Origin of the sequence: Salsuginibacillus halophilus (assembly GCF_003014715.1) — a bacterium.
Lineage (GTDB): Bacteria > Bacillota > Bacilli > Bacillales > Marinococcaceae > Salsuginibacillus > Salsuginibacillus halophilus.
Map to the genome: position 1 here is coordinate 1 of NZ_PYAV01000014.1, position 54555 is coordinate 54555.

Below are 54555 nucleotides of genomic sequence, written 5' to 3' on the forward strand. Positions count from 1 at the left end.
CTTAGCTTTGGCCATAAGGTTCACGCCCTTTATCATTGTTGTCTTTCATGTAACCATGTGCCAATGTGCCGTGTCCACTATTTATACTAACTTCAGTGAATCATGGAAAATGGAGCTACCACGCCCGGAACTGGAGCGCGGATCACCGAAATTGGAGCAACCGCCCTCCCAAAACGAAGCCAATCTGCCTGCTTTCACACCCGGATTATCCGCAGGATCGCCCCCTTATAACCAGGGGGATTGAAAAAATCCTAAATCCCCGCGATTTTCTTCAATTTTGTCCTTGCGTTCCTGAGGTCAAATCTTTATAATAGGTAAAGTGTGATCGTGAGCTAAGGGCACAACCGGCTTGCGGCAACATCGATCGCTATTTGCGATGATGTGGAAGGTTGCTGACACACCCGGCCCCTTTGCCATGGGACGGTGCATCAGATAATTTCCACGGAGTAAGTCTGAAAATCAGGCGAAAAGGAGGGCTTATAATGGCAAACGAAAAGATCCGTATCCGATTGAAAGCGTACGATCACCGCATCCTTGATCAGTCCGCAGAAAAAATTGTGGACACTGCAAAGCGTTCAGGCGCTGGGGTTGCTGGTCCGATCCCGCTTCCGACAGAGCGTTCCGTATACACGGTACTGCGCGCGACGCACAAGTTTAAGGATTCTCGCGAGCAGTTCGAGATGCGCACGCATAAGCGTTTGATCGATATTGTCAGCCCGACACCACAGACGGTAGATGCGCTCATGCGCCTTGACCTGCCATCCGGTGTCGACATTGAGATTAAACTGTAACTTTTGTACATTAGGCAAATATAAATAGATCATTTATTAACAGGAGGTGTGACTGATGACCAAAGGAATCTTGGGAAAAAAACTCGGCATGACACAGATCTTTCGTGACAACGGTGAAGTTGTCCCTGTTACTGTCATTCAGGCTGAGCCTAACGTGGTTCTTCAAAAGAAAGAAGAAGCAACGGATGGTTATACTGCTGTTCAGCTTGGCGTGGAAGATAAGAAACAATCCCGGATCAACAAGCCTGAACAAGGCCATGCAGATAAAGCTGGCGCAACACCCAAGCGCTACGTGAAAGAGGTCCGCGGTGAAGCTGTTGCGGATTATGAAGTTGGTCAGGAAGTCAAAGTAAACACATTTGCAGAAGGCGAGTACGTGGACATCACAGGAACTTCAAAAGGGAAAGGTTTCCAAGGTGCGATTAAGCGCCACAACCAATCCCGCGGTCCGATGAGCCACGGTTCCCGTTTCCACCGTAAGCCTGGTTCCATGGGCGTTATGGGTCATTACAACGTAAAACCGGGTAAACTGCTTCCAGGTCGCATGGGCGGCGAGCAGGTAACTGTACAAAACCTTGAAATCGTAAAAGTTGACACTGAACGTGATCTTCTTCTCGTGAAAGGCAATGTACCTGGCCCAAGAAAGACTTACGTAACTGTAAAAGACACGGTTAAAGCAAATAACTAAGATCGTTTGATAGAAAGGAGGCTCCTCAATGCCAAACGTTACGCTGTTCAACCAGTCCGGGTCCCAAGCAGGCGACCTTGAACTACCAGCAACTGTATTTGGAATTACACCGAATGAAAGCGTGCTTTATGATGCTGTAATCGCACAGCAGGCGAATCGTCGCCAAGGCACGCAGAAAGCAAAAACTCGTTCTGAGCGCAGAGGTGGCGGTGCAAAGCCTTGGCGCCAAAAAGGCACAGGTCGCGCACGTCACGGTTCAATCCGCTCCCCAATCTGGGTAGGTGGCGGTGTTGCATTCGCACCACAACCACGCAGCTACAAGGTGAAAATGCCGAAGAAAGCGCGTCGTCTTGCGCTACGTTCTGCATATGCATCGAAACTTCGCGACAATGAATTGATCGTTGTAGACGACTTCAATCTTGATGCGCCGAAGACAAAAGAAATGAAAGACATTCTTACAAATCTGTCCGCTAACGGCAAGACTCTTGTTGTTACTGCAGATCAGGATGAAACAGTATCCCTTTCCGCGCGCAACCTTCCGGGAGTCACTGCAGTTCATGCACAAGAAGCAAGCGTGCTTGAGATTGTGAAGCACGACTACCTCGTCATGACAAAAGGTGCCGTGGAGAAGGTAGAGGAGGTGCTTGGATAATGGATGCACGCGACGTTGTAAAGCGCCCGGTCATTACTGAGCGCTCCGCTGAGCAAATGGAAGAGAAAAAGTACACCTTTGAGGTGGACGTTAAAGCTAATAAAACGCAAATTCGTAAAGCCATCGAAGAAATCTTTGAGGTTGAAGTAGACAAAGTAAACACGATGAACTACAAGCGTAAGTTCCGTCGTTTCGGTCGCCACGAAGGCTATAAGCCTGCACGTAAAAAAGCGATTGTCACTTTGACACCAGAGAGCGAAGAAATCGAATTCTTCGAAGCCTAATAAAGAAGTGAAGGAGGGAAATACCGATGGCAGTTAAAAAGTTTAAGCCAACCAGTGCCGGCCGCCGTTTTATGTCTGGGAAAGACTACTCCGAGATTACAACGGACCAGCCTGAGCGTTCCCTCATGGAACCGCTGCACCGTAAAGGCGGCCGCAACAACCAAGGACGCATCTCCGTACGCCACCAAGGCGGCGGTCATAAGCGTCAGTACCGTGTAATTGACTTTAAGCGTAACAAAGATGGTGTACCTGGCCGAGTTGCTACGATCGAATACGATCCGAACCGTTCAGCTAACATTGCACTGATCCATTTCGCTGATGGTGAAAAGCGCTACATCCTAGCGCCGAAGAACTTGAAAGTCGATGATGAAATCATGAATGGTGAAGAAGCGGACATCAAAACAGGTAATGCACTTGAATTGAAGGACATCCCAGTTGGTACCGTTATTCACAACATTGAATTGAAGCCGGGCCGCGGCGGTCAGCTCGTGCGCGCAGCTGGTGCTGAAGCACAAGTTCTCGGTAAAGAAGGAAAATATGCACTTGTTCGTTTGAAATCCGGCGAAACACGCTTGATTCTGCAGACTTGTCGTGCTACCGTAGGACAGGTCGGCAACTTGGAGCACGAACTCGTAAACATTGGTAAAGCAGGCCGTGGCCGCTGGTTGAACAAGCGCCCTGTCGTACGTGGTTCCGCGATGAACCCTAGCGATCACCCACACGGTGGTGGTGAAGGCCGTGCGCCAATCGGACGTAAATCACCAGTTTCTCCTTGGGGTCAGCCATCAGTCGGCTTGAAAACCCGTAAGAAGAACAAAGACACAGACAAGTACATTGTCCGTCGTCGTAAGAAGAAGAAAAAGTAAACATGCTGATGATCTGCGGTTCCCCGGAACCGTGGGTCTATGGCGAAAGGAGGTTTCACTATGGCTCGCAGCCTGAAAAAAGGACCTTTTGTAGACGATCACTTAAAGAAGAAAGTCGATACGCTTAACGAATCCAACGATAAGCAGGTGATCAAAACTTGGTCCCGCCGTTCGACAATCTTCCCTGACTTCGTAGGCCACACAATTGCTGTTTACGATGGTCGTAAGCACGTGCCGGTTTATGTTCAGGAAGACATGGTCGGTCATAAGCTCGGAGAGTTTGCTCCGACACGTACGTTTAAAGGACACGAAAAAGACGATAAGAAAACGAAACGTCGTTAATTAGAGGGGAGGTCCATTCCGATGCAAGCGAAAGCAGTCGCGAAACAAGTTCGAATTGCCCCTCGTAAAGCACGCCTGGTCATCGACCAAGTCCGGGGCAAAGACGTCGGAGAAGCAGTCTCCATTCTTGAGCACACGCCAAAAGCGGCTTCTCCAATCATTGAAAAAGTACTCAATTCCGCAATCGCTAATGCGGAACACAATTATGACATGGAGCCGGACAATCTTTATGTCAGCGAAGCTTATGTCGACGAAGCAGTAACGCTTCGCCGTTTCCGTCCGCGCGCAATGGGTCGTGCAACACGCATTAACAAGCGCGCAAGCCACATTACCATTGTTGTTTCAGAAAAGAAGGAGGGGTAACGAGTGGGTCAAAAAGTCAATCCAATTGGACTTCGTATCGGTAACATCCGTGACTGGGAGTCTAAATGGTACGCAGAAAAAGAATATGCTGATCTGCTGCACGAAGACGTTAAGATCCGCGAATTTATCGAAAACCGCCTGACAGACGCTTCCGTTTCCATGGTGGAAATTGAGCGCGCTGCGAACCGTGTGAATGTAACCATTCATACAGCGAAGCCAGGCATGGTTATCGGTAAAGGTGGTTCCGAAGTTGAAGCGCTTCGTAAAGCACTGAACGAACTAACTGGTAAACGTGTTCACATCAATATTGCTGAAATCAAGCAGCCGGACATGGACGCTCGTCTTGTTGCGGAAAATATTGCACGTCAGCTTGAAAACCGTGTATCTTTCCGTCGCGCAATGAAACAGTCCATGCAGCGCACAATGCGTTCGGGCGCACAAGGAATCCGTACAGAAGTTAACGGCCGTCTCGGCGGTGCGGACATCGCTCGTTCCGAAAGCTACAGCGAAGGTACAGTACCATTGCACACACTTCGCGCTGATATTGATTATGGCACTGCTGAAGCTCAAACCACTTATGGTAAGCTCGGCGTTAAAATTTGGATCTACCGTGGAGAGGTCCTTCCCACGAAAGGAACGAATACAGAGGAAGGAGGCAACTAATCATGCTAATGCCTAAACGCGTAAAATTCCGTCGCCAACACCGCGGCCGCATGAGAGGTCGTGCTAAAGGCGGAAATGAAGTTACATTCGGCGAGTACGGTATTCAGGCAACAGAAGCATCCTGGATTACAAACCGCCAAATCGAAGCTGCACGTATCGCTATGACGCGTTACATGAAGCGTACCGGTAAAGTATGGATTAAAATCTTTCCAGACAAGCCTTACACTGCAAAGCCGCTAGAAGTCCGCATGGGTTCCGGTAAAGGTTCTCCTGAAGGCTGGGTAGCAGTAGTTAAGCCAGGAAAGATTATGTTTGAAATTGCGGGAGTGGATGAAGAAGTCGCCCGTGAAGCACTTAGACTTGCGTCACACAAGCTTCCGGTGAAAACGAAGTTTGTTAAACGCGAAGAAGTGGGTGGTGAGGCAAATGAAAGCTAACGAAATTCGTGAGTTGACCACGGCGGAAATCGAACAGCAGATTCAAGATTTGAAAGAGGAGTTGTTCAACCTTCGCTTCCAACTAGCGACTGGTCAACTGGATAACCCTGCCCGCATTCGTCACGTACGTAAAGATATCGCCCGTGTTAAAACGGTTCATCGCGAACGTGAACTTGGAATTAATCAAGGATAATTTCCTGTTGAGAGGAGGTTCCCCAACCTATGGCTGAGCGTAACCATCGCAAAGTTTATAATGGCCGCGTCGTTTCCGACAAAATGGATAAAACGATCACGGTCGTTGTTGAAACGTATAAAATGGACCCACTATACGGCAAGCGCGTTAAGTACTCTAAGAAGTTCAAAACGCATGACGAGAACAACGAAGCGAAAAAAGGTGATGTTGTTAAAATCATGGAAACACGCCCGCTTTCCAAAGATAAGTACTTCCGCCTTGTTGAAATTGTCGAAGAAGCCGTTATTATCTAATCCAGTTTCTCTTCTGAAGGGAGGTAACGAAGCATGATCCAACAAGAAAGCCGCTTGAAAATCGCTGATAACTCCGGCGCTCGCGTCGTACAGTGCATTAAAGTACTCGGCGGATCCGGCCGTAAAACAGCGAACATCGGTGATACCATTGTTTGTTCTGTAAAGGATGCAACACCAGGTGGCGTTGTCAAGAAGGGTGAAGTTGTACGCGCAGTAATCGTTCGTTCCCGCAGCGGTGCCCGCCGCCCGGACGGTTCGTACATCAGCTTTGACGAGAACGCTGCAGTTGTTATCCGTGACGACAAAGGACCTCGTGGTACACGTATCTTCGGTCCGGTTGCCCGCGAACTTCGCGAGCGCCAGTACATGAAGATCGTTTCCCTTGCACCTGAAGTATTGTAATTATACGCATCTATAAATAGATTTGAATTTGTTTCACCAAGGAGGTGCGACGAACTATGGCTAAACAAACAAAGCTGCACGTAAAAAGCGGCGATAAAGTAAAAGTGATTGCTGGTAAAGACAAAGGCCAAGAGGGCGTGATTCTCGAAGCTTATCCAAGCCAGGAGCGCGTGCTCGTTGAAGGAGTCAACCAAGTGAAAAAACACGCAGCTCCGTCTCAGGAAAACCCGCAGGGCGGTATTTTGACTCAAGAGGCGCCAATCCACGTATCGAACGTAATGCCGATCGACCCGAAAAGCGGTGAACCTACCCGTGTAGGCCGCGAAGTCGTAGACGGTAAAAAAGTACGCATTGCAAAAAAATCCGGCGAAGCGCTCGACTAATTCGCTTCGGGACGAAAGGAGGTTACCTGCATGAACGCGCTGAAAGAACGCTACAAAACGGACATTGTGCCTGAGATGCACGAAAAGTACAACTATGACTCGGTTATGGCGGTACCAAAGATTGAAAAAATCGTTATAAACATGGGTGTCGGTGATGCTGTTCAAAACCCGAAAGCTCTTGATAAGGCAGTAGAAGAGATGAGCGAGATCACGGGTCAAAAGCCACTTATCACAAAGGCGAAAAAATCCATCGCTGGATTTAAGCTGCGTGAAGGCAACCCGATCGGTGCGAAAGTTACACTTCGCGGCGAGCGTATGTATGACTTTCTCGAAAAGCTCATTCACGTTGCGCTCCCACGTGTACGTGACTTCCGCGGTATTTCCACGAAAGCATTCGACGGTCGCGGTAACTACACACTAGGTGTACGCGAGCAGCTCATCTTCCCAGAGATTGAGTATGATAAAGTCGACAAAATTCGTGGCATGGACATTGTCATCGTAACGACAGCTGAAACGGACGAAGAAGCACGCGAATTGCTCGACAAAGTCGGCATGCCGTTCGCTAAGTAACTAAACGGATAAAGATAAGGAGGGAACACATTGGCTAGAAAAGCAATGGTCGTAAAACAGCAGCGTCCTCAAAAGTACAAAGTACGTGAATACACACGCTGTGAGCGCTGCGGACGTCCCCATTCCGTACTACGCAAATTCAAGCTTTGCCGGATTTGCTTCCGCGAGCTTGCATACAAAGGTCAAATTCCTGGCGTGAAAAAAGCCAGCTGGTAAAGCCCCGCATAGGGAAGGAGGTAAATCAAAATGGTCATGACAGATCCTGTGGCAGACATGCTCACACGTATTCGTAACGCAAACACTGTACGTCACGACAAGCTGGAGCTTCCGGCTTCCAACTTGAAAAAAGAAGTTGCTGAAATCTTGAAGCAAGAAGGTTTCATCCGTGACGTAGAGTACGTTGAAGATAGCAAACAAGGCGTGCTCCGCCTGTTCTTGAAATATAGCCCGCAGAACGAACGCGTTATCTCCGGTCTGAAGCGTATCAGTAAGCCAGGTCTGCGCGTTTACGCGAAGTCCGATGAGCTTCCACGTGTTTTGAACGGTCTTGGCATCGCTGTGATTTCGACATCCCACGGTGTAATGACGGATAAAGAAGCCCGCAAAAACCAGGTGGGCGGCGAAGTTCTCGCTTACGTTTGGTAAAACTGTTTGAAAGAATGGAGGTGCAAACGATATGTCACGTGTAGGTGTATTACCTATTGAAGTGCCTGAATCGGTTACGATCGAACGCGACGGCAACCACATCACCGTTAAAGGTCCAAAAGGTGAATTGAGCCGTCAGTTCCACGAAGATATCACGATCAACATTGAAGGCAATGTGATCACTTTTGAACGTCCAACTGAGCATAAAGATCACCGCGCGCTGCACGGTACAACGCGCAGTATCTTGAACAACATGGTTCAGGGCGTAACAAATGGTTTCGAAAAGAATCTTGAACTTGTCGGTGTCGGCTATCGTGCCCAAAAATCCGGCAGCAAAATCGTTCTTAACCTCGGCTACTCCCACCCAGTGGAAATCGAAGAACAAGATGGCATTGAGCTTGAAGTTCCTTCGAACACGAAAGTAGTCGTTCGCGGAATTGATAAAGAACTCGTCGGTGCGGTTGCATCTAAAATCCGCTCCAAGCGCACACCAGAACCTTACAAAGGCAAAGGTGTTCGTTACGAAGGCGAATACGTACGTACAAAAGAAGGTAAGACAGGTAAGTAACTCCTAACGTAAAAGCAGAAAGGAGGCCCGCTCAATCATGAGTAATACGAAGGCAAAAACAGCGGCTCGTAAAAAGCGTCACATGAGTGTTCGTAAAAAAATTCGTGGGACAGCAGAACGTCCGCGTTTGAACGTATTCCGTTCGGCTAAGCATATTTACGCTCAACTGATTGACGATAACGCCGGTGAAACGCTCGCAGCAGCTTCCACAATGGAACCTGCACTTAACATCGAAAACGGCGGCAACAAAGAAGCTGCTCGTCAAATCGGTGCAACAATCGCCCAGCGTGCGACAGAAAAAGGTCATGAAACAGTTGTATTTGACCGCGGCGGCTTTGTATATCACGGCCGTGTGCAGGAACTTGCAGACGCAGCTCGTGAAAACGGTCTGAAATTTTAAGGAGCGAAGGAGGGAAATTCATGAGCATCGATGCTAGTAAACTGGATCTTGAAGAAAAGGTTGTAGCCATTAACCGCGTTGCAAAGGTTGTTAAAGGTGGACGTCGTTTCCGCTTTGCGGCAATTGTCGTTGTCGGCGACCGCAACGGTCACGTTGGTTTTGGCATCGGAAAAGCCCTGGAAGTACCGGAGGCGATCCGCAAAGCTGTTGATACAGCGAAGAAAAACTTGATCGAAGTACCAAAAGTCGGCACGACGATCCCACACGAAATCGTCGGTCGTTTCGGCGCGGGTAAAGTTCTTTTGAAGCCTGCATCCGAAGGTACTGGTGTTATTGCCGGCGGACCGGTCCGCGCGGTACTTGAGCTCGGTGGCGTTTACGACATCTTGAGCAAATCGCACGGCTCCAACAACCCAATTAACATGGTGCGTGCAACACTCGAAGGCCTCGAGAGCCTGAAAACTGCGGAAGAAGTTGCCCGCCTTCGCGGCAAGTCCGTGGAAGAACTGAAAGGTTAAGGAGGGAAAAACTATGGCAAACAAGCTTGAAATTACCCTCACACGCAGCTTGATCGGCCGTCCGGAAGACCAGCGTACGACTGTACGGACCCTCGGGCTGAATAAGGTAAACAAATCAATTGTTCAAGAAGACAGCCCAGCCATTCGCGGTATGGTAAATAAAGTGTCTCATCTCGTATCTGTAAAAGAACTTGATGCGTAATAGCGACTTACAGGAACAGGAGGTGTCAATATGAAACTTCACGAACTCAAAGCGCCAAAAGGTTCCCGCAAAGGTCATCAGCGCGTCGGCCGTGGTAACGGTTCAGGCCGTGGTAACACGTCTGGTCGCGGTGAACATGGACAAAACTCCCGTTCCGGCGGTGGCGTACGTCCAGGCTTTGAAGGCGGTCAGAACCCGATCTATAAGCGTACACCAAAGCGTGGTTTTACCAACCCTACACGTAAAGAGTACGCAACAGTAAACCTTGATGCGCTTAACCGTTTTGAAGACGGCGCGGAAGTTACACCAGAAGCTCTGCTTGAAGCTGGTGTCATCCGTAAAGTTAACGATGGCGTTAAGATCTTGGGTAATGGTACACTTGAGCGCAAGTTGACGGTGAAAGCCAATAAGTTCTCTGCTTCTGCAGCTCAAGCGATTGAAGCAGCAGGCGGCCAAACTGAGGTGATCTAATGTTCCGGACGATAGCCAACATCTTTCGAGTGAGGGATTTAAGACGTAAAGTCATTTTCACCCTCCTCATGCTTGTTGTGTTCCGGATCGGAAGCTTCATCCCGGTGCCAGGCACCAATAGCGAAGTGCTGCAGTTCCAGGACCAGGCGAACGCCTTTGGCTTTCTGGACACATTCGGCGGAGGAGCCCTCGGTAACTTCTCAATATTCGCTATGGGCGTCATGCCTTATATCACCGCATCCATCGTTGTTCAGTTACTTCGGATGGATGTTGTTCCAAAGTTCACGGAATGGGCGAAACAAGGAGAAGCTGGTCGCCGGAAACTGGCGCAGTTCACCCGTTATTTTACGGTGGTTCTCGCCTTTCTCCAGGGCCTTGGGATGTCGATCGGCTTTAACAACATGTTTGAAGGCTTGATCACAAACCCGAGCGTTCCCGTTTACATCTTTATTGCTCTGGTGATGACAGCAGGTACAACATTTTTGATGTGGCTAGGTGAACAGATTACCGCCAACGGTGTAGGTAACGGTATCTCTATTGTCATTTTTGCCGGAATTGCAGCCGGCATCCCAAATGGCCTCAACCAGATTTATGCAACTCAGATTGAAGGTGCCGATGACCAGCTGTTCATTGGAATTGTAACGATTCTTTTCCTGGCACTGGCCGTACTTGCCATCGTTGTCGGGGTTATCTTTGTGCAGCAGGCGATTCGTAAAGTACCAATTCAGTACGCGAAGCGTGTTGCCGGTCGTAATCCTGTCGGCGGTCAATCCACACACCTGCCGCTGAAAGTTAACGCAGCAGGCGTTATTCCAATTATCTTTGCATTGTCTTTATTTATCTTTCCGCCAACCATCGCCAGTTTCATCGGGGAAGATAACCCGGTTGCATTCTGGGTCATGGAGAACTTTGATTACACAGAGCCTATCGGTATGGCCGTGTATGCCGGTTTAATTATTGCATTTACGTACTTCTATACGTTTGTGCAGGTAAACCCAGAGCAAATGGCGGAAAACTTAAAGAGACAAGGTGGTTATGTACCTGGGATCCGCCCGGGGCAGAACACTGAAATGTACATTCGTCGTATCCTTTACCGTCTGACTTTGGTAGGGGCACTGTTCCTTGCTACCGTATCAACGATTCCGGTGTTCTTCACCGATCAGCTCGGTCTGCCTGAAACGATACAGATCGGCGGTACTGGCCTTCTCATCGTTGTCGGGGTCGCGCTGGATACGATGAAGCAGATTGAAAGCCAGCTGATTAAACGCAGTTACAAAGGCTTTATTAAGTAGCGTTGAGAAGGTGCTGCAGGGAGCCGGACAACGGTTTCCTGCCCCGATACCGAAAAAAGGTCGATAGAGGAGAGATAGAATGAACTTGATTTTGATGGGTCTTCCTGGTGCCGGTAAAGGGACACAGGCTGAAATGATTGTTGAAAAGTACGGTATTCCGCACATCTCGACAGGCGATATGTTCCGCGCAGCCATCAAAAATGAGACCGAGCTTGGTCAACAGGCAAAGTCTTATATGGATGCTGGCGAACTTGTGCCTGACGAAGTTACGGTAGGCATTGTCCGGGAGCGTCTGAGCCAACCGGACTGTAGTGAAGGTTTCCTGCTTGATGGTTTCCCGCGGACCGTTAAACAGGCGGAAGCCCTTGAAGACATTCTGGCGTCGCTTGACACATCACTTGACTTTGTACTCAACATTAATGTTGATAAAGATAAGTTGAAAGAGCGTCTCACCGGTCGCCGTGTCTCACCGACATCAGGAAAAACGTATCATGTCATGTTCAACCCTCCGAAAGTTGAAGGGAAATGCGATGAAGACGGCAGCGAGCTGATTCAGCGCGACGATGATAAGCCGGAAACGGTTGAAAAGCGTCTGCAGGTAAACATTGAACAGCAGCAGCCACTCATCGATTTCTATGAAAATAAAGGGTATTTGCGCACGATTGATGGAGATCAGGATATCCACGACGTGTTCGGCGATATTGATGAACTGCTGAAAGGACTTCGGTAATGATTATCACGAAAACTGACCGTGAACTCGAGATCATGCGTGAAGCTGGCAAAATTGTCGCTGATACGCACCTTGAGCTTGAACAGCATATCCGTCCCGGCATTACAACCGGGGAGCTCGACCGTATCGCTGATGAACGGATCCGGGCTGCTGGAGCAATTCCATCATTTAAAGGCTACGCTGGGTTTACCGGCAGCATTTGCGCTTCGGTGAATGAAGAGCTTGTTCACGGTATTCCGGGGGACCGCGTTCTTCATGAAGGTGACATCATCTCAATTGATATCGGCGCGAAGCTGAAAGGGTATCACGGAGACTCCGCCTGGACGTATGGCGTCGGTGAGATTTCGGCTGAAGACCAGAATCTTATGGACGTTACCCATGATTCGCTGTTTAAAGGTTTGGAAGAAGCAGCTCCTAAAGAGCGCCTCTCAAACATTTCACACGCGATTCAGTCCTACGTCGAACCGCGCGGCTTCTCAATCGTGCGTGAATACGTCGGGCACGGCGTCGGCCAGGACCTTCACGAGGACCCGCAGATCCCGCACTTCGGCCCACCTGGTAAGGGCGCACGCCTGAAACCAGGGATGGTGCTTGCGGTAGAGCCGATGGTCAATGCCGGAGAGCGCTACGTTCACACACTTGATGATGATTGGACGGTTGTTACGACCGACGGCAAAAAATGCGCCCATTTCGAACACACCATTGCGATTACACCAAATGGTTACGAAATCTTAACCCTGCCGTGAAGGCAAGAAGGTGATGGTAGAAGCGATGGATTCCCGCCAAACGCCGGAAACCGGCACGATTGTCCGCATGGAGCAAGGGAGAGATACCGGGCAGTTTGCGATCGTCATTCAAGTCATTGATGAACGCTTTGTGCTTGTGGCCGATGGGGATAAACGAAAGTACGACCGCCCAAAGCGGAAAAACGTTCATCATTTATCCCCCGTGTCTTTCTCGCCTGAAGTGAGAAGGAGTCTTGAGGAATCCGGCCGTGTGACAAACGCAAAGCTTCGGTTCGCAATTGCTGCATTCCTAAATGAACAGGACGAGCTCACGAAGGAAGGAGAGTAAACTCATGGCCAAAGATGATGTTATTGAAGTGGAAGGCACGGTGATTGAGCCGCTTCCAAACGCCATGTTCCGTGTGGAATTGGAAAACGGCCACCGCATTTTAGCGCACGTTTCAGGTAAGATCCGGATGCACTATATCCGTATTCTGCCTGGTGACAAAGTGACGGTGGAGCTTTCGCCGTATGACCTATCCCGCGGCAGAATCACGTATCGTTATAAATAAACGTCTCGGCATGATCGCTGGCTGAATGTCAAAGGGATCTCCATTGGACTCCGTAAAGTTAAGGAGGTAAAACTTATGAAGGTCAGAGCGTCTGTTAAACCGATTTGCGAAAAATGCAAGGTCATTCGCCGCCAAGGAACAGTCATGGTGATCTGTTCAAACCCGAAGCATAAACAAAAACAAGGTTAAAATCGAAGGAGGTGCTCACACATGGCACGTATTGCTGGTGTTGACGTACCGCGCGATAAGCGCATCGTCATCTCGCTCACTTACGTTTTCGGTATTGGTAAATCCCGCGCGCAAGAAGTTGTCGATAAAGCTGAGGTGTCTCCGAACACCCGCGTTCGCGACTTGACCGAAGATGAACTCGGCCGCATCCGTAATGTTGTCAGCAACGAATATCTCGTAGAAGGTGACCTTCGCCGGGAACGTTCACTCAACATTAAGCGTCTAATGGAAATTGGTTCTTACCGCGGTATTCGTCATCGTCGTAGTTTGCCAATGCGCGGACAAAAGACGAAGAACAACTCGCGTACACGTAAAGGTCCTCGCCGTACAATGGCGAACAAGAAGAAATAATTAAACAAAAAGGAGGTCAGCTGAAATGGCTAAAGCGAAACAGAACACACGTAAGCGCCGTCAACGGAAGAATATAGAGTCCGGTGTCGCTCACATTCGTTCTACGTTTAACAACACGATCGTGACGATCACCGATACAGAAGGCAATGCCATCTCTTGGGCGAGCTCTGGTGCCCTCGGATTCAAAGGCTCCCGTAAATCGACCCCGTTTGCTTCGCAGATGGCTGCTGAATCTGCAGCGAAAGCAGGAATGGAACACGGTTTGAAAACTGTAGAAGTTGCTGTTAAAGGCCCGGGTGCCGGACGTGAAGCTGCGATTCGTTCTCTGCAAGCGGTAGGTCTGGAAGTAAGCGTCATCCGTGACGTAACGCCAGTGCCACACAACGGCTGCCGTCCGCCAAAACGTCGCAGAGTATAACTCCACTTCAGATTAAAAGCCCCTCAATTTGCCAATAATGGGTGAAGGTTCCTGGTGCGAATTGCACCATTATTGGCGGACTGAGGCTGCACATGTGGTCAGGGACTGCCTAAAGGGGAAATTCTGGAGTCCGTCCGCGGGCTGACCGGAGTTTCGACGTTTTGAAGGAGGGTACGAATAGATGATCGAAATCGAAAAGCCGAGTATTGAAACGATTGAAATCAGTGAGGACAATAAGTTCGGAAAATTTGTCGTTGAACCGTTGGAGCGCGGGTACGGGACGACGCTAGGCAACTCGCTGCGTCGCATCTTGCTATCCTCCCTTCCAGGATCGGCTATAACCTCCGTCCAAATTGATGGTGCACTGCATGAATTCTCCACGCTTGAGGGTGTGACAGAAGATGTAACCACGATCATTTTGAACTTAAAGCAGCTTGCATTGCACATTTACTCTGATGAAGAGAAAACACTAGAAGTGGACGTGCAGGGCGAAGGAGCGGTTACCGCAAATGATATTACGCACGACAGTGACGTTGATATCTTGAATCCTGAGCTGCATATCGCAACGCTGTCGAAGAATGCGCAATTCCGCATGCGTTTGACAGCGAAGCGCGGCCGCGGCTATGTACCGGCCGAGGGGAACAACGAAGATGACCTTCCGATCGGGGTTCTGCCGGTGGATTCCATTTATACACCAGTTTCTCGCGTGAACTATCACGTGGAAAACACGCGTGTCGGTCAGATCACCAACTACGACAAGTTGACGCTGGACGTATGGACTGACGGAAGCATCCGCCCGGAAGAAGCTGTATCGCTTGGCGGTAAAATCATGAATGAGCATCTGAACATCTTTATCGGTTTGACCGATCAAGCTCAGAAAGCTGAAATCATGGTGGAAAAAGAAGAAGATCAGAAAGAGAAAGTGCTTGAGATGACCATCGAAGAGCTCGATCTTTCCGTTCGTTCTTACAACTGCTTGAAGCGTGCCGGCATCAACACGGTGCAGGAGCTTACGCAAAAGTCGGAAGAAGATATGATGAAAGTGCGCAACCTTGGACGCAAATCGCTCGAAGAAGTGCAGGAAAAGCTGCATGAACTCGGCCTTGGACTACGTAAAGACGATTAACGGCTGAAAGCTACGTATTGGAAGGAAAAGGAGGGGAACGAATCATGGCTTATCAAAAGCTTGGACGTGACAGTTCTGCCCGCAAAGCATTGCTGCGTGATCTTGCCACGCATTTGATCGTTAATGAGCGCATCGAGACAACTGAAGCGAAGGCGAAAGAAATCCGCCCAATCGTTGAGAAGTTGGTTACACTCGGTAAGCGCGGCGACCTGCATGCCCGCCGTCAAGCGGCATCTTTTGTCCGCGCGCAAGTTGAAGATGAAGAGGCGGAGCTCGACGCAGTGCAAAAGCTCTTTAGCGAAATCGCACCACGTTTTGAAGAACGCCAGGGCGGTTACACGCGCATCTTGAAAGTCGGCAAGCGCAAAGGCGACGGCGCGGAAACTGCAATCATCGAATTTGTTGAATAACAGCGATACGGCAGGTACGCCTGCCGCGCGCTGACAGCTGAGCTGTGGATTTGCAGGGCAGGACAGAACCGTTATTCGGTTTCTTCGTCTATGCCCTTTTTCTTTGTAGAGAAGCAAGCGGAGGGGAGCGTATGGCACGAATTAAAGCAACCGTCGCCTATGATGGGACACACTTTTCCGGCTGGCAGGTGCAGCCCCTTGAGAAAGCCCCGACAGGTCGTACCATCCAGCAGGTGGTTGAAGAGGCGCTCACCCGGTTTCATAAAGGCCGTGAAGTGAAAGTGTCAGCCGCCGGTCGAACGGATGCAGGAGTGCACGCTTACGGGCAGGTCATACATTTTGATACTGATATCTCTATGCCGGCTGAAAAATGGCCTGAAGCCTTGTTAGGTCATCTGCCGCCGGATGTACAGTTTGTACAAGCTGAGTACGCAGCAGATGATTTCAATGCAAGAGAGCAAGCCACCGGCAAAGAGTACCGCTACCGCGTTCTGCGCCGCCGGCAGCGTGACGTCTTCCGCCGCAATTACACCTATCATTTATACGGCCCGCTTGATATTGTTGCAATGCGCGAAGCCGCAGCGACACTTACAGGGACGCACGATTACACGTCCTTTTGCGGCACAAATACTGCCATTATTAATAAAGTCCGCACGATTCAAGAGATAGAGCTCGCTGAATCCGAAGACGAGCTCGAGTTTATCTACCGCGGCACCGGCTTTTTATATCACATGGTACGGATCATGACCGGCACGATTCTTGATATTGGCAGCGGTAAAATCCAAGCCGGCACTGCCGGCGACATTTTAGCTGCCAAAGACCGGCGCCGCGCCGGCAAAACCGTCCCCGGCCACGGCTTATACTTGCACCGCGTTGACTACTAGTTTACGCGCGGCGTCGGTGGATTGATGCGCGGCAGCGTTGGATTTACGCGCGGCGGCAGTAAGTTCACGCGTGCTGTCGCAAGTGCTTCAGCTTACTTGATCCGTGGCGGAAAAAATTTTGCTGCAAGACAATGCAACCGGGCGTTTTTTATAATTGACATTTGCTTTAAGTTATTATACGATGTTAGGTGGCATTTCAAAACACATGTACCACTAGCCCCGGTAAGCCAGTGGCATGATGGAAATGATGACGTTGAATGAAGTAACTGAATGTGAGATTCACCGATGATTTAGGAGGGAAACAAACGATGCGTACAACATATATGGCTAAGCCTGAAGATGTGGAAAGCAATTGGTACGTTGTCGATGCTGAAGGACAAACGCTCGGTCGTCTGTCTACTGAAGTAGCATCGCTTCTACGCGGTAAGCACAAGCCGCAGTTTACGCCGCACGTTGATACTGGCGATCACGTAATCGTCATCAATGCGGACAAAATCGAGATGACAGGTAACAAGTTGACGGACAAGAAATACTACCGTCACGGCCGTCGTCCAGGTAACATGAAAGTTAGAACTGCAGCACAGATGCGTGAAGAAAAGCCAGAGCGTCTTTTGGAAAACAGCATCAAAGGCATGCTTCCAAAGAACCGCCTCGGCCGTCAAATCGCAGGTAAGTTGCACGTTTATGCTGGTCCTGAGCACAAGCACCAGGCACAGCAGCCAGAAAAATACGAACTTCGTGGATAATTAAAGGAGGGACTTCCATTGGCAGCACAGGTTCAATACTACGGCACAGGTCGCCGTAAAAATTCTGTTGCCCGCGTATTCGTCGAACCAGGCGATGGCAACATCACTGTAAACGACCGTGACATTAACGAGTACTTTGATTTTGAAACACTTCGCAGCGTGATTAGACAGCCGCTTCAAGAAACAGCGACTGAAGGTCAGTACGACCTTAAAGTCAACGTTGACGGCGGCGGTTTCAGCGGCCAGGCTGGCGCAATCCAGCACGGCGTTGCCCGCGCGCTTCTTCAGATTGACCCTGAGTTCCGTAAAACGTTGAAAGACGGCGGTTACCTCACACGTGACTCCCGTATGAAAGAGCGTAAAAAATACGGTCTCAAATCCGCTCGTCGTTCTCCACAGTTCTCGAAGCGTTAATTTCCGCTTTTCGAGACAGCTCAAACCTTCTCTGCTCCCCAACCCGGCAGAGAGGGTTTTTAATATTTTCAACAAGTCTTGCTCCCGGTATTTGCGATCGCTTTGCACGTATTGACGAACCGAGGTCGTTTATCATATAATAAAGTAACAAAGAGGAAGCTGGTACTCCTCTTTCCCGCCTAGGGGCACACGGGGTTGTGGAAAAGAATACTATGGAGGATCTCACTGGGGATTGCCTAGTCGTACCACTTATATTAACAACAAGTACCTTGGTCTGTTAAAGCCAAGGTCTTTTTTTGTACAAAATGCGGGGCGGGGGATGGCTTTGAGTGCCAACAATCATACCATACAAGACATTGCACAAATGTATCACAACAACTTACTGCACAAGATGTACATTTTTCACTTAAAGGGGAACCGACCTCCTGTCAAAGTGAAATTTGACGAAGGCCACCTCGCCCATTTAATCGGCCTGCATTATTTTGACTTCAAAAGATCCGAGGCGCTTTTTCAAGATCTTCTGGACGGAAAAATTACGTGGCAGACGTTGAAGAAGCGGAATAAAGGTAACTATAAGCAGTTTCAATACCGGATGTATTATATTATTCACTTGCATGATGTGCTGCAGAAGGGCCGGCTTGCTGTTTACGATGGTCACTTAAAGGCTGATCTGATGATTTATCATCGTGCGGAAAAGCAGTATTTGTCGCTTGGATTGTATGAAATTGACTCGAAGCATCACATTTATGTTCCGACAACGTTTATGGAGAATAAGAAAAACCGATTAGCTGAAGCAGAGCATTATGAGGTTAAAAAGCGTGAAGTGAAGAAAGTGTAGCACGGATGCATGTTGCAGAGGTGCGTGGACATATTATCATTATACGGGGAATGAGGGCACTTCTCCGTCCTGCCGCGGGGCACACGCTGTGTGGAAAAAGAATACGCCGGAGCATCCGGCTGGGGATTGCCCAGTCGTGCCCTGTCCCTCAAAGATTGAAGCCGCCTGCTGGATCCTCAGCAAGCGGCTTTTTGTGTCATCCTCCGTAAAATAACATCCCGCCTAACACCCCTAAAATGACGACGAGCCACGCCGGCTGCTTCCAATACATCAATAGCATAAACAACAGCGCAGCAAAAGCAAGGTCGGCGCTCGCCGTAATGGCTGAAGTAAAGACCGGATCATAAAGCGCTGCGGCAAGGATGCCGACCACGCCAGCGTTCACACCAGCTGCTGCCGCACGCATGGCCGGTGCCTGCTGCAGTTTCAGCCAGAGCGGCAGGACACCGAGCAGGAGTAAAAAGGCCGGTGCAAAGATCGCCGCTGTTGCCGTGATCGCCCCGGCAGTGCCATCGATCACCATGCCGAGGTAACTCGCAAAAGTAAAGAGCGGGCCGGGAACAGCCTGCGCCGCCCCGTAACCTGCGAGAAATTCACTCTCACTCAACAGCCCGGTCGGTACAACTTCGCGCTCCAGCAGGGGCAGCACAACATGTCCACCGCCGAAGACGAGAGCGCCTGCACGGTAAAAGCTGTCGGCGAGCTGTACGTGCAGGCTGTCGGTCGCTGCCCGAAGGATCGGCAGCAGGGCAAGCAGCGAGAAGAACAGTGTTAAGCAGACTGCGGAAAACTTTGCAGACAGTTTCAACGGCAGCGATTCCGCCTTAGGTAGGTCCGCGTTCCGGTAAAGCCCCCAGCCGATCAAGCCGGCTGCGAGAATGACCGCGACCTGCATCCAGACGGCAGGTGCCAGTAAGACAGCGACAAAACTAAGCACAGCAATGGAAGCCCGCTTTGCATCCGGCGCCAAGTTCCGCCCCATGCCAAGGAGCGCGTGAGCCACCACCGCAACCGCTACAATTTTCAGCCCATCAACGAGGCCAAGTTCGATCAAGCCTTGCTGCTGAAAGCCGACAGCTACCGCCATCAGTAGAAGCACAGACGGCAAGGTGAAGCCGATGAAGGAAACAAAACCGCCGACCGTGCCGCCCCGCGCCATCCCAATCCCGATGCCTACCTGACTCGACGCCGGCCCCGGGAGAAACTGACACAGCGCCACGAGATCCGCATACTGCTTTTCCGACAGCCACTGCCGGCGGTGGACGTATGCTTCACGAAAGTAGCCGAGATGCGCCACCGGCCCGCCGAAAGAAGTTAACCCAAGCCGCAGGGAAATGATAAAAATCTCGAGCAGTGTTTTCATATGTAGGGAGCTCCTTTTCTTTAATCAAAAATACATAAGAGTTCACTTATGTATTGTAACACGGTGAGCAGCTTTGCAGTGTAAAGCAAGTGGAGCTTTTGGTTAATCGTTTAAGAAATTTTTCATCGACTGGAGGGTAGTAGACGGCGAAGAAAATTCAAATCCCTGTAAGTGTATAGCCGCTGATAGTGAGTAGGGGATGAGTTTTATCGAAATAGAGAAACTTTTATTTTAACGCCTAAAATATATAAGAGATTGATCTTGGAACAATAACCATAAATTGCTGAATAAGTATGGTAAATTATGATAGCGCACACCACTTATCATAGATTGATTCATGGTAGAATAGGTTGGAAGAAATAACTTCACAAAGGATTGAGAAGAACAATGACGAAGAAAAAGTGGTATTTATCGGCTTGGCACATTTCAATATGGTTTGCATTATCTTTTTTAATTATACCGTTTTTTGTAGGTCTGGGACTGTTGATCTGGCAGATCATCGATGAGCGAAAGCGTAACAAAGATATTAAAGAGCTGGGTCTTCACGATTTGCAAAGGGTGAATGAAGAGAAACTGAAGCTGGAAAAACAGATGGAAAAAACGAAGTCAAATGCAGAGAAATCTGCAGAGAAAAAGATTGCAGAAGCGGAGAAAGAAGCAAAGGCCATAACAGCCAACGTTGATAAGCGTTTAGAGAAGTTAAATGACCAAGTCACGCAGCTAGAGAGCCAGGAGGCAAAGTTAGAAGACGAGATTAAAGCTAAAAAAATGCAGCTTTCACATCTGGATGAAGACTTAATGATGCAGACGGTTGGGTTGTATGATCCTCAATACGACTTTACGACAACGGAAGGTTATAAAGAGAAGCTAAAAGAGGTGCGCCAAAACCAAAAAGAGATGGTGAAAGCAGGGACAGCACTAAACAAACCTCAAGGTTGGAAAGTAAATGGAAGTGAAAAGGAAGGCAAAAAGTTCATTAAAAACATGGAGAAAATGACACTGAATGCCTTTAACCAAGAGTGCACAGCATTGATCAGCAATGTGAAAACAACCAACCTTGAAGCAACAAAAGAGAAGATGAAAAAGAAGTATGAGCAGCTGAACAAACTAAACGAGCTTAATCGCATTTCAATTCAGGAAAGATATTTGGCTTCCAAGCTGGATGAAATGTACCTTGCATATGAGCACGCTTTAAAGAAAGAAGAAGAAAAAGAACAAGAGCGGATCATGAAGGAGCAGCTGAAAGAGGAAAAGCGCATTCAGCAGGAAATTGAAAAAGAGAAAAAGAAGCTGGATAAAGATCTGCAGCATCTGTCCCAGGCGAAAGAAACTTACGAAAAACAGCTCGCCAGCGTTGATGATGACGAGACACGAGAAGAAATCCTGGCCAAGATGAAAGAAATCGAAGAAAAACAAGAAGAGCTTCACAGTGAAAAAGAGGTTGTAGATTTTAGAGAACAGAATGCAAAAGCCGGCTACGTCTACATTATTAGCAACATCGGTTCATTTGGGGAAGACGTTTATAAGATCGGTATGACAAGAAGGCTGGAGCCTTTTGAGCGGGTCAAAGAATTATCGGATGCTTCCGTTCCATTCAACTTTGACGTGCACGCCATGATCTTTGCCGATAATGCCCCTGAGTTGGAAAACGCGCTTCATAAAGAATTTGAAAAGTATCAAGTCAATAAAGTTAACCCACGTAAAGAGTTTTTCAATGTACCGCTTGATATCATTGTGAATAAGGTAAAAGAGAATCACAATAAAGCCATCGATGTTACAGAGTTTCCAGAAGCAGAAGATTATCGTGTTTCCTTACGCATGGCTGAAGAAGATAAAACTGCAGTGTAGTTCATAAAGAAAGAGGCCTCCAAGATGGGAGCCTCTTTTTTATAATAATTTTTAAAAGCGAATGTTGAATTCTCCCATATGATCCTCGAAAATAAAGGTAGATATTTCAACGAAGGAAGTGGTTTGAATGCCTGAGTATAACAAGCTTGTGCGTGACAAGATTCCTGAGATCATTGAAGCAAGTGGGAAGTCTCATGTGACAGAGGTGCTCAGTGACGGAGACTACGTGAAAGAAGCGCAGAAGAAGCTGCATGAAGAACTGCAGGAATACGAGGAAGCAGCTGCCGTTTCAGGTGAAGAGGCGCTTGATGAACTGGCTGATATTGCCGAACTGCTCCATGCGCTTACATACAAGCACGGTGCAGATCCAGAGAAGCTGGAGGAGCGCCGGCAGGAGAAGGCGGAGAAGCGAGGCGGCTTTCAAGACAAGTTGTTCCTTGTCCGTGTAGATGATGAGTAAAGATATTGAACTCATCACTTATGAACTGGGACGGAAGCTGGAAAAAGAGATTGATGCAGCCCGGGGCATTTATATTTTGACATCCTTTGTGATGAAGTCTGGCGTGGATGTATTGAAGCCGGCGCTTGAGCGAGCTGTGCAGGCTGGCAAAGAAATTAAAATTTGTGCAGGCGATTACTTATATGTCACACAGCCGGAGGCGCTTGCTTCGCTTATGGAGCTTGGGGAGGGTGTTGAACTTCGGTTGTGGCACAGCCGCGGGCGCTCTTTTCACCCCAAAGCGTATTTGTTTGAGCAGCAGTTGGATGAGGGCACGTTTATCGTTGGTTCTTCTAACATGTCAGCCTCAGCGTTAACGAGCGGGGTGGAATGGAATTTGTCGGTCAACTCCAGCAAAGCACCTGAAACGTTTGCAGAGGCGATGGAAAAGTTCCGTCACATCTTTCATGCTGAACAAACTGTACCGTTAAATCCTGAAACGTTGGCGCTGTACCGAAAGGCTTATGAGAAGTTTCAGCAGAAAAATCCAGCGTTTGCAACGAGCATGAGTGAAGCTGAAGAACGGCAGCGGATGCTTCCAGGTACGGATGCAGACGTTGAGCAGCTGGCTGAATCTAAAGCGTCTTATGAAACCGCCGGTGGACCGCTCACACCGCGTCCGGCTCAGCAGGAAGCCCTTGATGCGCTGGAAACCACGGTGGCTGAAGAATACAATAAAGCGATGGTCGTCATGGCGACAGGCCTCGGCAAAACGTATTTGTCTGCGTTTTTTGCCCAAGGGTATAAGCGTGTTTTGTTTATCGCGCACCGTGAAGAGATTTTAAAGCAGTCTGAAGCGACATTTAATCATGTGCTGCCCGAGCGCTCCAGCGGGCTTTATTACAATACTGTTAGAGATTATGACAGGGATATGGTGTTTGCCTCGATATTTACACTCTCCGGTGAACAGCACCTGCACCGGTTTGATCCAGATGCATTTGATTTAATTGTAATTGACGAGTTTCATCACGCAGCCGCTCCAACGTATCAGCGGGTCTTGTCTTATTTTCAGCCCGAGTTTCTGCTTGGTTTAACTGCAACGCCGGATCGGTTGGATGGACAAGACGTTTACGCGATTTGCGACGGGAATGTGGCGTATCACTTACATTTTCTCGAAGCGATCCGGCGCGGCTGGCTGGCGCCGTTTCATTATAAAGGGGTCTATGACATCATTGATTATTCGCAGATTACGTGGCTTGGCAGCAAATATGATGATGAAGAGCTTTTGTCAGCACAAATGCAGGCAGATGTAGCAGAACACATGTATCAAGCTTGGTTGGAACATAAACAGTCGCGCACGCTCGTTTTTTGCAGCCGCAGACGGCAAAGTGAATTTCTCGCAGCTTATTTCAGAGAGCAGGGTATCAATGCCGTTGCACTTGATGGCGCAACCGATAAGTCACAGCGGGCGCTGGCTGTAGCGCAGCTGGAAGCAGGAGACATTGAGGTGATTTTCAATGTTGATTTGTTTACTGAAGGTACGGACATTCCAATGCTTGATACGATCATGTTCGCCCGTCCGACGGAATCATTAAGTGTATTTACACAGCAGCTGGGGCGCGGCCTGCGGATCGCTGACGACAAAGATTACTGTGTGATTATTGATTTTATCGGTAATTACCGGCAGGTGGACGCCAAGATGGCACTTTTAGATGAACGTCCGGAAACAGAGCGTCAAAAGGCAGGAAGTTCAGCTGTGCCAACTGTACCGGAGCCTGCTGCGATACATTTAGATTTGCAAACGGTTGACCTGCTGCAGGAATTAAAGAAGAAAAAGCAACCGCGTAAGCAGAAAATATATGCCGGCTATACCCGTTTGAAACAAGAGCTCGGCCGACGTCCAACGTATTTGGAGATGCACTTGTATGGAGACGAGCCGGCAAAAGCGATCCGACAGGAATTCAAATCCTACACCGGCTTTCTGCACTGGGCTGAAGAGCTGACCGGGGTTGAAGCTGAAGTGTATCAAACAAGTCAGGCGTGGCTGATAGAAGTGGAAAAGACAGCGATGACGAAAAGCTACAAGATGGTGCTCATGAAGGTGATGCTCGAACGAACTGACACCCGCTGGTATGACCCCATCACACCGGTAGACGCAGCCAAACCGTTTCACGATTTCTTTATGGAAAAAGCATACCGCAGAAATATTGACTTTAGCGATAAAACAACGAAAAAATTGCATACGTATGAAGAGAAGGGCGTAGCAAGACTCATCGCCGAAATGCCGATGACAAAGTGGGCCGGCAGTGCCGGTGACCTTATCGAATTTGATGGCGAAACATTCAAGATTAATGTCCAGCCGGAGACAGAAACCACCGCCGAACTGCTTAAGCAGTGGACCGAAGAAATTGTCACCTACCGCCTGCACAGTTACTTTGAGCGGAAGGGTGAAAAATAGTCTATCTGGGAGGTTTGTATGGAGAAAGGTTCGATGATGAGATCTATTGAACGAATGGAAACTGTGCTGCGTGAAGCATCGATCGTCAAAATCATTCTGTTCATTGTCCCAGTGTCTATGCTCGCTACATTAATCACCCTGTTTACCCAAGATGTTTATCGTACGGTCGTGTACACGTTGTTGGGGTGAAGTATTTGCAGTCGTAACGTACCCCGTACTTCCATTTCAAGTACGGGGTATCTTTCTGCCGTCAGCCGGGAGATGTATAATATAGGTAGTATTGTAGATTTTCACGAAGGAGCCCGTGCCTATGTTTGCGATCATGCTCGAAATTATTCTATATATTATGCTCCCGATTTTGCTGTTGGTCGTTGCCGGCGCGGTGCTGCAGCGCATCTTCTCGTTTCATATGCCGACGCTCTCAAAGCTTCTCACTTTCTTTTTTCTCCCGGTTGTTGTCTTTACCAACATCGCCCAAAACGAGATGGACTTCAGCCTGCTGTTTAACATCGGCAGCTTCCTCATTCTCCAATTTATCGTGCTCGCCTTGCTTTCATCGCTCATCGCAAAACTGACCGGTATGGACCGAAAACTCGGCGCCACCTTCAAAAACAGCGTCGTGCTCATGAATTCCGGAAACTTCGGGCTTCCGGTCAGCCAACTTGTCTTTGCGCAGCACCCGATCGGCGTATCCGTGCAAATCATCGTCCTCATGTTCCAAAATTTAATTACATACACGTACGGCATCACCAACGCCGCCTCCTCTGAATCAACAGCGCTGAAAGAAAACATCAAAGTCCTGTTCCAAACGCCGATCATTTACGCACTCCTGCTCGGCGCCATGTTTCAAGCGTTTTCGCTGAACCTCCCGGAGCCTGTTGTGATACCGATGGATCAGGTGGCCGATGGTTTCATTGCGCTCGCACTTCTCGTGTTAGGGGCGCAGGTGGCATATCCCGCGTTGAAACATTTAACGGTGCTGTTTTTTCTCACCGTGGCCGGCCGTCTCATCGGCGCGCCGCTGATCGGCCTCGGCATCATTTACGTACTTGGTATCGATGGCGTGGTGGCGCAGGCGCTGCTGATCGCGAGTGCCTTCCCAATGTCACGCAACAGCGCGTTATTTGCACTCGAATATGACAATTATCCAGAATACGCCGCACAAGGCGTCCTCGTCTCGACGCTTTTAAGCGTCCTCACCGTCCCTATGTTTATCTATCTCGCGCAAGTGCTCTTCGGCTGATGCCGGGTACCCGTTCAGGGCAGCTGCAGTACTCATCTTGTGAGAAAGCACATCATCCTCAAAAGGCAAGGGGGTGCGCCTAGCGGCGTACCTCCTTGCCTTTTTGGTTTGACCACAGAGAAAGAGAAAGCCAGTCGCGCGCTGGCTTTTAAGATTTCGCTAGGTTCTTCATTCTTTCTTCATATTTAAAACTTATGATAGAAACTGCAAAGAATGATATCACGGCTTAAGAAAGTAACAAAGTAAGTAGAGGGAGTGGTGCATGATGCATAAGTACAAACGTTTGACTGCTGTTGGCGTGTTTGGAGCAGTGCTGCTACTAGCGGCCTGCAATGATGATTCAGACATGCCGATGGATAGCGAAGACATGCCAATGGATGAAGAAGACATGCCGATGGATGAAGACGGCATGCCAATGGATGAAGAAGACATGCCGATGGATGAAGACGGCATGCCAATGGATGAAGAGGACATGCCAATGGATGAAGAAGACATGCCGATGGATGAAGATGGCATGCCAATGGATGAAGAAGACATGGGTCACGGGGAGCATGGTGCTTCTGCCGAGGAACGGGAAGCTTTTGAAGAAGAGGCGGCTCAGCTTCCAGAGAACTTAAATGAAGGTGCCGGTGAGGGGTTAACGACAACGAATACGAAAAACATCACACGGCTTGATGATGAGGACCCGCAAGCTTTTTCAATCATGGCTTCTCAAACCATTTGGCCTGCAACGCATGAAGCAAACCAGCCTGGAACGATTATTTTAGCAGAGCAAGATGAGTGGCAGCACGCTGTAGCTGCGCTAACATTGGTACATCACCCAAACGATGGGCCCCTGTTATTCATGGAGGATGGTTTGTCTGATGATTTAACTGCAGAAATTGAACGTTTGGCGCCACTTGGTAATGACGATGATATTGAGATTTTAGTAGCCGGCGAGTTAAGCGATGAGGACCGAAATGAGTTGAACGACTATACGGTTGAAGAGATCACGGAAGAAGAGCCGGCGGCATTTGCAAAAGATGTGGAAGATATGTTTGCAGAGACAACAGGGAACCTGCCGGACAATGTTGTAATTGCCTCGAGTGAAGATGCGTATAAGTCCTATGCGATGCCGGCGGGAAGCTGGATTTCTCATATGGATGAATCGTTGTTGTATGTAGATGATACAGTGCCGGAAGCTACCGCTGAAGCGCTTGAAGCCCGGGACGGCGAAGCAAACATGTACGTGATGAATGGAGAAGGCGGCATCACTGATGAAGTGCTGAGTGAGCTTGAAGACTACGGGACTGTGGAGGAGATTGCCGGAGATGACCCGGTAGAGCATTCCATCAATTTTGCGAAATACCAGGATGAAAACTTTGGCTGGGGGATTGATGAACCAGGGCATGGTTTAGTCTTTGGTTCAACAGCGGCACCAGAGCTCGCTATGGCCGGAGCGCCACTTGCCCACCTTGGTAAGCACGCCCCGCTGATTTGGATGGAAGATGAGCTGGAACAAGCGCACGCAGATTATTTAGCGGAGCTGAAGCCAGCGTTTGTTGATGTGCCAATGGAAGGGCCATATAACCATGGTTACATCCTGGGAACTGAAAATGTCATTTCCTTTGAAGATCAAGGCGCCATCGATGACTTGATGGAAATTGATGTGATTGAAGGAGATGCCCACGCCGATCATTAATCAACCAGAAATATGGCAGTTGAACAGAGCGGTGGTATCAGCAGGTGTTGGATGGATACCGCCGGCTGTTCCTGTCGATTGTCCCGGGTATAAGCCATTTTTCTCAAAGTTTTCGTATCCAGGTTAAGCCAGGGACGTTGAGGGAACGGTGCGGAAGGATTCTTAGTTGAGTGATTCAAGGTTGATAAATTTTCGACGAGCCAGCAGAAGGGCGGGTTACAGCAATGAAAGTCATCCATGAAGTATACTGGCTGCGCGCCTTGGCCTGTCTGGCGGTCGTGATGGTCCATGCTGTAAATACAACGCTGGAGCATTATGAATTCATAATCCCGAAGTCTGAAGAAAATATATTAATCGCCGCAAGGTTTCTTGTATTATTCGGAACCCCGGCCTTTATCTTTATTTCTGAACTGCTCCTTGCCTATGCTTACCCAGATCAAGTGCCTAAAGGTTTTTTTATCAAGCGGGTAAAGTTTTTACTGATGCCGTTTGCATTTATGGCATTTGTATTTGCCGTTATGACTTCTGAAAGTATAGGCGAGTTCCCGTCCGAACTTGCCCTGAACTTATTTCTTGGTGGTTACACCGGTTATTTTATTTTAATCATTTTCCAGTTTTATATTTTACATGTCTGCCTGCACCGCTATTTGAAAAAAGTGTCTCCCGTACTTGTTTTAAGTGCGGCTTTGATGATAAATACGATCTATCTCGGCTTTTTCCACGTGACATCTCCACCGGGTATCGTGCTTGGAGAATATATATGGGAAAGGGGACACTGGCTTCCATTTACAGGGTGGGTGTTTTACTTTGCGCTAGGGTATTACGCCGGAAGGTATTATCATCAGATCATGAGTAGAATCGTGAAGTTGAGGTATCTGCTGGCAGGTGCAGCTGCTGTCCTTCTATTATTCGTTTTCTCTTTGGTTGTGACAGATATACTTGATGTTGTATCGTCAAAGCGTGTAGATTACATTTTGTATACAACAGCTGTCGTATTTGCGATCCTAGCTTTCACTTACAGACTGAAAAAGGTGCCGTTACCGGTTTTGGTGCTCAGCAAATATTCTTTTAATGTGTATTTGCTTCATACCGTTATCCTGCATTATTTACCAAAGTTCGAAGGCCTGCATCCCTTCTTGTATTTCGGCTTAGCGGTCATATTGAGTGCCGGTGGCTCGATGCTGTTTGCAAAGTTTGTTTCGCGCTTCAATATAACATCCTATCTCATTGGAAAGCAGATTCCGGTTCCGAATGAAACGAGGAAATAAAAAAAGTAAGCTCAGCGCACTTAAAAAGGCGTTGAGCTTACTTTTTGTTTTAAGTCTTAAGAAGCGGGAGGTATAAATGAAAGCGGGCGCCGCGACCCGCCGGGCTCTCTGAGTGCACATGCCCGCCGTGGGCTTCAATAAATTCTTTAGCGATCGCGAGCCCCAGGCCGCTTCCGCCATCTTTTGTAGATCTTGCTGCATCCGTGCGGTAAAAGCGCGCCCACACAAGTTCAGCTTCATCAGCGGTTAATCCTGGCCCTTCATCTTCAATACAAATTTCTACCTCATCTCCTGCGTGCCGCAGGGAGACATGGACTGCGCTGTCTGTATGATGAATGGCATTAGATAGAACATTCAACAGTGCCTGTTGCAACCGGGCTGGATCTGCCGAAAGTTCAAGCTTTTCGTCCGGAGAGTTAAGTGTCATCGTTACTTCGTGTTGATGCGCGTAGGACCGAATCGTCTCTACGGTTTCCGATACAAGGGAGCCTGCTTCTACTTGTTCGAATGAGAAAGTAAAATGGCCTTCGTCTAGTTTCGTTAGTTGAAACAAGTCTTCAACGAGCCGTTCCATTCGCACAGCTTCATGATGAATCACAACTGCGTGGGCGGCAGCATCCTCCGGCATCTCGGAAATCAATGAAGAGTAAGCTTTGACGTAAGTAAGCGGTGTGCGCAAGTCATGGGAAACGTTGGACAAAAAGGATCTGCGTGAATCTCTGTAAGCGCGGAGCTGCGCGGCCATCGTGCCGATACTCCAGCTCAGTTCTCCAATTTCATCGCGTGAACTCGCGTTTAATTGAACGTCAAAGTCGCCGTCGGCTACGAGGTCGGTTGTCCGTTTCAGCCGATGTAGCGGTTTGCCGACGTAATGTTTCATAAACCAAGCGAAAAAGCCTGCAAGTACAGTGCTTCCGCCAAACATGGCCAGCATAATCCAAAATAAAAATTGACTTGTTTCTTCAAATTCGGGTGTCGCTTCATCAATAAACAAGTAACCGACCGTTTCATCATTTACGATTAGTGGCTCATAAGCGTAAATATGCGGAATGGTGTGGTGTGAGGTGCGGCTGAAAGCACTTGTACCGCCTTCCTGCGCTTCAATCCACTGCTTATATGCTGCTGCCTCCTCGGTGGTAACCCCGGCGGTCGACTCCCAGCTTTCCAGGTTTTCACCAAAGAAAACAAACTGTGATTCGCTTTCATATTCTTCCATAACGATAATGTGCTGCAGTGTTTCCACGTAAAAGTCGGTTTCGATCACTTCTTGATGGGCAGTTAGTCGTTGTTCCACACTTTCCTGCAGTTGGTTTTTGTAAAAGGACTGCGAAACTTCGTAAAATAAATAACACATTGTGATAATGAGCAACAGCATCGCACTAAATACAATGAATGCTGTTTTAGCCGAAAGCTTCATAGTGGGTCATCCTTCACACGGTACCCCACACCCCAAACGGTTTCGATGTAATTTTGCTCGAGGCCGGCCTTCCGGAATTTCTCGCGTATATTTTTAATGTGAGCATCGACGCTCCGGTCCGTGCGCTCCTCACCTGGTGTCCAGATTTGGTCAAGCAGTTCATCTCTTGTAAATACACCGCCGGGGCGGGCAATCATCGTATCGAGCAGCAAATACTCTTTGTTTGTTAATTTTAATGCGTAACTCCCTACCTTGACTTCGCGTCGCTCGCGGTCAATGGTTAAGTCGCCGATGTGGGTGTTCATCAGTGCTGCCGGGATTCCGCGCCGCCGTAAAACTGCTTCAGTTCGAGCGGAAAGTTCACCGGGCTCAAAGGGTTTTGTCACATAATCATCAGCACCTGCCTGAAGACCTTGTACAATCTGGTCGGTTTCGCCTAAGGCAGAGACGATAATAACCCCAGCGGTTTCGCCTGATTCACGCAAAGTTTTCAGCATCGTGAGACCGTTCATTTCCGGCATCATAATATCTAATAACACAAGGTCGATGTCAACGTTATTGATGATGTCGATAGCTTCCCGGCCGTTTGCGGCACTGTAAAGCTCATAAGAAGACGATTTAAAAATGACTTTTAATAAGTCAATCATTTGTTGTTCATCATCAACGATCAGTAGGCGTGCCACTCAAACAGCTCCTCCCTCGTTATGGCATGTGCAGCTTCTCTGGATTTATGGCGTATTTGGGGTTCCTTCATCAATCCAGGTTTCCCACGTTTCGCCTTGGTCAAAAGACAAGAAAAAGGAATCTTCAGCCCCGCCTGCAGCAATCATATCTTCATGCGTATCTAAGGTGATGACCGGTTCAGCAGGGAGGGCCATGTCCAGGGGCTCTAAGCTTCTGCCTAAATCTTCGGTGAAGAGCCAGCCCGCATCTTCGCCAACACCATACACGAGGTGACCGTCATCATAGGGGGCGGCACTTAAAATGCCAAGGCCGGGCTGGGTAAGTTCCCAAGTCTCGCCGCCATCAGTTGAATGATGGACACCATCTTGTGAAGCTGCCGCAAGCGTATTTTCATCATCATGATCGACGAGCAGCTCCAATAAATCCTCGCCCTCAAATTCGGTCGTATTAACATCCTCCCATTCGTAACCGGCATCTGTAGACCGGTACATGTCACCGTTATAAGCGTCAAACCCATAAATGACTTCTGAATGGTCCGGTTTCGCGACAATATTGTGAAAGTCAACTTCAGGATAAAGGATATCGACATCCCAGTTGTCTCCTTCATCATCGCTTCTCATGACGCCTAAAGGGTTGTCTAAATCCGAGTTCATACCGGGATGACCGCTGCTGATAAATGTACCGTCATCTAAAATGGTGAAGCCCATATAGTCGTGCCGGTCTTCTTCAGTCCCTTGCCAAGTTAAAGTTTCGTCTTCGAGATTTACGTGGAGCAATCCGTAATGCGTGCCGATGTATGGGTCCTGATCGCCGGCGGTATGAAAAGCGGTATCGTGCATATGGTGAACTTCTTCAACCTCATCTTCGGATGCTGCACCACACCCGGCCAAAACTCCTAATAAAGTGATATATGTCAATGTAACGTACGTGCGTGTCATAAAGACCCCTCCCAAGGTTATTTTACAGCAACATCATACAAAAGAAATATGAAGAAATGATGAAGAGAAGCAACGGATTGGGAGAGGGGTGTTCGTCTAGCGATTGTTACTGCGCACCGGTCGAAACTTGTGCGCAGCGATTCCACGTTAGCCGCTGCTCGTGTTTGGCATCACGTTTTTCGCTGGGCCGGCAAATATGGCGGCTGCGCCAACGAAGCCAAAGATGACAAACGCGGGCGCAAATCCCCAGACATCGATGAATACGCCGGCAAGCATTGAGCCAAAGACCTGCCCGAGCGCTAGCAGTAAAAACGGCAGGCCGATGCCAAGCGACGCGTTTTCGATAAATACGTGAATGCCCCAGACGAGGAGAATCCCTGTTAAAAAGATATACGATCCGCCAAACAGCCCGGCTGAAGCGTAAGCAAGCATCCAGTCCGCCGGGTCGACGGCGAGCAGCACCGAAGCTGAAGCAATCAGGAGCGTGCCCAATTTGTACGCAAAAGGAAGCCCCAATTTTTCAACGAGAAAGCCGGAAAAGCCGCCTAAGATCCCGAAGATGCCGATCATGATCCAGAACGTTGATAACTGCCAGTCGCTGTAACTGCCGGCAGCTTCAATAAATGAGGGGGCAAAGGTCCAGAAAGCTGCTGTAGACACACCCAAAAATAAAGAAGAAATAATGAGCGGATTGGCTCCTTGTACGCCTTTAACGGAAAGGCTCCCTTTTTCCAGGCGAATCTTTGTCCGTTTATAAGACGGAGGGATCACGTAATAGTTCCAAATCAAAACGGCGAGAGCTAAAGCTGCGTAAATGAGGTAAGTGAGCCGCCAATCAGGTGCTAGAAAAATCGCGCCAAAACCGGATAAAACGATGCCGAGGCTCGTGCCTGAATTAATCCATGTGTTGGCCCGGCCCTGCTGTTCCCGCTGCAGCCAAAGGGAGATCGCCGCGCCATACGGTGGTGAAATTAATCCGGTACTGCCGCCGGCGAGCAGGACACCTAAAGCAAGCACCCAAACATTCGGTGTGCCGGCCATAAAGAGGAGGCCGATAAAAGCTGAAAGACCTGCGAATAAGATCATCCGCTTGGGACCTTCGCGCGTCGTCATCACGGTAGAAAAGACAATGGTGAAGCAGTACGCAAAGTAAAATAAAGACGAGATCGTGCCCGAAACAGCTTCCGACATTTGCAGTGAAGCGCTCATGTCAGGGAGGAGAAGGCCGAAACTAAACCGCGCCAAACCATATGTAACGGCAATCATCGTAATGCCAGGCAGAACGAGCTTTAAAAACTTCATGATGGAACCTCCTTACCTTAAAAATATATAGAACGGTCTTTCTATTTTTGGTGTAAAAAATTACGATGTGTGCTGGACAAGTGTCCGCGCCATCGCAATTGAATGTTCAGTTGCCTGCTCTGCACCAATCAAAGTCGTCATTGATGTTGTACCTTCAAGTAACAGGGTGAATTGATTGGCTAACTCCCGCTCGTTGCTTTTGCCTTTTTGCTGGGCGAGTTCTTGAAAATATTGGAGTAATCTCGTCTTGTGACCCCTGGCGATATTTTCAATGTCATTGTCTGTACCAGCATAATCTTCAATGGCCCGCAAAAACATATCACCTTTATAGGATTGTTCTTTTAACCAACGACCATGCGCTTCAGCCGCGAGAATGAAAGGGGAGTCAGAATCCATTTCAACGTGGGCGTCTAAGTAAGACCAGTAGCGGGCTTCGCGCTGCTTTAATACTTCTTCAACAAGGTTATCTTTTGAAGGAAAGTGGTTGTAAAGCGTCATCGTTGCCACATTCGCCTCACTGATGATCTGCTTTAAACCGACCCCGCGAAAGCCGTATTCATAGAACAAAGATTCAGCTGTATTTAAAAGAGTTTCTCGTTTAACGGAACGGCTCATGTTTGTCACAACCTTTATTTTACCAGTGGGTAGAACGACCTTTCTATCTTTAGGTTAACAAGCTGATGTTTTTTTGTCTAGCCATGCTTTCGACGTACCTTTTCTAATCCACCTTTAGCGTTTTAAGTTTTCATTTTCATGATTTTTCAAATCCATGATGTGGATTAAATGAACTGAGCCTGAAGCACTGTTTCTTCCATGAAAAGTATTGCGGATCGACTGTATGTTATTTACAATCACGTCAAAAGGTATTCGTTTTAGAGGGAGAGGTCGGATAAAATGAGTGGTTTACGGCAGCTAAATGGCGACAATAAGGAGTTAGCAGGTGATAATCAACAATTAAAAGCTTTCAGCAAGGGCGTCTGCTATAAGATTAAAGATCTACGTTCGAACGAATATATCGATGAGTTTCACTCGCATGAATATGACCAAAGTTTTGTCGAGCCGGTGGCTTTTAAAACGCATGAGCGTGCTGTTGCGTGTATTGAAACAGAACTTGAGGGCCGGTATGTAGAAAATAAAGAGCCAAGTAATCATCAAGATGAGGATGATGCTGTTTATACGGTGACAAAGCATCGAACCTTTTTCTACCGTATTCGGATTCAAGGTGAAGCGATGTATGGTAATGCTGATTTTCATAATATCAGAGTTTTCTTTCGCAGACTGATGGCAAGGCTGAAGTCGCAATTAAGATAGAAACATTTCATAACGCTACAGGCTTATTTCCGTTACTTATTTAAACCCAAGGAACCGAAGTAAGCCCTGGATTTGGTTCCTCACGCAATCTATCTTAAGCTTTAACAAGGATGTCGTCGCCGTAGAAGGGGGCTTGAAATCCTTCTTTCATCTGCTCCGTGGATGTTTTGCACAGGTCGGTGCTTTTGTGATGCTCGTGTATGGAACTTGGGCTACTTGCTGAAATCCCCCTCTGAGACCTCGTATGCTAATCTTTCCTTAAACGCTAAAGCCATCCACGGAAACGAAGCAAGGTATTTTTAATTTTTCCATGTTACCGGCGGTTGTCTACTCGCAGGCTTCAACTTTTTCTAGCTTTTTTCGTCTTGGAGACCGCCTGTTTTGCCTCTACATGCTAGTTTTGCAGAATTACAACATCCCCCTGCGCCTCAGTAACAACGGTTTTGTCCCGCTTTACTGCAACGCTACCTTAAGAGGTCGTTACATTGACACCTCCCACCACTTGTTTCAACCCGGCATTCCGTCTTCTGTCTTGACAGAAAATCGTAACCCCAAGACCTTCTCAATTTAGAAGCGCGTCGTTTGTTACCATCCCACATACACCAAGGGTCTGCGGACGCAAGGTCGTACGCCGATCGCTATGGCCGGTACTGAATCCTCATTGAGTTTGATATGCCTGCGCCCGAACTTCCCCTCAAAATTCGTGTTTTCTCTGTCAAATCACCTCATTCAATTTCCATTTTCTTCAATCCTCCAACATTCAGCAAAAACTTTTCTAAAAAATTTTCAACACAGCTGTAACCCTTGATATTCGTAGTGTTTCAAATTTATTAAACTAATAATTTGTAAAAAAGTTTGTAACGAACCGTTGATACATTACCGTCCAGATGGTACAGTAATAACTGTGTTTACGAAGATGATATCGAAATAAGGCGCTTCTTAGCGAATATGCACAGGCCGAACGTGAAGGCACGGGACATTTAAGAGGGGATGAATATGGACAAAATTGAAGTGAATGATTTAACCAAAATCTTCGGTGCGAATCCGCCGCAAGGATTAAAGCACTTACAAAACGGTGCTTCTAAAGAAGAAATTCTTGCAGACACCGGGATGACTGTTGGCGTAAACAAAGCTTCGTTCTCTGTCAAACCTGGAGAGATCTTTGTGATTATGGGGCTGTCCGGCAGCGGAAAGTCAACGCTCATCCGCTTAATCAACCGGTTGATCGAACCGACGGCCGGCGAGGTGTTGATTGATGGGGAAGATATGATCCAAATGGATAAAAACAAACTGATAGAAACGCGCCGGGAGAAACTGGCGATGGTGTTTCAAAAGTTTGGGTTATTGCCGCACCGCTCCGTAATGGAAAACGTCGCTTACGGCTTGGAACTGCAAGGCATTGATAAGCAGACCCGGGAAAGTAAGGCCTCGAAATCGATTGAAGATGTCGGTTTAAAAGGCTATGAATCAAGCAAACCGGAAGAACTCTCCGGCGGGATGCAGCAGCGGGTCGGACTTGCCCGAGCGCTTTCGAATGACTCCGATATTCTATTGATGGACGAGGCATTCAGCGCGTTAGATCCGATTATTCGTAAAGAAATGCAGGATGAACTGCTGCACTTACAAAATAAACTCGGAAAAACGGTATTATTTATTACGCACGATTTAGATGAAGCGCTAAAGCTTGGTGATCGGATCGCGATTATGAAAGATGGCGCAATCGTACAAGTCGGCACATCTGAAGAGATTCTTGAAAATCCAGCCGATGAATACGTGTCGAATTTCGTCAAAGATGTGGACCGCTCAAAAGTGTTAGAGGCCTCGCACGTGATGAAAAAGCCGGAGGTGCTCATTAACGAAAAGGATGGGCCGCGCCTTGCGATTCGGAAAATGGAAGAAGTGGGAGCTTCAAGCATCTTTGTAGTGAACAAGGAGAAGGAGCTACAGGGGCTGTTAACGATAGATGATGCGATTGATGCGCATGAAAAACAGACCTCGATTTATGAAAAGTTAATTACAAGTGTAGAGACGACGGCACCGGATACACCACTGCATGATTTGATTAATATTGCTATCGAAGCGAAATATCCAATTTGTGTCGTAGAAAACGAGAAGCTGCTCGGCATTATTTCACGTGTATCGATCCTTTCTGGCTTGGTACTCGGTAAAGAAGAGGAGGTGTCTGAATGAATTATTTCAACCTCCCTTTAGAAGACTGGACGAACTGGTTTGTTAATGACTGGCTTCTCCCGAACTTCAGTGGATTTTTTGATGCGATCAGTGCAGTTCTTGCAAGTTTTGTGGACGCTGTGACAAATACATTGCTATTTTTCCCGGCGGAAGTGATCGCCTTGATTTTCATCCTGCTCTCCTGGTTTTTTGCCGGACGCGGGGTGGCAGTATTTTCGCTGCTCGGTTTTATTTACCTTGGCGCGGTTGATGTCTGGATAGAGTCGATGCAGACGCTTTCGATTGTGCTTGTTTCAACTATGATCTCAGTTCTGCTCGGTGTACCGGTTGGCATTTTAGCAGCGGCAAACGCCAAGGTTGAAAGGGCTGTACGGCCGGTGCTTGACTTTATGCAGACGCTGCCGATTTTCGTTTATTTAATTCCGGCGATTTTACTGTTCGGTCTTGGCGGGGTTCCGGCTGTAATTGCAACGTTTGTGTTTGCAACGCCGCCGGCTGTTCGGATGACAAACCTCGGGATTAAGCAAGTATCTGAAGATGTGATTGAAGCTTCGCGGGCTTACGGGGCGACATCAAAGCAGCTCTTGTTGAAAGTACAACTGCCACTTGCACTGCCATCCATTATGGCCGGTGTGAACCAAACGATTATGCTCGCCCTCTCAATGGCGGTCGTTGCGTCGATGATCGGGGCGCCGGGGCTTGGTTCGATTGTGTTAAACGGGATTTCTCAAGTGAACGTCGGCCTTGGTTTAACCGGGGGTCTTGCGATTGTTGTGCTCGCGATTATGTTGGATAGGATCACGCAGGGCATTGGTCAAAAATTATAATTATTAATATTAAAGGAGCGAATGATTCATGAAAAAATCAGTACTCACTTTGGTTACAACGTCCGCTGTACTTGCAGCGCTTACAGCATGCGGGGAAAACGAAGATGTTGATGGTTTGTCAGATGAAGTCGATGATGGTGATGACAACGGCGGTCAAGAAGAAATTGCTTTTGGTGTAACGCCTTGGACAAGTACCGTGCCGCCGACTGAGGTAGCAGCCATTGTTGTTGAAGAAATGGGTTATGACACCGCACAAACAGAAGCCGATGCTGGTAACGTCTATACAGGTTTATCCGGCGGTGACTTAGACGTCTTTATGGACGGCTGGTTCCCAGTCCACGATAACTATATCGAGCAGTACGAAGACACCATTGAAAAGACAGCTTTAAGCTATGATGATGCTGAAGCCGGCTGGGTCGTACCGGAATATATGGATGATATCGATTCGATTGAAGACATTCAAGGTGAAGAAGACAGCTTTGGCAATGAATTTTACGGCATTGAAGAAGGTGCCAGTGTCACTGAAGTGAACGATGATGTTATTGAAGAGTATGAACTTGATATGACACAGGTAAACTCGTCTGAAGGCGGTATGATCGCTGAATCGATGCGTTTGATGGAAAGTGAAGAGCCAGTGGCATTTTATGGCTGGCGTCCACACTCCAAGTTCTATGAGCTTGATATTAAAATCATCGATGATGACCGCGGCTTCTTTGATGATGACGAAGTTCACGTTGTCACCAATAACGAACTTGCCGATCAAGCACCGGATGTGTATGAGTTCTTGAGCAACTGGAGCATGGATATCGATGAGATTGAAAGCATGATCGTTGAGATTGAAGAAGAAGGCCGCGACGCGCGTGAAGTTGCGGAAGAATGGGTTGAAGAGAACCGCGACGAAATTGACGAAATGATTCCTGAAGACGAATAAGTAAAACTTGAGGCTTGCCGGCTTTCGGTAAGCCTCAAGACTTATAGCAGGAAAGTGAGCAGTCGTTATGAAAGGGGGAGAGGGCTGCCGGGATTTCCGGCGGCCTGTTGTATATGAGTGAAATCATTGTGGATCGGGATGTTGCTTGTGAGCTGCGGGATGGCACAACGTTATATGCCAACGTGTACCGGCCGGCTCGCGGGCAGTACCCTGTGTTGTTATCGCGCCTGCCGTATAATAAAAATTTACCGGCGTTTTCCCACCGTTATGTAGACCCTTTCCGGCTCGTTGAGGCCGGATTTGTTGTGGTGATTCAAGATGTGCGCGGCCGCTTTGCTTCCGAAGGAACATTTGAACCACTGGCACAGGAACTAGCGGATGGCTATGATGCAGTGATGTGGGCGTCAAGGTTGTCATATGGAGATGGCCAGGTCGGGATGTTTGGCTTATCGTATTACGCGTTTACACAGTTGTTTGCGCTGATGGAGCGGCCGCCGGCGTTGAAGGCGATATTTCCGGCAATGACAGGTTCGCTGGAGGCAGATTCGTTCTGGCGGAATGGGGTTTTTGAGCTTGTAGCGGCAGAGACGTGGCTGCTGGATTCTGTGGCCCCCGACGTTTTGGCGCGTCGGCTTGAGAGAGAGGAATACGCTGAAGCTGAAAAAGTGCTGACGAAAGACTTGGAAGAAATTGAAGCTTGGCACCACGTGCGCCCGGTGTGCGACTGGCCGCCGGTGATGAAGCACGAAGCTTTACAGCCGCTATTTCAAAACTTTTTGGCACAGAGATTTCGTGAGCCAATCGCAAATCATCCTGAACATATGAACGGCACATATGATTTCAATATTCCCGCCTATCATCTCGCCGGCTGGTACGATAACTTCCTCGGACCGACCCTTCGAAACTATGAGCGTTTGCAGGCATCGAACCCCCACCAAAAGCTGATGATCGGTCCGTGGGGGCACGGTCAGTTTCAGCCAGAACAAGGCGAGCGCTTTTTCGGCCTGCATGCCGGCGGAGATGCGATCGACGGGCAGGGTGACTTAACGGATCAGCATATCCACTGGTTTCGATGCTTTCTCTACAATGAATCCCCCGGTGAAGAACCGCCTGTGAAACTGTTTGTAATGGGTGACAACGTATGGCGTGAGGAAAATGAATGGCCGCTCGCGCGCACCGTATACACACCGCTTTACCTGCATTCAAGTGGGCAGGCCGGATTCAGTTCAGAAGACGGGGTGCTCAGCTGGGAAGCGCCGGGTGTGGAGCCGGCAGATGGCTACGTGTACGACCCTGATAATCCGGTGCCAACGCTTGGCGGGGGTACGCTCTTTTTCGCAGGGCGCAACGCCGGTCCCCGAGATCAAAGACCGCTGCAAACGCGGCCGGATGTGCTTACTTACAAGACAATACCTTTATCTACCCCGCTTGAAATAACCGGCTGGGTGACGATGCAGTTGTGGGCGAAAACGAGTGGGGTTGATACGGATTTCACGGCGAAATTCATCGATGTAGGGCCGGATGGCACAGCATACAACCTTACCGACGGGATTGTGCGCGTTTCAACAGCTATGCCGGATGCTGATGACGTGTCCAGGGAGCTGCTCGAACTTGAGATTGATCTATGGGCAACGAGTTACGTATTTCAAGCCGGCCACGCACTGCAGATTGAGGTGAGTTCCAGCAGTTTTCCACGCTTTGAGCCCAATTTGAATACGGGGAGCACCATGCTCGAGAGCAGCACAGCCGCTCCTGTTGAACAGACGATTTATCACGATACCCACCGTCCGACACACCTCATCCTGCCGGTTATCCCACGGCCGTAATACGAGTAGTTCTACGGGCGGCTTGGCAAGTGTAGTGACATCGGGCTGTCGACCAGCAGAAATATATTAGCGCTGGTACCAAGGTCGATCCTGATCACATAAGCCACATGATACCTTTCGCTGTTTCTTTAAAAAATGGAACAAAAAAAGACCGCGCGAGCTGCGCGGTCTTTTTTTGCTCGTATAGTTTACTGGTGTAAAGGTGTCGATTTATATTTTTGCGAGGCTGTCGTCGCCGTAGAAGGAAGCTTTAAATACTTCTTTCATCTGTTCCGCGGAAGTTTCGCGCGGGTTCGTGCCTGTGCAAGGGTCGTGCAAGGCATTTTCGGCCATTTGATCGAGGTGCTGATTAAAGTCGTCTTCTGAAATGCCGTATGCTTGCAGTGTTGTCGCAAGTCCCAAGTCTTCATTCAGTTGATAGATGTAGGAAATCAGCGCATCTGTCAACGCTGCATCATCACTACCTTCAAGCTTGAGGCGGCGGGCGATTTCAGCAAAGCGGTCTTCTACTTCGGCACGGTTGAACTGGATCACATATGGTAGATAAATCGCATTTGCATAGCCGTGCGGGATGTCAAAAATCGGTCCGCTTTTATGCGCCATGCTGTGTACAATACCAAGTACAGCGTTCGTAAAGGCCATGCCAGCCATGGCTTGAATGCTGTGCATCTCTGCCGCTGCATCTTGACTGCCCTGTGCTGAAGCAAGCAGGTTATCTTTAATAACCTCGGCGCTGCCGAGTGCAAGAATATTTGTGTAAAGCGTGCGCGGCTTGGCAACATACGCTTCAATAGCGTGCGTAAAGGCATCCATACCGGTATAAGCTGCGATGTGTTTCGGCAGCGTTTCGACCATAACTGGATCAATTACCGCAATGTCCGGCGTGAGTTCAAAGTCAGCCAGCGGATACTTAACATTTGTTTCGGCGTCGGTGATGATGGAAAACGCGGAAACTTCAGAGCCGCTGCCGCTTGTTGTCGGGATCCCAACGAACTTCGCTTTATTCCGCAGTTTAGGGAGTTGAAACGGCTTTGCCGCATCCTCAAAGGACAAGTCTGGGTGCTCGTAAAAGAGCCAGATGGCTTTTGCCGCATCCATGGCCGAACCGCCGCCGATGCCAATGACCCAGTCCGGTTGGAAAGATTGCAAGTCTTTTGCGCCTTGCTGAACCATTCCAACGGTAGGTTCTGTATTGTATCCTTCAAACACTTCTGTTTCAATGCCTGCGTTAGACAAGTGTTTTTGGATCAAATCAAGATGGCCATTCTTCTTGATCGAACCGCCGCCTATCACAAGTGCAGCTTTATGACCTTCAAGAGATTCGAGTGCTTCTAATGCATTATCTTCAAAATAAATATCGCGTGGGATCGTAAATCGACTCATTGCAAAACTTCCTTTCTGTCTTCAAAGAATAGGTGTGTATTTCGCAAGCCTCGCGTTCATTGACAACAGAGAATTATGGATGTAAGAAGTTGCTGCTGTTCAAAAGCAGCTTCACCCATGATTTCAGGTGACACCCTGATCGGTGGAAGTTATGATCCGCCTTCCAACCTAAAGCCGAATATTCCCTTTGCGTACACAGTAAAACATTAAGACCGGTCGAAAAGGGTGGGGCGAGCTATGATGTATCGCTGGAGATGGCGGCTGAAGTGATTTTCAACAGGTGAAAATTTCGTTTTAGAAGCACTGAAATGTAAGATTTCACAAATAAAAAAAGAAGCCGGCAGGTGCCCGGCTTCTCGTAAGTGGAGACATTGCAGACGGATGAGCTTATCCGGAGTTGAAGGTTCCAAGTTTCGTTTTTCAAAGTCGTTTGAGGTTAGTAAAGAAAGATTAATTATTTTCCTCATCGTTATTTTTCTTATTCAACTCATCAAGAACATCTTGCGCCTCTTCTTCGCTTAACAGTGGCGGCTCCCACGTTTGTTCGTTGATATTGAGCATGCAAGGTAGTCTTGCACCTGCTTGCGGATTGAGGCAGGGGTTTCTTCTTTCATGAATCTCAAGCCTTTTTCATGATCATAATAGATCCAGGTAAACAGATCAAAGTCTTCAGGCGGCAGCATTGTTATGATTGGTACCCCCCCTTTTTCTCAAAGGTAAATACATCCACTAAAACGAAGCAAGATATGTTTTAATTTCTTCGATGTTGCCGGCGATTTTCTGCTCGCGGGCTTCGTCTTTTTCGAGCTTTTCTTTCGCCCTTGCGATCGTCGTCTCCGCCTCTTCCTGCGGAATGACAACGACCCCGTCCGCATCGGCAACAACGATGTCATCCGGCTGTACTGCAACGCCGCCGCAGGAGATCGGCACATTGACATGACCCGCCTCTTGTTTCGCCCCGGCATTCGGTGTACTGCCTTGACAGAAGACCGGGAGGCCGAGCTCCTCAATTTCGAGGCGGTCGCGGATCACGCCGTTTGTGACAATCCCACGAACGCCGAGTGTCTGTGCCATCCCTACGACAAAGTCGCCTGCGAGCGCATAGGTCGTATCTTCCTCTGTATCTACTACAAGCACGTGCTCCGGCCCGGCGATTTCAAGCGCTTTTAAGAAAGCTGCATTCTGTCCTTTTTTCAGCTTCACGGTCAACGCTTTTCCCATTACGTGATCACTTGATTTTAGTGGCTTGATGGACGCATCCATCGATCCTCGTCCGCTTAGTCCATCTGATACTGCTGTCGTTGGTAACAAACCTTCTGCGAAAAAGTCTTCATTCATTATAGCTCCTCCTTCTGTATGAAATGTCTTCGCGTCAAATTTCAACAAAGCGGATCTTGTTTCCTGTTATGTTTTATGAATTATAACGGATGAATCTGCACGTAAGTAGGGTTTATGATATTTATTCTCCTCTTTTTAGGATGGATGTTATCCTTAAAATAACAAAACTATCGATTTGTGCAGGTTAGAGGTGGTGGGGCGATGATCGTTTATGAAGCGACGAAATCAGGGTTTTTAGAGGATGTGTTTCACGATGAGCTTGTCGGTAACATCGTGAACAATTATGAGGCGAAAGTGGGCGGCATTAATAAAAGTGAGGTGCGGAGCTGGGATAACTCCATGCAGTACATGTACCGGATTTTGTCGGACAATACGATTCCGGATAATGCCGGGGTAGCGATCGAGTTTAAAATTCCGCATACCTCAAAGCGTGTCGACTTTCTGATTTCCGGTCGTAAAGAGGAGACTGCGCCGCCGACAGTTGTCATTGTGGAGCTAAAGCAGTGGGAGACAGCTGAAAAAGTGGAGCATAAAGAAGCGATCGTACGAACCCCGATCCGTCAGCGTCTGGTGGAGACGACAAACCCTTCGTATCAAGCGTGGTCGTATGCTGCGCTCCTTCACGACTATAATGCGACCGTGCAGGAGGAGACGATTGACTTAAAGCCGTGCGCTTATTTGCACAACTACTTATTGACCGAAACAGATCCGCTAACTGACACATCATATGCACCTTACATTGCCGATGCACCGATATTTGCAAAAGGCGATGCCGGCCGGCTGCGGGATTTTATTAAGCGCTATGTCGTGCATGGTGATGATAAAGAGACGCTCTACAAGGTTGAACAGGGTAAGATTCGGCCGTCGAAGTCGCTGCAGGATAGCTTAAATGCGATGCTGCAGGGAAATGAGGCGTTTGTGATGATTGATGATCAGAAGGTGGTGTATGAGGAGGCGCTGCATTTGGCGGAGCGGGCGCAGCGAACGAATACGACGCAGGTGCTTGTGGTAAATGGCGGCCCGGGTACGGGAAAGTCGGTGCTGGCGGTGAATCTGCTTGTAGCGGTGACACGTCAGGGGCTGGTGGCGCAGTATGTGACAAAGAATGCCGCACCCCGTCATGTGTATGCGGCGAAGTTGAAGAAGGGTTTTAAGAAGACGCGGATCGATAATTTATTTAAAGGTTCGGGAAGCTATGTGGATGCTGAAGAGAATGCGTTTGATGCGCTTTTGGTTGATGAGGCGCACCGGTTGAATGAGAAGTCGGGGATGTTTCAGCATTTAGGTGAGGATCAGACGAAGGAGTTAATTCATGCAGGGCGGCTCGTTGTCTTTTTTATGGATGAGCATCAGCGGGTTACATTGAAAGACGCTGGCAGTAACGAGCGGATTCAGCGGTTTGCAGCAGCGGCCGGGGCGGAAATTTCGTATGCTGAACTTGCGTCGCAGTTTCGCTGCAGCGGCTCGGATGGTTATATGGCGTGGGTGGATGATGTTTTGCAGATCCGCGAGACGGCGAATCAGGATGTGATCGGTACCGATTATGATGTGCAGGTGTTTCGGGATCCGCATGAACTGTATGAAGCGGTGAAAGCGAAAAATACGAATAATAAGGCGCGGATGCTTGCCGGCTACTGCTGGGAGTGGCCGAAAGACGGGCGTGATGATAGTGATGTGCATGAGATCGTGCTTGAGGAGGAAGGCTTTTCAATGAGCTGGAACCTTGGCAATTCAGATACGTGGGCGGTGGATCCGGATTCCATTGTTGAAGCAGGCTGCATCCACACGAGCCAGGGGCTGGAGTTTGATTATGTCGGTGTGATTATCGGAGGCGACTTATACGCTGAAGACGGTGTGGTACATACGAATCCGGCGGCACGGGCGAAGAGCGATCAGTCGCTGCGCGGGATTAAGAAGATGCGTAAAGAAGCGCCGGCGCAGGCGGATCAGCTCGCTGATGAAATTATCCGGAACACGTACCGAACGCTCCTCACCCGCGGACAGAAAGGCTGCTATATTTATTGTACCGACCAGGGTTTAACTAATTACCTTGAAGCACGAATCAAGGCGACTGAAGATGCATTTAGCAGTACAAACTTTTTCGACAAGCCGGCGCATGTGGCAGAAGAACCGTCAGATTATGACACGACTTAATTTTTTTCACGTGAAACATTTTACGAAGGCACCCGGAGAGTGGCTGTTTTTTTGTAAGTAAGCCGGCTTACTTCGTCTTAAGAAGCTTGTTTTTCCATTTTAGGAGAAACAAAGCTCCACTGTGGTCAGAGTAGTTCCGTTTTCGTGTGGAAGCGCTCCATGTTAGGAGGTTCGAGCTCCACGGAGGGCAGAGTAGGTCCGTTTTCGTGTCGAAGCGCTCCATGTTTGGAGGTTCGAGCTCCACGGAGGGCAGAGTAGGTCCGTTTTCGTGTCGAAGCGCTCCATGTTTGGAGATTCGCGCTCCACGGAAGGCAGAGTAGGTCCGTTTTCGTGTCGAAGCGCTCCAATAGGCGATGATCACACCCAAATTGATGTGATGGCGATCCGATTTTAAGGTGTGCGTGCGATTACTGCTGGAGGATGTGGTTTTCTCCAGCAGCTTCTTTCACGATAGCGGCTTTTTTGTTTTAGTGAGCGCTAACAGGTAACGGTGAATGCTTTTTTGCCTCATTTAGACACGTCGATGGGCACGAGTTCATACAGTGTTGTAGAGGTGATGGTTTATGGGAATGCCGACGATTCCAAAGCAGCCGTTTCGGCCGGATTTGTGCAAGACGATCATTGATTTGTTAGAGTCGATTGCGCTTGAAGAGGTCGCCTTATCTCACTTGTTGAATGCAGAGGCGGAGAAGGTGCAGGCTTTTGTATGTAAGTATGGTTCAGATTGTGAAGCGGATTTTAATGATTTAATCAGCTTTAACCAGTCTGTAAACAGTACGTTGAATTCGGTGGTGATGAAGGAGTTTTTGTTGCTGCAGAAGTTGGAGACGACATTGCAGATCGCGGATGTGAAAAAGCCGCCACGTAAATTTCACGGGAAGAAATGTCCTCCGAAGCCTTCGTGTCCGTCGAAAACCTGTGATTGTCCGGACTGTAGAAAGGAAAGGGAGTAAAAGTGATGAGCTCTCCGTTGGGCGAAGGTGCTTCTCTTCATTCTGTGAATGACGTGGAACAGGCGATGCTTCGTTTTTTGCAGGCGATGGATGAGTTGATTGCTGTATATCCGATGCAGAAGGAAGAAGACCGACAGCAGGAAGTATTTTATCTGCACGCGCATTTACACCATATGCTGCAGCTGCAGAAGCTTCTCCTGCAGAAAAAAAAGACTTGTCGTTACTTTGTGGAAAATAGCAGTACACCGCTGTTTTCTGCAGGAAGCCAAGGCGTTCAGCCTGATTTTAAAAAGGTGATCCGGTCGATTAAAACGTCAATTCTTTTGAAACATTATCCACTCGAAGAAAAAAGAAAGCTCTTTTCTGTTCTGGATGATTTACTGGTGCACCATACGTATGAGCGTCGAATCCGGCTTTTAAAAGATGAAGGCGTACAGTCACCATCGCGGCCGCTCATGTATATTCAAACGTTTCAATAGAACCCTATCACCCAAATGATAGGGTTCTATCTTTCTGTTAAGCTTCGTCATCATCCTCTTCTTCAATTAAACCGATCGTGTCTTCAAGCTTGAACTGCAGCAGCATTTCTTTTTTGATGACAGCACGAAGCGAGGCGGTGACTTGCTCGTTTACTTCCATAATGTCTTCCATCGTTGCATCTTCATCCTCGATCACCCGCTGGAGTTTTTCGCCTTCAGCATTCATGATATGTGCTAAGGCGAGTTCTTCAAAGGCAATTGAGGCAAGAATTAAATTAATGGCATCTTCGCGGTTAATGTCGAAGTCTGGAATTTCAGGCATTCCCATGTGGATCTCTCCTTTCACAGTTCATCTTATGTACTGCAATGCGCTTTGACTGCGCAGCTGCCTTTGTCTCCCTAAAGTTTTTTCATGCATAAATTGTATGAATGGCCTGTACCACGTGCCGTCTTCTCGTTTGCAAATCAATCATATATTACTACACCTTGATTGATATTACGTAAAGGCGGGATTCGTATGGGCAAACAAGCGAGCACCCCTCATTTAGGTGTGTTGGTTTCAAGAAAGCAAATAAGGTTATTTATGAGGCAGGCCCCTTCCTGGCGGCTGAAAGCCCTTGTTCGTGCAAACAGGAACGCGGGGATTAACTTGTTCTTTTTCTGTATTGACGGAGTGAATGTGCGAAAAAAGAAGATTCTAGGTGTGTACTATGATGTGCAAGATAAAAAGTATAAAAAAAGATTGTTTTCTTATCCAGATGTTTTATATAAGCGTGGCAGAGATGTGACGAACAAACGATCGGTTAATCGAAAGTATCGCACCTTTCAAGCTCATTTGAAGGCTTTAAATGTGCAGTACATCAATTATCAGCAAGGGTTTGATAAGTGGAAGGTTTATCAAACGTTAAGTTCAAATACATCATTACAACCGTACCTGCCTGAAACGAAAGTGTTAACTTCAGCTTCTGAATTAGCGCATATGCTTGCTGCGCACAAAACGGTTTACGTAAAAGCGGCAAAGGGACGTAAAGGACAGCAGGTGATCAGAGTGGAGACAGAAGCAGATGGATCGTTTACGTACACGCATTACTTGAAAGGATTAAAGACAAAGCATGTTCATACAATCGATGAGTTGTTTGATGCTCTCAAAACATTTTTTAAAGGCCGATTTGCCATCGTGCAGGAGGGGATCAAGCTGCTGAAAATTGATGATAAGATTATCGATATCCGGGCAGAGCTGCAGCGCAACGGTCAAGGAGATCTCGGGATTACAGCAGTTTCGGTCCGAGAGTCTCAAAAAAACTCTCCGATCACAACGCATGCGGATAGTTATCCAATCGATGATTTCTGTGCGAAGGTGCTGAATTATTCACCAGCGCGGACAAACGAGTTGAAAAAACGAATCAATGCACTCGTTCGGGCGGTGTATGCGCATATTGAAAATGAGAATGGACAGGTAGGAGAGCTTGGTATTGATCTAGCGCTTGATGAAGAAGGCCGTCTCTGGTTTATCGAGGTGAATTCACAAACCGCCAAAGTTTCACTCTGCAAAGCTTACGGGGAGGAGGTTAAACACAAAGCTTTCTACAATCCGCTCGCCTACGCTGCTTATATATACCACAAAAAAGACTGAAGCCGGCCGCGCGCCGGCTTCTTTCATGTTTCGTGTCGAAGCGCTCCATGATTGGAGGTTCGAGCTCCACCTTCTGATACCGCGGGATCTGAAAAGTTCGCAAATCAATTTCACACTTGTGAAATTAACATTTTATAAAACGTTTTTAATTTCAAATATGAAAATCTATCACTGAAGCTCACTGAACTTCACTGAACTTCACTGACCTTTCTCACTTCGAAAAACGGAGGATTATGGAAGTTGGCGGTGAAAAATGGTCGTGCTAGGCTGAATATCGTTGAGCTTAACAGAGGAGAGTGATAGAAATGGCAACAAAAACAGAGAGCCGCACAGGTTTAATAGACACAGATATTCATGAGCGCGTCATGTATGAAGAGTTACTTCCTTACTTGGAGCAGCCATGGCGCCGCTATATTACAGACTGCCATTGGATTCAGGAAAAACATATGCCGTACACGCAGCCGGCGGTTGCCGGCGTGGACCGGGCAGATGCCCGCGTACCGGATGGCCGGCCGGCAGGGACGGACCTTGGCTTTATGCAGGAGCAGCTGTTAAATCCAAACGGTCACGAAGCTGGTATTTTAACAGGCGCGCTTGATCCATCGCCGTCGTCGATGCACGGCTGGTACGAGATGGCGACAGCGCTCGCATCGGCGTATAACGACTGGCAGATTGATAACTGGCTGGACCGGGATGAGCGATTGTACGGTTCCGTGCAGATTGCAGCCCAGGACCCGGCCGGTGCCGTGCGTGAGATTGAGCGGGTCGGTACGCATCCAAAGATGGTGCAGGTTTTACTGCCGCTGGATGACATATTGTGGGGAGACCCGTACTATCATCCGATTTTTGAAGCGGCCGAAAAACATAACTTAATGATCGGTATGCACCACAATGAGCCGCCGGTGCACTACGGGAAATGGCCGCGCTACTTTATTGAGTGGCACACGTTAATCCCGGTTGCGCATATGAATCAGGTGACAAACCTCATTTTCAACGGCGTTTTTGAAAAGTTTCCGAACTTGAAAGTCATGATGATTGAGGGTGGATTTACGTACGTACCGTTTTTGATGCGGAAAATGGATCAGCAGTATAAAGATTTGCGCCACGAAGTTCCGTGGGTGACAAAAAAACCGAGCGAGACAGTCAAGGAGCACTTCTGTTTTACGACCCAGCCGCTTGAAGAAATGACGAAAAAAGAGTTCCTTCAAGTGATTGATCAAATGGGCTCGGAAGACATCGTCTCGTTTTCTACCGATTATCCGCACTGGGATTATGACTCGCCGACAGAAGCGCTGCCGCCGGGACTTGATGACACATTCGTCCGGAAAATGCTCTCAGAAACTGCGCGTAAGTTTTACCCGAAACTACCGCAGAAGGAGGGGTAACCGATGAAAGAATTCGTTTGTCATGAAGAGGATCTGCAGCCTGGGCAGATGATGCATGCTACGTTTGGTAAGCACGATATCGTTGTGTGCCGGGCATCAGATGGTCACTATTATGCGTTTCTTGACCGCTGCATTCATCAAGGTGCGCCGTTGTCGAAAGGGAAGCTTTGCGGTGCCCCGCAACCGACGGATGAGGTCGGAGACTATGATTTTCAGCAGGAAGGGGATATTCTGCGTTGTCCGTGGCACGGCCGGGAGTTTGATGTGAAGAACAATGGCTGCATGCTCGCGGATGAGCGGATGAAGCTGCGGAACTTTAAGGTGGAAGTGGAAAATGGTGAGGTTGCGGTGACGAAGTAGTTGAGAGGAGTGAAGCAGGATGGCAGAAGAGATGTATGATGTGACGGTGATCGGCGGCGGGCCGACGGGGCTGTTTGCGGCGTTTTATGCCGGGATGCGGGGTATGAGTGTCAAGGTCATTGATAGTATGCCGCAGCTCGGCGGTCAGCTTGCGGCGCTGTATCCTGAGAAATATATTTATGACGTGGCAGGTTTTCCGAAGGTGCGTGCCGGTCAGCTTGTAGAGGATTTAACTGAACAGGCGAAAGCGTTCGACCCGGCAATTGTGCTTGAAGAAACGGTGGAGCAGGTAGAAAAGCAGCTGGACGGCTCAATCATAGTTACGACGCATCAGGCTGTTCACCATTCGCGTACGGTCATTATTACAGCCGGCGTCGGCGCCTTTGAACCGCGACGCCTGCAGATTCAAGGGGCCGCTGAAATGGAAAAGCAGCATCTGCACTATTTTGTAGAGGATATGAGCGAATTCAGCGGTAAGCATGTGCTCATTTCCGGTGGCGGAGATTCAGCGCTTGACTGGGCATTGATGCTGGAGCCGGTCGCAGAGAAAGTAACGCTTGTGCACCGGCGCGATAAGTTTAGAGCGCATGAGCATAGTGTGACCCAGCTTGAGCAGTCAGGGATTGAAGTTTTTACGCCGTACAGTATCCAAAGTGTTGAAGGCGATGCAGGTCAGCTGGCACCTGTGACACTTGAGCACGTCAAGGACGGGAGTGAAATCAAGGTCCCGGCAGATGAAATTTTAGTCAATCACGGGTTTGTCTCCTCGCTCGGTCCGATTAAGTCGTGGGGATTAAACATTGAGAAAAACGCAATTACGGTGAACAACAATATGGAAACGAACATTCCAGGTGTGTATGCGGCCGGCGACATTGCTACGTATGAAGGCAAAGTGAAGCTGATCGCCACCGGATTTGGCGAGGCGCCGCTTGCAGTAAACCACGCAAAAGCAAGCATTGATCCGGAGGCAAAGCTACAGCCGGCACACAGCACAAGCTTATTTTCATAAGCGATGAACAAGATGAAGCAGCTTCCGGCGCTGACTTTCCCATCGAATGATATCTTGAAAATATTTGGAGGCATAAAATGATGAAACTTAACAAACGTTGGACCGCAGCAGTGACCACACCTTTGATACTTCTTGCAGCGTGTGGCGATGCCGAAGAAGAACCCGCAGCAACAGCAGAAACAGAAGAGACCGGCAGTGACGTCGCCGAATCGCTCGATTACACGATTACCGGTATTGATCCAGGAACAGGCATAATGGACATGGCGGCGGACGCCATTGATGTGTATGACTTGGGAGAAGAGTGGGAAGTACAGTCGAGTTCAGATGCGGTGATGACTGCCGAACTTCAGAGTGCACTTGAGGATGAAGAACCAATTGTGGTCACCGGCTGGCAGCCGCACTGGAAATTCATTGAGCATGATGTAAAGTTTCTCGAAGACCCTGAACTTGTTTTTGGTGATGAAAATGATGTACATACGCTTGTACGTGACGGACTAGAAGAAGATCTCCCGGGCCCGTATCAATTGTTTGATCAATTTTACTGGGAGCTTGATGAACAAGAAGAAGTGATGCTGATGGAAGAAGTGGAAGAAATGGAGCCGGAAGAAGCAGCCCGAACGTGGATTGATGATAACGAAGATTTAGTAGCAGAGTGGACAGAAGGCGTTGAAGAAGGCGACGGTGAAACGGTAGAGCTCTCGCTTGTAGAGTGGGTGGACGCAGTTGCGACGACAAATGTGATGGCAGAAGTCCTCCGCGATTTAAACTACGAACCGGAGCTGACTACTGTACAGATCAGCGCCATGTATGCCGGCATGGAAGGCGGCAATGTGGATGCCATGTTTGCCTCGTGGCTGCCGGCGCAGCAGCAGTATTACGATGAATATGAAGAATTTTTCGAGGACCTCGGTGCGAACTCAAGCGGCACCCGGAATGGTCTTGTCATACCTGAATATATGGATATCGACGAAATCGCCGATTTACAGGCGGAGTAGTGAAAGGTGGTGCGCTGCATAAGTGCACCACCTTTCATATGAGTAAAGCGTTGAAAGAGTTGAGCAAGCAACCTGCGGAAAAGTTCGTTCAAGTTGCTATTTGTAGATGTGAAAAGCTTCTAATGCTACCTCTAAAGCTAATCTTTGACGGGGATGCTCCGAGGCTTAAAACCTCAAAGTTTGTTCGATTTTACAATAGGCGATCAAGTGGTTTAGCAGCAGCATTTGCGCTATTTGATAAACATGGACTTATCATGATATAAGTGTAGAGTAAATAGAAAAAGACGCTATTTATAAATAGAAGTAAAGGGTTAGCGGAACCTATCATGAGAGGGTTGGATGGAGATATGGGAAATAATTTTTGGCGTGAGCTCCCACGACCTTTTTTTATATTGGCACCGATGGAAGAAGTGACTGATGTTGTTTTTCGCCACGTGGTGAGTGAAGCAGCCAGGCCTGACGTGTTTTTCACAGAGTTTACGAACGCGGAGAGTTATTGCCACCCGAAAGGGATCGACAGTGTGCGTGGGCGCTTGGCTTTTACAGAAGATGAACAACCGATAGTTGCTCATATTTGGGGAGATAAACCTGAAAACTTTCGGGAAATGAGCATTGGCATGGCTGAGCTGGGTTTTCAAGGCATTGATATTAACATGGGCTGTCCTGTAGATAATGTGGTAGATGATGGGAAAGGTTGTGGCCTGATTCGTCGTCCGGAAGTTGCGGCAGATTTAATCCAATCAGCGAAAGCAGGCGGCTTGCCTGTAAGTGTAAAGACAAGGCTCGGTGTAAATGAAGTCGACGAATGGCGGGAATGGCTGACCCACCTTTTGAAGCAAGATATTGTTAATCTGTCTATTCATCTGCGTACAAGGGATGAAATGAGTAAAGTAGATGCTCATTGGGAGCTGATCCCGGAGATTAAAAAACTTCGAGATGAAGTAGCCCCGGATACACTTTTAACAATCAATGGAGATATTCCGGATCGTCAGACAGGCCTGAAGCTCGCCCGCCAATATGAGGTTGATGGGGTTATGATTGGTCGTGGAATTTTCAACAATCCATTTGCCTTTGAAAAAGAGCCGAAAGACCATAGTCGTAAAGAATTGCTTGATCTTTTAAGGCTGCACCTGGACCTTCACGATAAATATTCTGAATTAGGGCTGCGTCCCTACAAGGCACTGCACCGCTTTTTCAAGATCTATGTGAAAGGATTCCGGGGAGCGAGTGGGTTAAGAAATCAGCTCATGAATACAAAATCAACAGATGAAGCGCACGCATTACTCGATAACTTTGAGTCAAAAAACGTTGATGAAATGAATGAACAGTAGAAAACTTGCTTCATTGAAGTGTTGTTCCGTATTTAAGCTTCTTACTGTAAGGAAGGAAAACCCCTGTCTTTCCAGACTTTCTTGGAAAGACAGGGGTTTTTGTTTAATTGACGCCGATTAATTTTGTTAAAGAAAAGGTGAGCGTCGTTTGCTTATTCTCCCATTCTAATTTATGAATAATACCGATCGCGTACGGGCGGTCTTCCTTCGTCTTTTTCACCCTGATTTCTTCATCTAATGGATAAATGCCGTAACCGTCTTCAGTTAACAGGTAAGTGTTTTCGTCTTTGTTGACTTCTTTGTAATTCGTTATGATGGCCTGTGGTATGAAGTAGTGGTCACTCATTCAATCACCTCCATCGCTTTCTTTCCCATGATAGGATGATCTCGCTTTTTACTCTCTTAGCATGACCAATGTTTTCTATTTTAGAAACTAAGTGGCTGTAATTACGCATTGTTCTGTTCTCAATCGGCAAAATGGTGCTGGCCGATCGTTAAGCGCACGTCGCGTGTAAAGATCCATTCAGAAGTGGCTTCTTCAGGATTGTAGTAATAGGTTGCGCCCGCAGTCGGGTCCCACCCGTTCCATGCATCGGCTACTGCTTGGTAGGCGGTGGGCCCGGGCTCCATATCAAATTGCCCGTCCTGGACTGCGGTAAAGGCATTGGTTTGATGAATGACGTTATGCACGTCGTTAGGAAACTCAGGCGCGTTCAGGCGGTTTTTCAGCACCGCAGCCACCGCCACCTGGCCTTCATACAACTCGCCGCGCGCTTCACCGTTTACAACGCGGGCAATTTGTTTCACTTCGTCCAATTTGTTCTGCGTATTCGGTCCAGCTATGCCGTCTGCCGCCAAGTTAAAATCTTGTTGAAACTCGCGCACGGCCTGCTGAGTAGCATCACCGTAGTAACCAGTCGCGTTCGTATGTAGATAATCGGCTTGAATTAAATGTTCCTGCAGCTCCACGACTGATGCATTTTCTTCCCCATGTGTTAGCGCCAAAGCTCCAGCGGCAGCTGTCGGCTTTTCAATCATAAAAGTAAATAAGACCGTAGCTGCAACAGCAATAAAGATATTTTTCTTGCTCATCGAAAGAAGACCTCCCTCTCTGTCTTTTACAATAGTTGATCCACTTTTATTATATCGAAAGCTTGTTTCCTCTCCAACTCATACAAGCGGTATTTGCCACATCAAGTAATTATGTGCGAGTCGTTCCTTTTTAAACGGCAATTTTCTAGGACGGAACAACCATAACTGAATAAATTATCTTTTGTGAATGGTCCCGTCTCGGCGGTGATCTCCATTTTCGCGTGGAACTGCTCCATTTTTGGGGGAAGCGCG

68 protein-coding genes are annotated in these 54555 nt (G+C 48.2%); 57 read left to right on the top strand and 11 right to left on the bottom strand.

Features of this window, described 5'->3' with window-relative positions; genetic code table 11:
* The 36 genes from B0H94_RS15340 to B0H94_RS12605 form a co-directional block, all read left to right on the top strand.
* Positions 1 to 244 (top strand): hypothetical protein (locus tag B0H94_RS15340; protein WP_219899791.1); only part of this gene is annotated, 244 nt, incomplete at its 5' end.
* A gap of 238 nt (positions 245 to 482) precedes the next feature.
* Positions 483 to 791, top strand: coding sequence for a 30S ribosomal protein S10 (rpsJ, locus tag B0H94_RS12430; protein ID WP_106589601.1), 309 nt, complete (start codon positions 483 to 485; stop codon positions 789 to 791).
* A gap of 55 nt (positions 792 to 846) precedes the next feature.
* On the top strand, positions 847 to 1479 hold the full coding sequence (gene rplC / locus B0H94_RS12435; protein ID WP_106589602.1) for a 50S ribosomal protein L3: 633 nt from the start codon (positions 847 to 849) through the stop codon (positions 1477 to 1479).
* Between the two features lie 28 nt (positions 1480 to 1507).
* Entirely contained in the window at positions 1508 to 2131 is a 624-nt protein-coding gene (rplD, locus tag B0H94_RS12440) for a 50S ribosomal protein L4 (protein WP_106589603.1), read from the top strand.
* On the top strand, positions 2131 to 2415 hold the full coding sequence (gene rplW / locus B0H94_RS12445; RefSeq protein ID WP_106589604.1) for a 50S ribosomal protein L23: 285 nt from the start codon (positions 2131 to 2133) through the stop codon (positions 2413 to 2415). The genes rplD and rplW overlap by 1 nt, the downstream gene beginning before the upstream one ends.
* Before the next feature lie 26 nt (positions 2416 to 2441).
* Positions 2442 to 3281, top strand: a complete 840-nt coding sequence (rplB, locus tag B0H94_RS12450; protein ID WP_106589605.1) for a 50S ribosomal protein L2 — start codon at positions 2442 to 2444, stop codon at positions 3279 to 3281.
* A 60-nt stretch (positions 3282 to 3341) separates the two neighbouring features.
* Positions 3342 to 3623: a 30S ribosomal protein S19 gene (gene rpsS / locus B0H94_RS12455; protein WP_106589606.1), complete on the top strand. Its 282-nt coding sequence runs from the start codon at positions 3342 to 3344 to the stop codon at positions 3621 to 3623.
* A 21-nt stretch (positions 3624 to 3644) separates the two neighbouring features.
* A complete protein-coding gene (gene rplV, locus B0H94_RS12460; RefSeq protein ID WP_106589607.1) occupies positions 3645 to 3986 on the top strand; it encodes a 50S ribosomal protein L22 in 342 nt (113 codons plus the stop codon).
* A gap of 3 nt (positions 3987 to 3989) precedes the next feature.
* Positions 3990 to 4649, top strand: a complete 660-nt coding sequence (gene rpsC / locus B0H94_RS12465) for a 30S ribosomal protein S3 (RefSeq protein ID WP_106589608.1) — start codon at positions 3990 to 3992, stop codon at positions 4647 to 4649.
* 2 nt (positions 4650 to 4651) lie between these two features.
* A complete protein-coding gene (gene rplP / locus B0H94_RS12470; RefSeq protein WP_106589609.1) occupies positions 4652 to 5086 on the top strand; it encodes a 50S ribosomal protein L16 in 435 nt (144 codons plus the stop codon).
* The gene (gene rpmC, locus B0H94_RS12475; protein ID WP_106589610.1) at positions 5076 to 5279 is read left to right on the top strand and encodes a 50S ribosomal protein L29; all 204 of its coding nucleotides are present in this window, start codon (positions 5076 to 5078) and stop codon (positions 5277 to 5279) included. Before rplP ends, rpmC begins: the two co-directional genes overlap by 11 nt.
* A gap of 29 nt (positions 5280 to 5308) precedes the next feature.
* Positions 5309 to 5572: a 30S ribosomal protein S17 gene (gene rpsQ / locus B0H94_RS12480; RefSeq protein WP_106589611.1), complete on the top strand. Its 264-nt coding sequence runs from the start codon at positions 5309 to 5311 to the stop codon at positions 5570 to 5572.
* A 33-nt stretch (positions 5573 to 5605) separates the two neighbouring features.
* Complete coding sequence (gene rplN, locus B0H94_RS12485; protein ID WP_106589612.1) at positions 5606 to 5974, top strand: 50S ribosomal protein L14; 369 nt, start codon at positions 5606 to 5608, stop codon at positions 5972 to 5974.
* Positions 5975 to 6048: 74 nt separating this feature from the next.
* The gene (gene rplX / locus B0H94_RS12490; protein ID WP_106589684.1) at positions 6049 to 6357 is read left to right on the top strand and encodes a 50S ribosomal protein L24; all 309 of its coding nucleotides are present in this window, start codon (positions 6049 to 6051) and stop codon (positions 6355 to 6357) included.
* Positions 6358 to 6387: 30 nt separating this feature from the next.
* Positions 6388 to 6927: a 50S ribosomal protein L5 gene (gene rplE, locus B0H94_RS12495; protein WP_106589613.1), complete on the top strand. Its 540-nt coding sequence runs from the start codon at positions 6388 to 6390 to the stop codon at positions 6925 to 6927.
* A 30-nt stretch (positions 6928 to 6957) separates the two neighbouring features.
* Entirely contained in the window at positions 6958 to 7143 is a 186-nt protein-coding gene (locus B0H94_RS12500; protein ID WP_106589614.1) for a type Z 30S ribosomal protein S14, read from the top strand.
* A 30-nt stretch (positions 7144 to 7173) separates the two neighbouring features.
* A complete protein-coding gene (gene rpsH / locus B0H94_RS12505; RefSeq protein WP_106589615.1) occupies positions 7174 to 7572 on the top strand; it encodes a 30S ribosomal protein S8 in 399 nt (132 codons plus the stop codon).
* Between the two features lie 31 nt (positions 7573 to 7603).
* Positions 7604 to 8140, top strand: coding sequence for a 50S ribosomal protein L6 (gene rplF / locus B0H94_RS12510; protein ID WP_106589616.1), 537 nt, complete (start codon positions 7604 to 7606; stop codon positions 8138 to 8140).
* A 37-nt stretch (positions 8141 to 8177) separates the two neighbouring features.
* On the top strand, positions 8178 to 8540 hold the full coding sequence (rplR, locus tag B0H94_RS12515) for a 50S ribosomal protein L18 (RefSeq protein ID WP_106589617.1): 363 nt from the start codon (positions 8178 to 8180) through the stop codon (positions 8538 to 8540).
* Between the two features lie 20 nt (positions 8541 to 8560).
* Positions 8561 to 9058, top strand: a complete 498-nt coding sequence (gene rpsE, locus B0H94_RS12520; RefSeq protein ID WP_106589618.1) for a 30S ribosomal protein S5 — start codon at positions 8561 to 8563, stop codon at positions 9056 to 9058.
* A 13-nt stretch (positions 9059 to 9071) separates the two neighbouring features.
* A complete protein-coding gene (gene rpmD / locus B0H94_RS12525) occupies positions 9072 to 9260 on the top strand; it encodes a 50S ribosomal protein L30 (protein ID WP_106589619.1) in 189 nt (62 codons plus the stop codon).
* Between the two features lie 30 nt (positions 9261 to 9290).
* Positions 9291 to 9731 carry a 50S ribosomal protein L15 gene (gene rplO, locus B0H94_RS12530; protein ID WP_106589620.1) on the top strand — a complete coding sequence of 147 codons (441 nt, stop codon included), beginning with the start codon at positions 9291 to 9293 and terminating at the stop codon, positions 9729 to 9731.
* On the top strand, positions 9731 to 11023 hold the full coding sequence (gene secY, locus B0H94_RS12535; protein WP_106589621.1) for a preprotein translocase subunit SecY: 1293 nt from the start codon (positions 9731 to 9733) through the stop codon (positions 11021 to 11023). Before rplO ends, secY begins: the two co-directional genes overlap by 1 nt.
* 79 nt (positions 11024 to 11102) lie before the next feature.
* Positions 11103 to 11753 (top strand): adenylate kinase, encoded by a 651-nt coding sequence (locus B0H94_RS12540; protein WP_106589622.1) that lies wholly within the window; start codon positions 11103 to 11105, stop codon positions 11751 to 11753.
* Entirely contained in the window at positions 11753 to 12499 is a 747-nt protein-coding gene (gene map / locus B0H94_RS12545; protein WP_106589623.1) for a type I methionyl aminopeptidase, read from the top strand. The genes B0H94_RS12540 and map overlap by 1 nt, the downstream gene beginning before the upstream one ends.
* A 13-nt stretch (positions 12500 to 12512) precedes the next feature.
* A complete protein-coding gene (locus B0H94_RS12550; RefSeq protein WP_245894024.1) occupies positions 12513 to 12827 on the top strand; it encodes a KOW domain-containing RNA-binding protein in 315 nt (104 codons plus the stop codon).
* A gap of 4 nt (positions 12828 to 12831) precedes the next feature.
* On the top strand, positions 12832 to 13050 hold the full coding sequence (gene infA, locus B0H94_RS12555) for a translation initiation factor IF-1 (RefSeq protein WP_106589624.1): 219 nt from the start codon (positions 12832 to 12834) through the stop codon (positions 13048 to 13050).
* Between the two features lie 75 nt (positions 13051 to 13125).
* The gene (gene rpmJ / locus B0H94_RS12560) at positions 13126 to 13239 is read left to right on the top strand and encodes a 50S ribosomal protein L36 (RefSeq protein WP_106589625.1); all 114 of its coding nucleotides are present in this window, start codon (positions 13126 to 13128) and stop codon (positions 13237 to 13239) included.
* A 21-nt stretch (positions 13240 to 13260) separates the two neighbouring features.
* Positions 13261 to 13629, top strand: coding sequence for a 30S ribosomal protein S13 (rpsM, locus tag B0H94_RS12565; protein ID WP_106589626.1), 369 nt, complete (start codon positions 13261 to 13263; stop codon positions 13627 to 13629).
* A gap of 25 nt (positions 13630 to 13654) precedes the next feature.
* Complete coding sequence (gene rpsK / locus B0H94_RS12570; RefSeq protein ID WP_106589627.1) at positions 13655 to 14047, top strand: 30S ribosomal protein S11; 393 nt, start codon at positions 13655 to 13657, stop codon at positions 14045 to 14047.
* Positions 14048 to 14228: 181 nt separating this feature from the next.
* Positions 14229 to 15173 (top strand): DNA-directed RNA polymerase subunit alpha, encoded by a 945-nt coding sequence (locus B0H94_RS12575; protein ID WP_106589628.1) that lies wholly within the window; start codon positions 14229 to 14231, stop codon positions 15171 to 15173.
* Between the two features lie 44 nt (positions 15174 to 15217).
* Positions 15218 to 15583 (top strand): 50S ribosomal protein L17, encoded by a 366-nt coding sequence (rplQ, locus tag B0H94_RS12580; RefSeq protein ID WP_106589629.1) that lies wholly within the window; start codon positions 15218 to 15220, stop codon positions 15581 to 15583.
* Positions 15584 to 15714: 131 nt separating this feature from the next.
* Complete coding sequence (truA, locus tag B0H94_RS12585) at positions 15715 to 16467, top strand: tRNA pseudouridine(38-40) synthase TruA (RefSeq protein WP_106589630.1); 753 nt, start codon at positions 15715 to 15717, stop codon at positions 16465 to 16467.
* 308 nt (positions 16468 to 16775) lie between these two features.
* Positions 16776 to 17213: a 50S ribosomal protein L13 gene (gene rplM, locus B0H94_RS12595; protein WP_106589632.1), complete on the top strand. Its 438-nt coding sequence runs from the start codon at positions 16776 to 16778 to the stop codon at positions 17211 to 17213.
* An 18-nt stretch (positions 17214 to 17231) separates the two neighbouring features.
* Entirely contained in the window at positions 17232 to 17627 is a 396-nt protein-coding gene (rpsI, locus tag B0H94_RS12600) for a 30S ribosomal protein S9 (protein ID WP_106589633.1), read from the top strand.
* 325 nt (positions 17628 to 17952) lie between these two features.
* The gene (locus B0H94_RS12605) at positions 17953 to 18465 is read left to right on the top strand and encodes a PBECR4 domain-containing protein (protein ID WP_146139950.1); all 513 of its coding nucleotides are present in this window, start codon (positions 17953 to 17955) and stop codon (positions 18463 to 18465) included.
* Positions 18466 to 18661: 196 nt separating this feature from the next.
* Here the strand turns inward: B0H94_RS12605 and chrA are convergent, their stop codons facing one another.
* Entirely contained in the window at positions 18662 to 19828 is a 1167-nt protein-coding gene (chrA, locus tag B0H94_RS12610) for a chromate efflux transporter (protein ID WP_106589635.1), read from the bottom strand.
* Between the two features lie 387 nt (positions 19829 to 20215).
* Here chrA and B0H94_RS12615 point away from each other — a divergent pair, with 387 nt between their 5' ends.
* The 7 genes from B0H94_RS12615 to B0H94_RS12640 all read left to right on the top strand — a co-directional run bounded on the left by B0H94_RS12615 (position 20216) and on the right by B0H94_RS12640 (position 28765).
* Positions 20216 to 21676, top strand: coding sequence for an SNIPE associated domain-containing protein (locus B0H94_RS12615; protein WP_106589636.1), 1461 nt, complete (start codon positions 20216 to 20218; stop codon positions 21674 to 21676).
* A gap of 127 nt (positions 21677 to 21803) precedes the next feature.
* The gene (locus B0H94_RS12620; protein WP_106589637.1) at positions 21804 to 22136 is read left to right on the top strand and encodes a nucleoside triphosphate pyrophosphohydrolase; all 333 of its coding nucleotides are present in this window, start codon (positions 21804 to 21806) and stop codon (positions 22134 to 22136) included.
* Positions 22129 to 24573 carry a DEAD/DEAH box helicase family protein gene (locus tag B0H94_RS12625; protein ID WP_106589686.1) on the top strand — a complete coding sequence of 815 codons (2445 nt, stop codon included), beginning with the start codon at positions 22129 to 22131 and terminating at the stop codon, positions 24571 to 24573. The genes B0H94_RS12620 and B0H94_RS12625 overlap by 8 nt, the downstream gene beginning before the upstream one ends.
* 18 nt (positions 24574 to 24591) lie before the next feature.
* On the top strand, positions 24592 to 24762 hold the full coding sequence (locus tag B0H94_RS15260) for a hypothetical protein (RefSeq protein WP_181315401.1): 171 nt from the start codon (positions 24592 to 24594) through the stop codon (positions 24760 to 24762).
* Positions 24763 to 24883: 121 nt separating this feature from the next.
* Positions 24884 to 25816: an AEC family transporter gene (locus B0H94_RS12630; RefSeq protein WP_106589638.1), complete on the top strand. Its 933-nt coding sequence runs from the start codon at positions 24884 to 24886 to the stop codon at positions 25814 to 25816.
* Positions 25817 to 26081: 265 nt separating this feature from the next.
* Entirely contained in the window at positions 26082 to 27497 is a 1416-nt protein-coding gene (locus tag B0H94_RS12635) for an ArsR family transcriptional regulator (RefSeq protein WP_106589687.1), read from the top strand.
* Positions 27498 to 27721: 224 nt separating this feature from the next.
* The gene (locus B0H94_RS12640) at positions 27722 to 28765 is read left to right on the top strand and encodes an acyltransferase family protein (protein ID WP_106589639.1); all 1044 of its coding nucleotides are present in this window, start codon (positions 27722 to 27724) and stop codon (positions 28763 to 28765) included.
* Positions 28766 to 28814: 49 nt separating this feature from the next.
* On the opposite strand, the gene B0H94_RS12645 is transcribed toward B0H94_RS12640, so the two are convergent.
* The 5 genes from B0H94_RS12645 to B0H94_RS12665 form a co-directional block, all read right to left on the bottom strand.
* On the bottom strand, positions 28815 to 30182 hold the full coding sequence (locus B0H94_RS12645; RefSeq protein ID WP_106589640.1) for a sensor histidine kinase: 1368 nt from the start codon (positions 30180 to 30182) through the stop codon (positions 28815 to 28817).
* Positions 30179 to 30865, bottom strand: coding sequence for a response regulator transcription factor (locus B0H94_RS12650; RefSeq protein ID WP_106589641.1), 687 nt, complete (start codon positions 30863 to 30865; stop codon positions 30179 to 30181). The genes B0H94_RS12645 and B0H94_RS12650 overlap by 4 nt, the downstream gene beginning before the upstream one ends.
* A gap of 45 nt (positions 30866 to 30910) precedes the next feature.
* Entirely contained in the window at positions 30911 to 31804 is an 894-nt protein-coding gene (locus B0H94_RS12655) for a F510_1955 family glycosylhydrolase (RefSeq protein WP_106589688.1), read from the bottom strand.
* Between the two features lie 147 nt (positions 31805 to 31951).
* Entirely contained in the window at positions 31952 to 33106 is a 1155-nt protein-coding gene (locus B0H94_RS12660) for an MFS transporter (protein WP_106589642.1), read from the bottom strand.
* 60 nt (positions 33107 to 33166) lie between these two features.
* Positions 33167 to 33721: a TetR/AcrR family transcriptional regulator gene (locus B0H94_RS12665; protein ID WP_106589643.1), complete on the bottom strand. Its 555-nt coding sequence runs from the start codon at positions 33719 to 33721 to the stop codon at positions 33167 to 33169.
* A gap of 279 nt (positions 33722 to 34000) precedes the next feature.
* Between B0H94_RS12665 and B0H94_RS12670 the strand changes: the two genes are divergently transcribed.
* The 5 genes from B0H94_RS12670 (at position 34001) to B0H94_RS12690 (ending at position 40191) form a co-directional block, all read left to right on the top strand.
* A complete protein-coding gene (locus tag B0H94_RS12670) occupies positions 34001 to 34417 on the top strand; it encodes a hypothetical protein (protein ID WP_106589644.1) in 417 nt (138 codons plus the stop codon).
* A 996-nt stretch (positions 34418 to 35413) separates the two neighbouring features.
* Positions 35414 to 36607 carry a quaternary amine ABC transporter ATP-binding protein gene (locus B0H94_RS12675; protein WP_106589645.1) on the top strand — a complete coding sequence of 398 codons (1194 nt, stop codon included), beginning with the start codon at positions 35414 to 35416 and terminating at the stop codon, positions 36605 to 36607.
* Positions 36604 to 37434, top strand: coding sequence for an ABC transporter permease (locus B0H94_RS12680; RefSeq protein ID WP_106589646.1), 831 nt, complete (start codon positions 36604 to 36606; stop codon positions 37432 to 37434). Before B0H94_RS12675 ends, B0H94_RS12680 begins: the two co-directional genes overlap by 4 nt.
* 28 nt (positions 37435 to 37462) lie before the next feature.
* Entirely contained in the window at positions 37463 to 38365 is a 903-nt protein-coding gene (locus B0H94_RS12685; RefSeq protein WP_106589647.1) for a glycine betaine ABC transporter substrate-binding protein, read from the top strand.
* A 113-nt stretch (positions 38366 to 38478) separates the two neighbouring features.
* On the top strand, positions 38479 to 40191 hold the full coding sequence (locus B0H94_RS12690) for a CocE/NonD family hydrolase (protein WP_245894017.1): 1713 nt from the start codon (positions 38479 to 38481) through the stop codon (positions 40189 to 40191).
* 210 nt (positions 40192 to 40401) lie between these two features.
* Here B0H94_RS12690 and B0H94_RS12695 read toward each other — a convergent pair whose 3' ends face one another.
* Positions 40402 to 41574 (bottom strand): iron-containing alcohol dehydrogenase, encoded by a 1173-nt coding sequence (locus B0H94_RS12695; RefSeq protein WP_106589649.1) that lies wholly within the window; start codon positions 41572 to 41574, stop codon positions 40402 to 40404.
* Positions 41575 to 42303: 729 nt separating this feature from the next.
* Positions 42304 to 42912, bottom strand: a complete 609-nt coding sequence (locus tag B0H94_RS12700; RefSeq protein ID WP_106589650.1) for an RraA family protein — start codon at positions 42910 to 42912, stop codon at positions 42304 to 42306.
* A 201-nt stretch (positions 42913 to 43113) separates the two neighbouring features.
* Here B0H94_RS12700 and B0H94_RS12705 point away from each other — a divergent pair, with 201 nt between their 5' ends.
* The 3 genes from B0H94_RS12705 to B0H94_RS12715 all read left to right on the top strand — a co-directional run bounded on the left by B0H94_RS12705 (position 43114) and on the right by B0H94_RS12715 (position 46498).
* A complete protein-coding gene (locus B0H94_RS12705) occupies positions 43114 to 45066 on the top strand; it encodes a DUF2075 domain-containing protein (protein WP_106589651.1) in 1953 nt (650 codons plus the stop codon).
* A gap of 563 nt (positions 45067 to 45629) precedes the next feature.
* Entirely contained in the window at positions 45630 to 46019 is a 390-nt protein-coding gene (locus B0H94_RS12710; RefSeq protein WP_106589652.1) for an alpha-helical endospore appendage domain-containing protein, read from the top strand.
* Between the two features lie 5 nt (positions 46020 to 46024).
* On the top strand, positions 46025 to 46498 hold the full coding sequence (locus tag B0H94_RS12715; protein WP_106589653.1) for a hypothetical protein: 474 nt from the start codon (positions 46025 to 46027) through the stop codon (positions 46496 to 46498).
* Positions 46499 to 46535: 37 nt separating this feature from the next.
* On the opposite strand, the gene B0H94_RS12720 is transcribed toward B0H94_RS12715, so the two are convergent.
* Entirely contained in the window at positions 46536 to 46826 is a 291-nt protein-coding gene (locus B0H94_RS12720; protein ID WP_106589654.1) for an alpha-helical endospore appendage domain-containing protein, read from the bottom strand.
* 189 nt (positions 46827 to 47015) lie between these two features.
* On the opposite strand from B0H94_RS12720, the gene B0H94_RS12725 reads away from it, so the two are divergent.
* From B0H94_RS12725 to B0H94_RS12755, 6 genes are all read left to right on the top strand, one after another.
* Positions 47016 to 48131, top strand: coding sequence for a YheC/YheD family endospore coat-associated protein (locus B0H94_RS12725; RefSeq protein ID WP_106589655.1), 1116 nt, complete (start codon positions 47016 to 47018; stop codon positions 48129 to 48131).
* A 305-nt stretch (positions 48132 to 48436) separates the two neighbouring features.
* Complete coding sequence (locus tag B0H94_RS12730) at positions 48437 to 49516, top strand: amidohydrolase family protein (protein ID WP_106589656.1); 1080 nt, start codon at positions 48437 to 48439, stop codon at positions 49514 to 49516.
* A gap of 3 nt (positions 49517 to 49519) precedes the next feature.
* Complete coding sequence (locus tag B0H94_RS12735) at positions 49520 to 49876, top strand: Rieske (2Fe-2S) protein (protein ID WP_106589657.1); 357 nt, start codon at positions 49520 to 49522, stop codon at positions 49874 to 49876.
* Positions 49877 to 49895: 19 nt separating this feature from the next.
* Positions 49896 to 50885, top strand: coding sequence for an NAD(P)/FAD-dependent oxidoreductase (locus B0H94_RS12740; protein ID WP_106589658.1), 990 nt, complete (start codon positions 49896 to 49898; stop codon positions 50883 to 50885).
* 80 nt (positions 50886 to 50965) lie between these two features.
* Positions 50966 to 51880 (top strand): glycine betaine ABC transporter substrate-binding protein, encoded by a 915-nt coding sequence (locus B0H94_RS12745; RefSeq protein ID WP_245894019.1) that lies wholly within the window; start codon positions 50966 to 50968, stop codon positions 51878 to 51880.
* 347 nt (positions 51881 to 52227) lie between these two features.
* Positions 52228 to 53211 (top strand): tRNA dihydrouridine synthase, encoded by a 984-nt coding sequence (locus B0H94_RS12755; RefSeq protein ID WP_106589661.1) that lies wholly within the window; start codon positions 52228 to 52230, stop codon positions 53209 to 53211.
* Positions 53212 to 53314: 103 nt separating this feature from the next.
* Here B0H94_RS12755 and B0H94_RS12760 read toward each other — a convergent pair whose 3' ends face one another.
* On the bottom strand, positions 53315 to 53557 hold the full coding sequence (locus B0H94_RS12760; RefSeq protein WP_106589662.1) for a DUF2584 family protein: 243 nt from the start codon (positions 53555 to 53557) through the stop codon (positions 53315 to 53317).
* 119 nt (positions 53558 to 53676) lie between these two features.
* On the bottom strand, positions 53677 to 54303 hold the full coding sequence (locus B0H94_RS12765; RefSeq protein WP_106589663.1) for a cell wall hydrolase: 627 nt from the start codon (positions 54301 to 54303) through the stop codon (positions 53677 to 53679).
* Between the last annotated feature and the right edge of the window lie 252 nt (positions 54304 to 54555).

Bases quoted from the DNA above. Each gene is read 5' to 3' on its own strand.
- B0H94_RS12725 (WP_106589655.1), top strand. From the start codon at position 47,016: ATGGGCAAACAAGCGAGCACCCCTCATTTAGGTGTGTTGGTTTCAAGA.
- B0H94_RS12705 (WP_106589651.1), top strand. From the start codon at position 43,114: ATGATCGTTTATGAAGCGACGAAATCAGGGTTTTTAGAGGATGTGTTT.
- B0H94_RS12615 (WP_106589636.1), top strand. From the start codon at position 20,216: ATGACGAAGAAAAAGTGGTATTTATCGGCTTGGCACATTTCAATATGG.
- B0H94_RS12695 (WP_106589649.1), bottom strand. From the start codon at position 41,574: ATGAGTCGATTTACGATCCCACGCGATATTTATTTTGAAGATAATGCA.
- B0H94_RS12685 (WP_106589647.1), top strand. From the start codon at position 37,463: ATGAAAAAATCAGTACTCACTTTGGTTACAACGTCCGCTGTACTTGCA.
- rplC (WP_106589602.1), top strand. From the start codon at position 847: ATGACCAAAGGAATCTTGGGAAAAAAACTCGGCATGACACAGATCTTT.
- B0H94_RS12540 (WP_106589622.1), top strand. From the start codon at position 11,103: ATGAACTTGATTTTGATGGGTCTTCCTGGTGCCGGTAAAGGGACACAG.
- B0H94_RS12665 (WP_106589643.1), bottom strand. From the start codon at position 33,721: ATGAGCCGTTCCGTTAAACGAGAAACTCTTTTAAATACAGCTGAATCT.
- B0H94_RS12645 (WP_106589640.1), bottom strand. From the start codon at position 30,182: ATGAAGCTTTCGGCTAAAACAGCATTCATTGTATTTAGTGCGATGCTG.
- truA (WP_106589630.1), top strand. From the start codon at position 15,715: ATGGCACGAATTAAAGCAACCGTCGCCTATGATGGGACACACTTTTCC.
- rpsH (WP_106589615.1), top strand. From the start codon at position 7,174: ATGGTCATGACAGATCCTGTGGCAGACATGCTCACACGTATTCGTAAC.
- B0H94_RS12745 (WP_245894019.1), top strand. From the start codon at position 50,966: ATGAAACTTAACAAACGTTGGACCGCAGCAGTGACCACACCTTTGATA.
- B0H94_RS15260 (WP_181315401.1), top strand. From the start codon at position 24,592: ATGGAGAAAGGTTCGATGATGAGATCTATTGAACGAATGGAAACTGTG.
- B0H94_RS12620 (WP_106589637.1), top strand. From the start codon at position 21,804: ATGCCTGAGTATAACAAGCTTGTGCGTGACAAGATTCCTGAGATCATT.
- B0H94_RS12710 (WP_106589652.1), top strand. From the start codon at position 45,630: ATGGGAATGCCGACGATTCCAAAGCAGCCGTTTCGGCCGGATTTGTGC.
- B0H94_RS12670 (WP_106589644.1), top strand. From the start codon at position 34,001: ATGAGTGGTTTACGGCAGCTAAATGGCGACAATAAGGAGTTAGCAGGT.
- B0H94_RS12675 (WP_106589645.1), top strand. From the start codon at position 35,414: ATGGACAAAATTGAAGTGAATGATTTAACCAAAATCTTCGGTGCGAAT.
- rplO (WP_106589620.1), top strand. From the start codon at position 9,291: ATGAAACTTCACGAACTCAAAGCGCCAAAAGGTTCCCGCAAAGGTCAT.
- secY (WP_106589621.1), top strand. From the start codon at position 9,731: ATGTTCCGGACGATAGCCAACATCTTTCGAGTGAGGGATTTAAGACGT.
- chrA (WP_106589635.1), bottom strand. From the start codon at position 19,828: ATGAAAACACTGCTCGAGATTTTTATCATTTCCCTGCGGCTTGGGTTA.
- rplB (WP_106589605.1), top strand. From the start codon at position 2,442: ATGGCAGTTAAAAAGTTTAAGCCAACCAGTGCCGGCCGCCGTTTTATG.
- B0H94_RS12755 (WP_106589661.1), top strand. From the start codon at position 52,228: ATGGGAAATAATTTTTGGCGTGAGCTCCCACGACCTTTTTTTATATTG.
- rpmC (WP_106589610.1), top strand. From the start codon at position 5,076: ATGAAAGCTAACGAAATTCGTGAGTTGACCACGGCGGAAATCGAACAG.
- rplR (WP_106589617.1), top strand. From the start codon at position 8,178: ATGAGTAATACGAAGGCAAAAACAGCGGCTCGTAAAAAGCGTCACATG.
- B0H94_RS12660 (WP_106589642.1), bottom strand. From the start codon at position 33,106: ATGAAGTTTTTAAAGCTCGTTCTGCCTGGCATTACGATGATTGCCGTT.
- rplW (WP_106589604.1), top strand. From the start codon at position 2,131: ATGGATGCACGCGACGTTGTAAAGCGCCCGGTCATTACTGAGCGCTCC.
- rpsM (WP_106589626.1), top strand. From the start codon at position 13,261: ATGGCACGTATTGCTGGTGTTGACGTACCGCGCGATAAGCGCATCGTC.
- B0H94_RS12655 (WP_106589688.1), bottom strand. From the start codon at position 31,804: ATGACACGCACGTACGTTACATTGACATATATCACTTTATTAGGAGTT.
- rplP (WP_106589609.1), top strand. From the start codon at position 4,652: ATGCTAATGCCTAAACGCGTAAAATTCCGTCGCCAACACCGCGGCCGC.
- rplV (WP_106589607.1), top strand. From the start codon at position 3,645: ATGCAAGCGAAAGCAGTCGCGAAACAAGTTCGAATTGCCCCTCGTAAA.
- B0H94_RS12630 (WP_106589638.1), top strand. From the start codon at position 24,884: ATGTTTGCGATCATGCTCGAAATTATTCTATATATTATGCTCCCGATT.
- B0H94_RS12625 (WP_106589686.1), top strand. From the start codon at position 22,129: ATGAGTAAAGATATTGAACTCATCACTTATGAACTGGGACGGAAGCTG.
- rplN (WP_106589612.1), top strand. From the start codon at position 5,606: ATGATCCAACAAGAAAGCCGCTTGAAAATCGCTGATAACTCCGGCGCT.
- B0H94_RS12760 (WP_106589662.1), bottom strand. From the start codon at position 53,557: ATGAGTGACCACTACTTCATACCACAGGCCATCATAACGAATTACAAA.
- B0H94_RS12735 (WP_106589657.1), top strand. From the start codon at position 49,520: ATGAAAGAATTCGTTTGTCATGAAGAGGATCTGCAGCCTGGGCAGATG.
- B0H94_RS12700 (WP_106589650.1), bottom strand. From the start codon at position 42,912: ATGAATGAAGACTTTTTCGCAGAAGGTTTGTTACCAACGACAGCAGTA.
- rpsQ (WP_106589611.1), top strand. From the start codon at position 5,309: ATGGCTGAGCGTAACCATCGCAAAGTTTATAATGGCCGCGTCGTTTCC.
- rplD (WP_106589603.1), top strand. From the start codon at position 1,508: ATGCCAAACGTTACGCTGTTCAACCAGTCCGGGTCCCAAGCAGGCGAC.
- rplE (WP_106589613.1), top strand. From the start codon at position 6,388: ATGAACGCGCTGAAAGAACGCTACAAAACGGACATTGTGCCTGAGATG.
- rplF (WP_106589616.1), top strand. From the start codon at position 7,604: ATGTCACGTGTAGGTGTATTACCTATTGAAGTGCCTGAATCGGTTACG.
- B0H94_RS12575 (WP_106589628.1), top strand. From the start codon at position 14,229: ATGATCGAAATCGAAAAGCCGAGTATTGAAACGATTGAAATCAGTGAG.
- B0H94_RS12550 (WP_245894024.1), top strand. From the start codon at position 12,513: ATGGTAGAAGCGATGGATTCCCGCCAAACGCCGGAAACCGGCACGATT.
- B0H94_RS12740 (WP_106589658.1), top strand. From the start codon at position 49,896: ATGGCAGAAGAGATGTATGATGTGACGGTGATCGGCGGCGGGCCGACG.
- map (WP_106589623.1), top strand. From the start codon at position 11,753: ATGATTATCACGAAAACTGACCGTGAACTCGAGATCATGCGTGAAGCT.
- rpsE (WP_106589618.1), top strand. From the start codon at position 8,561: ATGAGCATCGATGCTAGTAAACTGGATCTTGAAGAAAAGGTTGTAGCC.
- B0H94_RS12690 (WP_245894017.1), top strand. From the start codon at position 38,479: ATGAGTGAAATCATTGTGGATCGGGATGTTGCTTGTGAGCTGCGGGAT.
- rplQ (WP_106589629.1), top strand. From the start codon at position 15,218: ATGGCTTATCAAAAGCTTGGACGTGACAGTTCTGCCCGCAAAGCATTG.
- rpsJ (WP_106589601.1), top strand. From the start codon at position 483: ATGGCAAACGAAAAGATCCGTATCCGATTGAAAGCGTACGATCACCGC.
- infA (WP_106589624.1), top strand. From the start codon at position 12,832: ATGGCCAAAGATGATGTTATTGAAGTGGAAGGCACGGTGATTGAGCCG.
- B0H94_RS12640 (WP_106589639.1), top strand. From the start codon at position 27,722: ATGAAAGTCATCCATGAAGTATACTGGCTGCGCGCCTTGGCCTGTCTG.
- B0H94_RS12720 (WP_106589654.1), bottom strand. From the start codon at position 46,826: ATGGGAATGCCTGAAATTCCAGACTTCGACATTAACCGCGAAGATGCC.
- rpmD (WP_106589619.1), top strand. From the start codon at position 9,072: ATGGCAAACAAGCTTGAAATTACCCTCACACGCAGCTTGATCGGCCGT.
- B0H94_RS12680 (WP_106589646.1), top strand. From the start codon at position 36,604: ATGAATTATTTCAACCTCCCTTTAGAAGACTGGACGAACTGGTTTGTT.
- rpsK (WP_106589627.1), top strand. From the start codon at position 13,655: ATGGCTAAAGCGAAACAGAACACACGTAAGCGCCGTCAACGGAAGAAT.
- B0H94_RS12715 (WP_106589653.1), top strand. From the start codon at position 46,025: ATGAGCTCTCCGTTGGGCGAAGGTGCTTCTCTTCATTCTGTGAATGAC.
- B0H94_RS12765 (WP_106589663.1), bottom strand. From the start codon at position 54,303: ATGAGCAAGAAAAATATCTTTATTGCTGTTGCAGCTACGGTCTTATTT.
- rpmJ (WP_106589625.1), top strand. From the start codon at position 13,126: ATGAAGGTCAGAGCGTCTGTTAAACCGATTTGCGAAAAATGCAAGGTC.
- rpsS (WP_106589606.1), top strand. From the start codon at position 3,342: ATGGCTCGCAGCCTGAAAAAAGGACCTTTTGTAGACGATCACTTAAAG.
- rplM (WP_106589632.1), top strand. From the start codon at position 16,776: ATGCGTACAACATATATGGCTAAGCCTGAAGATGTGGAAAGCAATTGG.
- B0H94_RS12635 (WP_106589687.1), top strand. From the start codon at position 26,082: ATGCATAAGTACAAACGTTTGACTGCTGTTGGCGTGTTTGGAGCAGTG.
- B0H94_RS12730 (WP_106589656.1), top strand. From the start codon at position 48,437: ATGGCAACAAAAACAGAGAGCCGCACAGGTTTAATAGACACAGATATT.